Source organism: Leptospira soteropolitanensis, from assembly GCF_026151655.1.
Lineage (GTDB): Bacteria > Spirochaetota > Leptospiria > Leptospirales > Leptospiraceae > Leptospira_A > Leptospira_A soteropolitanensis.
The window spans coordinates 57672-115342 of record NZ_JAMQPN010000002.1 but is presented as its reverse complement, the minus strand read 5'-3'; the positions used below and the strand labels follow the sequence as shown (position 1 = coordinate 115342).

General features: G+C 38.7%; 52 protein-coding genes (2 of these 52 cut by a window edge). 28 read left to right on the top strand and 24 right to left on the bottom strand.

What is annotated here, in order from left to right:
- The 5 genes in view from panC to ND811_RS05240 are tightly spaced (at most 43 nt apart) and all read right to left on the bottom strand, a layout consistent with a single transcriptional unit that may run on beyond the window.
- Window positions 1-502, bottom strand: the 5' portion of a protein-coding gene (gene panC / locus ND811_RS05260) for a pantoate--beta-alanine ligase (RefSeq protein ID WP_265351071.1). Its footprint begins 353 nt before the window's first position; the window shows 502 of its 855 coding nt (coding positions 1-502); the start codon lies at window positions 500-502; the stop codon falls past the left edge of the window.
- Window positions 499-1791: a histidinol dehydrogenase gene (gene hisD, locus ND811_RS05255; RefSeq protein ID WP_265351070.1), complete on the bottom strand. Its 1293-nt coding sequence runs from the start codon at window positions 1789-1791 to the stop codon at window positions 499-501. The genes panC and hisD overlap by 4 nt, the downstream gene beginning before the upstream one ends.
- A 43-nt stretch (window positions 1792-1834) precedes the next feature.
- Window positions 1835-3022, bottom strand: coding sequence for an LIC11435 family protein (locus tag ND811_RS05250; protein ID WP_265351069.1), 1188 nt, complete (start codon window positions 3020-3022; stop codon window positions 1835-1837).
- Window positions 3012-5135, bottom strand: a complete 2124-nt coding sequence (locus ND811_RS05245; RefSeq protein ID WP_265351068.1) for a FecR domain-containing protein — start codon at window positions 5133-5135, stop codon at window positions 3012-3014. Before ND811_RS05245 ends, ND811_RS05250 begins: the two co-directional genes overlap by 11 nt.
- Window positions 5136-5139: 4 nt before the next feature.
- Complete coding sequence (locus ND811_RS05240; protein WP_265351067.1) at window positions 5140-7896, bottom strand: adenylate/guanylate cyclase domain-containing protein; 2757 nt, start codon at window positions 7894-7896, stop codon at window positions 5140-5142.
- Between the two features lie 50 nt (window positions 7897-7946).
- Between ND811_RS05240 and ND811_RS05235 the strand changes: the two genes are divergently transcribed.
- Both ND811_RS05235 and ND811_RS05230 read left to right on the top strand, forming a co-directional pair.
- Window positions 7947-8717, top strand: coding sequence for an exodeoxyribonuclease III (locus ND811_RS05235; protein WP_265351066.1), 771 nt, complete (start codon window positions 7947-7949; stop codon window positions 8715-8717).
- 31 nt (window positions 8718-8748) lie between these two features.
- Window positions 8749-9720, top strand: a complete 972-nt coding sequence (locus ND811_RS05230) for an LEA/WHy family protein (RefSeq protein ID WP_265351065.1) — start codon at window positions 8749-8751, stop codon at window positions 9718-9720.
- A 55-nt stretch (window positions 9721-9775) separates the two neighbouring features.
- On the opposite strand, the gene ND811_RS05225 is transcribed toward ND811_RS05230, so the two are convergent.
- The gene (locus ND811_RS05225) at window positions 9776-10411 is read right to left on the bottom strand and encodes an LA_2219 family laminin/E-cadherin/plasminogen-binding protein (protein WP_265351064.1); all 636 of its coding nucleotides are present in this window, start codon (window positions 10409-10411) and stop codon (window positions 9776-9778) included.
- Window positions 10412-10473: 62 nt separating this feature from the next.
- Window positions 10474-11877: a magnesium transporter gene (gene mgtE / locus ND811_RS05220; RefSeq protein WP_265351063.1), complete on the bottom strand. Its 1404-nt coding sequence runs from the start codon at window positions 11875-11877 to the stop codon at window positions 10474-10476.
- 65 nt (window positions 11878-11942) lie between these two features.
- On the opposite strand from mgtE, the gene ND811_RS05215 reads away from it, so the two are divergent.
- The 3 genes from ND811_RS05215 to ND811_RS05205 are packed head-to-tail and all read left to right on the top strand — an operon-like array spanning window position 11943 to window position 14623.
- Entirely contained in the window at window positions 11943-12635 is a 693-nt protein-coding gene (locus ND811_RS05215) for a hypothetical protein (RefSeq protein ID WP_265351062.1), read from the top strand.
- Entirely contained in the window at window positions 12625-13674 is a 1050-nt protein-coding gene (locus ND811_RS05210) for an OmpA family protein (protein ID WP_265351061.1), read from the top strand. The genes ND811_RS05215 and ND811_RS05210 overlap by 11 nt, the downstream gene beginning before the upstream one ends.
- On the top strand, window positions 13667-14623 hold the full coding sequence (locus ND811_RS05205; protein ID WP_265351060.1) for a cation diffusion facilitator family transporter: 957 nt from the start codon (window positions 13667-13669) through the stop codon (window positions 14621-14623). Before ND811_RS05210 ends, ND811_RS05205 begins: the two co-directional genes overlap by 8 nt.
- Here ND811_RS05205 and ND811_RS05200 read toward each other — a convergent pair.
- On the bottom strand, window positions 14620-15684 hold the full coding sequence (locus ND811_RS05200) for an acyl-CoA dehydrogenase (protein ID WP_265351059.1): 1065 nt from the start codon (window positions 15682-15684) through the stop codon (window positions 14620-14622). The genes ND811_RS05205 and ND811_RS05200 overlap by 4 nt on opposite strands.
- 2 nt (window positions 15685-15686) lie before the next feature.
- The gene (gene uvrA, locus ND811_RS05195) at window positions 15687-18578 is read right to left on the bottom strand and encodes an excinuclease ABC subunit UvrA (RefSeq protein ID WP_265351058.1); all 2892 of its coding nucleotides are present in this window, start codon (window positions 18576-18578) and stop codon (window positions 15687-15689) included.
- Between the two features lie 40 nt (window positions 18579-18618).
- On the opposite strand from uvrA, the gene ND811_RS05190 reads away from it, so the two are divergent.
- Window positions 18619-20253 carry a S49 family peptidase gene (locus tag ND811_RS05190; protein ID WP_265368891.1) on the top strand — a complete coding sequence of 545 codons (1635 nt, stop codon included), beginning with the start codon at window positions 18619-18621 and terminating at the stop codon, window positions 20251-20253.
- 8 nt (window positions 20254-20261) lie between these two features.
- Here ND811_RS05190 and ND811_RS05185 read toward each other — a convergent pair whose 3' ends face one another.
- On the bottom strand, window positions 20262-21305 hold the full coding sequence (locus ND811_RS05185; protein WP_265351056.1) for an L-threonylcarbamoyladenylate synthase: 1044 nt from the start codon (window positions 21303-21305) through the stop codon (window positions 20262-20264).
- A 1-nt stretch (window position 21306) separates the two neighbouring features.
- Window positions 21307-22881 (bottom strand): glycosyl hydrolase family 18 protein, encoded by a 1575-nt coding sequence (locus tag ND811_RS05180; protein ID WP_265351055.1) that lies wholly within the window; start codon window positions 22879-22881, stop codon window positions 21307-21309.
- Window positions 22882-23024: 143 nt separating this feature from the next.
- Here ND811_RS05180 and ND811_RS05175 point away from each other — a divergent pair, with 143 nt between their 5' ends.
- The gene (locus ND811_RS05175) at window positions 23025-23735 is read left to right on the top strand and encodes a queuosine precursor transporter (RefSeq protein WP_265351054.1); all 711 of its coding nucleotides are present in this window, start codon (window positions 23025-23027) and stop codon (window positions 23733-23735) included.
- Between the two features lie 8 nt (window positions 23736-23743).
- A complete protein-coding gene (locus tag ND811_RS05170; protein WP_265351053.1) occupies window positions 23744-24514 on the top strand; it encodes a glycerophosphodiester phosphodiesterase in 771 nt (256 codons plus the stop codon).
- Here the strand turns inward: ND811_RS05170 and ND811_RS05165 are convergent.
- Window positions 24493-24852, bottom strand: coding sequence for a VOC family protein (locus ND811_RS05165; RefSeq protein ID WP_322113440.1), 360 nt, complete (start codon window positions 24850-24852; stop codon window positions 24493-24495). The two genes, ND811_RS05170 and ND811_RS05165, sit on opposite strands and share 22 nt — an antisense overlap.
- 50 nt (window positions 24853-24902) lie before the next feature.
- Here ND811_RS05165 and ND811_RS05160 point away from each other — a divergent pair, with 50 nt between their 5' ends.
- The 3 genes from ND811_RS05160 to hisC are packed head-to-tail and all read left to right on the top strand — an operon-like array spanning window position 24903 to window position 28827.
- On the top strand, window positions 24903-26225 hold the full coding sequence (locus ND811_RS05160) for a hypothetical protein (protein WP_265351051.1): 1323 nt from the start codon (window positions 24903-24905) through the stop codon (window positions 26223-26225).
- Entirely contained in the window at window positions 26226-27728 is a 1503-nt protein-coding gene (locus tag ND811_RS05155; RefSeq protein WP_265351050.1) for a 2-isopropylmalate synthase, read from the top strand. It begins immediately after the preceding gene.
- A gap of 4 nt (window positions 27729-27732) precedes the next feature.
- On the top strand, window positions 27733-28827 hold the full coding sequence (gene hisC / locus ND811_RS05150) for a histidinol-phosphate transaminase (RefSeq protein ID WP_265351049.1): 1095 nt from the start codon (window positions 27733-27735) through the stop codon (window positions 28825-28827).
- A gap of 85 nt (window positions 28828-28912) precedes the next feature.
- Here the strand turns inward: hisC and ND811_RS05145 are convergent, their stop codons facing one another.
- The gene (locus ND811_RS05145; RefSeq protein WP_265351048.1) at window positions 28913-29311 is read right to left on the bottom strand and encodes an Hsp20/alpha crystallin family protein; all 399 of its coding nucleotides are present in this window, start codon (window positions 29309-29311) and stop codon (window positions 28913-28915) included.
- A 10-nt stretch (window positions 29312-29321) separates the two neighbouring features.
- On the bottom strand, window positions 29322-29765 hold the full coding sequence (locus tag ND811_RS05140; RefSeq protein ID WP_265351047.1) for an Hsp20/alpha crystallin family protein: 444 nt from the start codon (window positions 29763-29765) through the stop codon (window positions 29322-29324).
- 155 nt (window positions 29766-29920) lie between these two features.
- On the opposite strand from ND811_RS05140, the gene ND811_RS05135 reads away from it, so the two are divergent.
- Window positions 29921-30379, top strand: a complete 459-nt coding sequence (locus ND811_RS05135; protein WP_265351046.1) for a RidA family protein — start codon at window positions 29921-29923, stop codon at window positions 30377-30379.
- Complete coding sequence (locus ND811_RS05130) at window positions 30376-30924, top strand: hypothetical protein (RefSeq protein ID WP_265351045.1); 549 nt, start codon at window positions 30376-30378, stop codon at window positions 30922-30924. The genes ND811_RS05135 and ND811_RS05130 overlap by 4 nt, the downstream gene beginning before the upstream one ends.
- A 98-nt stretch (window positions 30925-31022) precedes the next feature.
- Here the strand turns inward: ND811_RS05130 and clpA are convergent, their stop codons facing one another.
- Genes clpA through ND811_RS05105 form a run of 5 tightly spaced genes read right to left on the bottom strand, consistent with a single transcriptional unit; the run spans window position 31023 to window position 38622 of the window.
- Window positions 31023-33287 carry an ATP-dependent Clp protease ATP-binding subunit ClpA gene (gene clpA, locus ND811_RS05125; RefSeq protein WP_265351044.1) on the bottom strand — a complete coding sequence of 755 codons (2265 nt, stop codon included), beginning with the start codon at window positions 33285-33287 and terminating at the stop codon, window positions 31023-31025.
- Complete coding sequence (clpS, locus tag ND811_RS05120) at window positions 33284-33625, bottom strand: ATP-dependent Clp protease adapter ClpS (RefSeq protein ID WP_265351043.1); 342 nt, start codon at window positions 33623-33625, stop codon at window positions 33284-33286. Before clpS ends, clpA begins: the two co-directional genes overlap by 4 nt.
- Window positions 33625-34791 carry a GNAT family N-acetyltransferase gene (locus tag ND811_RS05115; RefSeq protein WP_265351042.1) on the bottom strand — a complete coding sequence of 389 codons (1167 nt, stop codon included), beginning with the start codon at window positions 34789-34791 and terminating at the stop codon, window positions 33625-33627. The genes clpS and ND811_RS05115 overlap by 1 nt, the downstream gene beginning before the upstream one ends.
- A 15-nt stretch (window positions 34792-34806) precedes the next feature.
- Window positions 34807-37956, bottom strand: coding sequence for a SpoIIE family protein phosphatase (locus ND811_RS05110; protein ID WP_265351041.1), 3150 nt, complete (start codon window positions 37954-37956; stop codon window positions 34807-34809).
- Between the two features lie 27 nt (window positions 37957-37983).
- Entirely contained in the window at window positions 37984-38622 is a 639-nt protein-coding gene (locus ND811_RS05105; protein ID WP_407658876.1) for a DedA family protein, read from the bottom strand.
- A gap of 93 nt (window positions 38623-38715) precedes the next feature.
- On the opposite strand from ND811_RS05105, the gene ND811_RS05100 reads away from it, so the two are divergent.
- From ND811_RS05100 to ND811_RS05080, 5 genes are read left to right on the top strand one after another with little or no spacing between them, the layout of a single operon-like run.
- Window positions 38716-39147 carry a hypothetical protein gene (locus ND811_RS05100; protein WP_265351603.1) on the top strand — a complete coding sequence of 144 codons (432 nt, stop codon included), beginning with the start codon at window positions 38716-38718 and terminating at the stop codon, window positions 39145-39147.
- A 2-nt stretch (window positions 39148-39149) separates the two neighbouring features.
- On the top strand, window positions 39150-40259 hold the full coding sequence (locus tag ND811_RS05095; RefSeq protein WP_265351039.1) for an AI-2E family transporter: 1110 nt from the start codon (window positions 39150-39152) through the stop codon (window positions 40257-40259).
- Entirely contained in the window at window positions 40260-41537 is a 1278-nt protein-coding gene (gene xseA, locus ND811_RS05090; protein WP_265351038.1) for an exodeoxyribonuclease VII large subunit, read from the top strand.
- 9 nt (window positions 41538-41546) lie between these two features.
- Complete coding sequence (locus ND811_RS05085) at window positions 41547-41822, top strand: exodeoxyribonuclease VII small subunit (protein WP_265351037.1); 276 nt, start codon at window positions 41547-41549, stop codon at window positions 41820-41822.
- Window positions 41823-41825: 3 nt separating this feature from the next.
- Window positions 41826-43226: a high affinity choline transporter 1 gene (locus ND811_RS05080; RefSeq protein WP_265351036.1), complete on the top strand. Its 1401-nt coding sequence runs from the start codon at window positions 41826-41828 to the stop codon at window positions 43224-43226.
- Here ND811_RS05080 and ND811_RS05075 read toward each other — a convergent pair.
- Window positions 43195-44244, bottom strand: coding sequence for a D-alanine--D-alanine ligase (locus tag ND811_RS05075; RefSeq protein WP_265351035.1), 1050 nt, complete (start codon window positions 44242-44244; stop codon window positions 43195-43197). The genes ND811_RS05080 and ND811_RS05075 overlap by 32 nt on opposite strands.
- Window positions 44245-44291: 47 nt before the next feature.
- On the opposite strand from ND811_RS05075, the gene ND811_RS05070 reads away from it, so the two are divergent.
- From ND811_RS05070 to ptsP, 6 genes are all read left to right on the top strand, one after another.
- Window positions 44292-45701 carry a hypothetical protein gene (locus ND811_RS05070; protein WP_265351034.1) on the top strand — a complete coding sequence of 470 codons (1410 nt, stop codon included), beginning with the start codon at window positions 44292-44294 and terminating at the stop codon, window positions 45699-45701.
- The gene (locus ND811_RS05065; RefSeq protein WP_265351033.1) at window positions 45698-46474 is read left to right on the top strand and encodes an MlaE family ABC transporter permease; all 777 of its coding nucleotides are present in this window, start codon (window positions 45698-45700) and stop codon (window positions 46472-46474) included. The genes ND811_RS05070 and ND811_RS05065 overlap by 4 nt, the downstream gene beginning before the upstream one ends.
- 8 nt (window positions 46475-46482) lie before the next feature.
- Window positions 46483-47271, top strand: coding sequence for an ABC transporter ATP-binding protein (locus ND811_RS05060; protein ID WP_265351032.1), 789 nt, complete (start codon window positions 46483-46485; stop codon window positions 47269-47271).
- Between the two features lie 32 nt (window positions 47272-47303).
- Window positions 47304-48077, top strand: a complete 774-nt coding sequence (mce, locus tag ND811_RS05055) for a mammalian cell entry protein Mce (RefSeq protein ID WP_265351031.1) — start codon at window positions 47304-47306, stop codon at window positions 48075-48077.
- Window positions 48078-48255: 178 nt separating this feature from the next.
- Window positions 48256-49164 (top strand): UDP-3-O-acyl-N-acetylglucosamine deacetylase, encoded by a 909-nt coding sequence (gene lpxC, locus ND811_RS05050; protein WP_265351030.1) that lies wholly within the window; start codon window positions 48256-48258, stop codon window positions 49162-49164.
- Window positions 49165-49227: 63 nt separating this feature from the next.
- Entirely contained in the window at window positions 49228-50955 is a 1728-nt protein-coding gene (ptsP, locus tag ND811_RS05045; protein WP_265351029.1) for a phosphoenolpyruvate--protein phosphotransferase, read from the top strand.
- Between the two features lies 1 nt (window position 50956).
- Here ptsP and ND811_RS05040 read toward each other — a convergent pair whose 3' ends face one another.
- Complete coding sequence (locus ND811_RS05040) at window positions 50957-52288, bottom strand: peptide MFS transporter (protein ID WP_265351028.1); 1332 nt, start codon at window positions 52286-52288, stop codon at window positions 50957-50959.
- A complete protein-coding gene (locus tag ND811_RS05035; RefSeq protein ID WP_265351027.1) occupies window positions 52261-52833 on the bottom strand; it encodes a cob(I)yrinic acid a,c-diamide adenosyltransferase in 573 nt (190 codons plus the stop codon). The genes ND811_RS05040 and ND811_RS05035 overlap by 28 nt, the downstream gene beginning before the upstream one ends.
- Before the next feature lie 206 nt (window positions 52834-53039).
- Between ND811_RS05035 and ND811_RS05030 the strand changes: the two genes are divergently transcribed.
- Complete coding sequence (locus ND811_RS05030; RefSeq protein ID WP_265351602.1) at window positions 53040-53888, top strand: flagellin N-terminal helical domain-containing protein; 849 nt, start codon at window positions 53040-53042, stop codon at window positions 53886-53888.
- Window positions 53889-53987: 99 nt separating this feature from the next.
- Complete coding sequence (locus ND811_RS05025) at window positions 53988-54719, top strand: OmpA family protein (protein ID WP_265351026.1); 732 nt, start codon at window positions 53988-53990, stop codon at window positions 54717-54719.
- Window positions 54720-54820: 101 nt separating this feature from the next.
- Here ND811_RS05025 and ND811_RS05020 read toward each other — a convergent pair whose 3' ends face one another.
- Entirely contained in the window at window positions 54821-55141 is a 321-nt protein-coding gene (locus ND811_RS05020) for a YbaB/EbfC family nucleoid-associated protein (protein ID WP_265351025.1), read from the bottom strand.
- A gap of 79 nt (window positions 55142-55220) precedes the next feature.
- Here ND811_RS05020 and ND811_RS05015 point away from each other — a divergent pair, with 79 nt between their 5' ends.
- Complete coding sequence (locus ND811_RS05015) at window positions 55221-56579, top strand: cyclic nucleotide-binding domain-containing protein (RefSeq protein ID WP_265351024.1); 1359 nt, start codon at window positions 55221-55223, stop codon at window positions 56577-56579.
- Between the two features lie 55 nt (window positions 56580-56634).
- On the opposite strand, the gene ND811_RS05010 is transcribed toward ND811_RS05015, so the two are convergent.
- Complete coding sequence (locus ND811_RS05010; protein ID WP_265351023.1) at window positions 56635-57408, bottom strand: ParA family protein; 774 nt, start codon at window positions 57406-57408, stop codon at window positions 56635-56637.
- A gap of 94 nt (window positions 57409-57502) precedes the next feature.
- Here ND811_RS05010 and ND811_RS05005 point away from each other — a divergent pair, with 94 nt between their 5' ends.
- Window positions 57503-57671, top strand: partial view of a YopX family protein gene (locus tag ND811_RS05005; RefSeq protein WP_265351022.1) — the 5' end (the start) only. 212 nt of this gene lie beyond the right edge of the window; the window shows 169 of its 381 coding nt (coding positions 1-169); it begins with the start codon at window positions 57503-57505; its stop codon lies off the right edge, out of view.

Below are 57671 nucleotides of genomic sequence, written 5' to 3'. Positions count from 1 at the left end.
GGAAGTTTAAATTTTCCACCATTGCAGAAATTACGCGAAACTGTTGGTAATCCTTTAAACCGAAAAAAGCTTTCGTTGGCTCTGTTAGGTGAAAAAGTTTTGCAACAATTTGTAACACCCCTTCAAAATGACCTGGCCTAGTCCTACCACAGAGATGGTTTTGTAATTTTGGAATGCTTAATTGAATCGGTGTTTTAGTATCAGGATACATTGTTTTGACATCCGGCAAAAAAACAATATCAACTCCATTTTTTTCGCATAACAAAAGGTCATTTTCTGTATTGACTGGGTACTTTTCAAAATCCTTTGGATCGTTGAACTGTGTTGGATTTACAAAGATAGAAACAATTGTTTTGTCTGTTTGAGTTTTAGAAGATTGAACGAGATCCATATGACCCGCATGTAAACTTCCCATCGTAGGACAAAACCCAATTGTCTGTCCTTGGCTTTTCCAATCGTAAATCAGTTTTTTTAATTCATCAATTTTAGAAACAACGATCATAATGATTCCTCAGTACGAACCTTTACGCTCGTTCCATGTTCCTCATCCAGGCCCTCTAATTCAGACATTAATTTTACATACGGATAAAGTTTTTCTAAGGATTCCTTATTTATTTCCTGAAAAGTAACTCTTTTCAAAAAAGTATCGACACCTAACGAAGAATAAATCCGACTCCCTCTTGCAGTAGGCAGAATATGATTGGTTCCACTAATATAATCTCCCATTGCAACGGGCGAATATGGCCCTAAAAATACACTACCTGCATGTTCTATTTTTGAAAATACTTCTTCATTGGTTTGAGTTTGTATTTCTAAATGTTCTGGAGCCAGCTCATTCGAAAACCAAATACAATCCTCTAAATTAGGAAAAACTAAAATGGCAGAATTTTTATAAATGGAATGTTGTTTCATTTCTAAACGTTTTGGACGTTCGATAAATGCTTTTTCCAATTCTTGGCTTACTTTATTTGCAAAATCTTTATCTGTTGTTAGTAAGATGGCCGAGGAATCTTCACCATGTTCTGCTTGAGATAACATATCACAGGCGATCCATTTGGGATTGGCAGAAGAATCTGCTATAATACAAACTTCACTGGGTCCAGCAGGACTATCAATGCCGATAATCCCCTTCCCAGCTAAGTAGGATTTGGCGGCTGCAACATAAGCATTGCCTGGGCCGACAATAAACTCTGATTTGGGGATGGTTTCTGTTCCATAAGCACAAGCTGCTATACCTTGCGCCCCTCCCACAGTGATAATACGATTCACACCAAGGATTTGACAAAGCCAAATGAGAATTTCAGGCAAACCGTCTTTTTGAGGGGGAGTCACGAGTTGTATATTCTTTACTCCAGCAATTTTAGCAGGAATGACCCCCATAAGAACACTGGACGGATACAAAGCCTTACCACCAGGAGCATAAACAGATAATGAAGGAATCGGTGTGTATTTAACACCTAACCTATTTCCATCAATCAATTTGGACCAAGATTCTCTTCTCTGCGCTTCGTGAAAGGATTCAATATTTGCTTTAGCCCTAAGAAATGCCTCCTTAATTTTGGGATCGAGATGAGTTTGCATCGAGTGCGGATCCAAAGTCACCGAACGTAAGGAAATACCATCAAACTTTTCGGTATATTCAATTAGGGCTTGGTCCCCTCTCGTTTTGACAGCATCCAAAATAGGAAGGATTTTTTCTGTAGCTAAGCTTAGGTCTTCTTTTGCATCCAAAAGAAAACGATCCAATTGGTCCCGTGAATTTCTGTCACAGTTTAAAATGGGAATCGGCATAAAATCAGCCTGGGGGGAAGTCCTTCCCTAAACAAGCTTTTTGTCAGAAACGAGAAGAGAATTCGATTTGGTATCTAGAACCATATTCATATGAAAATTTTGATTGGTTCCAACCAGATTCAGAAACCACTGTGGCTTGCACTCGTTTGTTTGTTTCTCCTAAAGGAAATCCCTGTTCAAAGTTTGCCACATTTCGTTTTGCGGAAAAATACGAATCTACTATATTATAGAGTAAAAATGCACCCAAAACCCCAGCTCCAACTTGGATTACGCCTAACTCTGATTTTGCGGTATTGAATTTTGCTTCAGCGTTCCCTCGATTGATGATCCATAATCCTTGTGAGTCTGGTTGGTCCACGAGTATGGCACCCAATAAAACTGCCGATTGGTAATCGGATCTTGCACTTAAAAATTTATTGTATGAATTTGCATAGACCACAGCGGCGGAGACTACTACCAACGGATACACGTAAACTTTCCAATTTTTTCCATCAATGTATTTCTGCCCCCAACCCGGCAAAACCGTAGAACGCCAAAGCGTAGAAAAATAAGGTGTTTCGTAATAGTCTTCTGGAACTTCTTTACGAATGATCCTTTCTTGCCTGGAGGCAAAACGTGCAGCTTTTTCTTTAGAGTCTGATAAAACGACTCTTTGTTTTGCAGTCAAAACTTTGTTTCGTGGATTCTCTAAAACTAAATCATAAATTCCTGTATCAGTATCTGGCTCAATAGCAAAAGTAGCTTTTGCAACCGAATCTGATTCTATGACAACTTTTTTAGCTAAGATTTTTTTTCCTCCAGTCACAAGATATACTTTCATAGGATGGATAAAGTCCCGGCCTTCCAATAAAAAAACTTTTTCCTTCTCTTCCTTAGATACAGAATAAATAGAATCTTTGGTGAGAGTCGGCACTTTTGATACAACTACTTCAAACTTTACCCAATCGGAATAACTACCTACCTTTCCAAGTTTATTGACAACTGCCACCCTGTGTTCATATATACCTGAAGTATAATTCACTAAATCATAACTTGTTCCATTTACCTTCTCCGATAAAACTAAATAACCACTGGAATTTTTGATTTCTAAAACATATCCCGTGGCACCTTCGACTTCCATCCAACGTAATTGGTATTGGCTTGATTCTTCGGAGTTTTCCATTGGTTGTCCGAAAAGCGAGGTCACCGAAACAAAAGAAATTATTAAATATAAAAGAAATTTATTCCACATAAATCTTCCCTGGAGTAAGGATTTTTGGAATTCTTAATTCGGGTACAGAAATGAAGAAATCTTGTTTGTTATAAGCTGATTCTTTTTCTGTTCCATCGGCTTGTTTATATATAGAAGCAACTTCCCAACGAAACCTTCCGACGTTAAACTTCTGAATATCATTATATGTTAGTTTGGTAGAACTTGTTTTTTCATTTAGGATTTGTTTTTCTCGAACTCCCGAAATATCAAACAGTTGAATGCGGTAACCGGATGCCTTTTCCACCGCTTTCCAAGTAAAAAGAATGGAACTTTTCGAAAACAAATCTATCGTTTCATTGCGAAGTGGACTTAATAGATTCGGCGGTTCTCGATTAGTTTGCATTTGGAAATTTCTAACTGCGCTATAATCATTATCACCATCCACTGGTTTGACACGCCAATAAAAACGACCAAAATCTTTTGATTTAAATTCAAAATAATTTCCAGAAACTGTCTCTTTTGTAATAAGAGGTTTAAAATCAGAATCACGAGCGATTTCGATTTCATAATTCGACTTGTTGGTTATTTTTTTCCATTTGAGAATCACAGCCGAACGTTCATCAACTTCTACCTCTGCTCCATTGGCAGGCGCCACAAGCTCTATTTCTTCTTTGGCAATCACTGTAAACGTATTTGGCTTTGAATCAAATGATAAACCGTTAGAAGTTAAGCCCTTCACTCGCCAAAAATAAACACCTAGATTTAAGTCAGTCGAAAGTTTTAAAAAATTATTCTTTGTTGATTCTACTTTTAGTTTTGTTTGAAAATTCGAATCGGAACTTAGCTCCCATTCGTAACTACTAAAATCTTTTTCATCCTTCCAAGAAAAGAACAATTGTGATTTAGTTTGTTCGTAAGCAAAAACTTTCCCACGAACCGGTTCTAATAATTCAGGTGGAGAAAGATTGTTTTTTTTGGAAATTTGAAAACCAACTACATTCGAAGTTTTTTCAGGGATTCCTTGCAGATTGGATCTAGCTTGAATTTTTGCAAAATAACTTCCTTCCTTTAAAGAATCAAAGGCTAAGGATTGGTTCTGAGTTTGTTTGGAAACAAGTCCATCAGAGAAGTTAGAATCTTTCGCAATGATTACAGTATAAGATGAATATAAGTCGAGAGGATTCCAGACAAATCGAACTACTGGCAATTCCTGGGTATACGCGAATACTTCGCCCGCTTTCGGACTCATCATCTTAAGTCCCGGATCATTTAAAACCCTAAATTGAAAAACTTCTGTGGTTTGTTTTGCTTTAGTACTCGGGTCATCATAAGTCACTCTCCAATAATAGGAACCTGAGGCTAATTTTTTGGAAATACTTGCCGCTGTTAGCTTTTCTTTGTAAAGAGATTTTGAAAAATCAGGAAAAAGCGAGATTTCTATCACTGGATTCGAGGTTTTAGCAGAATCAGATTTCCAACCAGAAATAGAAAATTGCACTTTTTCTTGGCCAGATTCGGATAGAATATTTCTCCTATCTTCCGGTAGAGACAATCGGTAGACTGGTTTTCCAACCTTAACACCTGACTCAGTTACATTTGCAATTTGGTCTTTGGCAATCGTTTCTTCTTTTCCATTGGATGTTAGTTTGGCTTCGCCTTGATCAACTTTAATGTTTAACTCAGATTTGGTTTTATCTAGTTTTACATCTCCACTGGCAACTTGAACTGTTTTGTCACCAGCTAAAATATTCATCTTCATATCACCAGACACTGTGCCTTCCCTTGCCGCTTCAAATGATCCGTAAGCAAAGTTGATATTGATATTTTTATCCGAGATATCTAAAAGGATCATAGAGTTCTCTGATATATTGATTTTTGTTCCATCGTTCAAGGTAAGGATTGCGTCAGATAAACCTTCCGTTCTGATAGTATCCCTATTTTTTACTTCTGTTTTGGATTCAATTAAATCCCAAACCACTGCATCATTGTATTTTCTGAGGACAGTTTTATTTTTAAAAGTAATGACTCCAATGGTTGGACTCGAAGAGTCAATGAACCGATCGTTTAGGTTTCTATAGAGAAAGTATGAGAATACAAGAATGAGTAACAAAAGTGCTGAAACTACAAATCTTGTATCGTTTAACCATCTCATAAAATTATTTATGTGTCCGCGTAAATACACCATCCCAGTCTGAACCAGGTGGATTTAGTTTATATTCCTCGCAACGTTCCATAAGCATCCGACTGGATTTGTCTTTCTGACCTTTGGCTTTTTCTGCTTCGGTAAAGTATTTAATGGCGGAATTCCAGTTTTGATTTAAATACTCTTTAAATCCAGACTCGTAAATTCCTGCTGCTTCCGTAAAGTTATTTGAAATCATGGAGCGGTAACCAATTAGCTCATGAATCTTAACTGGTTCATTTTTACCTTTTACTCTCACAAGATCTAAATACCGAGTTACCATTTCCCCTTGAATACAATCGCGAATAGGATCAGTAATAAGAATATTGACTCCATAATCTTTGCCTGCAGCCTCAAGCCTTGCCGCGAGATTAACAGTGTCACCCATCATCGTATAGGATGCCAGGGCATCCGTTCCCATAAAACCAACCTTAGCTGGACCTGAATTGAGCCCTATTCTTGCATCCATCACTTGGGCTTCTTTTGAATAAAGATTGTTTTTAGTCCAATATTCACGTAAGTCGGCAAGCTTCATCACCATGTCCACACTGGCCCTTGCCGCTTTTAATTCATGTTCCAAAACTGGAACTGGTGCATTAAAAATTCCTACAATGGCATCTCCAATATATTTATCCAAGACTCCTTCGTGTTTTTTCAGAATGATGGTCATCGCTGACAAATATTCATTGAGTAAAGCCGCAAGGTCGGCTGATTTCAACTGTTCGGAAATAGTAGAAAAACTGGCAACATCCGAAAAAAAGGCAGTAATATGAGTTTCTGATCCTCTTTTTAAAGCAGCCAAGTCAACCATAGCTTCTTGGACCACAACGGGATCAATCATACTACCTAAGATATTTTTAACCTTCTCTCGTTCTTCTAAACCAGCCCCCATATCTATGAAGTATTTAGTAAGAAGTCCAACTTCATCCTGTGTGGTTGGTTTAATTCCAATTTTAAAATTTCCCTTTGCAATCTCTAAAGTTGCAGAAAGAAGTTGTAATACAGGTTTAGTAATGGTTTTAGAAAAGAAAAATACAAAAATTAAAGCAGAACACAAACCAATCCCTGCTATATAAAGGTTTGTTTTTTGGCTCTTGTAAACATCAGCGAAGGCCTTTTCTTCTGAAACAAACGTAATGACTCCAGCATCTGCAAATCCAATTTTTTGAAAGGAACCTAGATAAGATCCACCCAACTCTTCATCTAAATAACTCATTTGCCCTGTATTGGGTGCGCTAGTTAACATAGATTTAACGATCGGCATCGAAGCTAGGTCTGTTGCAGCAAGAACTAAGTCTTCCTTGGGATGTGCAAGCACCGTTCCATTCCCATTCACCATAAAAGTGGTTTCGATTCCTTTTTTGGAAAACGCTCCGATGATTTTGTTTAGTTTCACAATCATCACAAGAGCATTATCAAGTTCCCCATTTTCAGCCGTGGGAATTGCTATTGCAAAAGAAGGTTCTTGGAATCCTGGACTCGAATTAAGAAGAACAGTTTGGCCGTTAAAAGCTTGTGCCAATGAATCCCGGTTACGGTTGACGACCGCATGGAAATCCTCTTCTGTAACAGAACTTTTTTTTAGTTCCTCTTCATTAAATACCTCTCTTTTCATTACCAAAGAATTTTCTTTTCGTTCAAAAATACCTAGGTAAATAAACTCTTTATCATTTTGAAAAAAAGTTTTAATAAGAAGTTTTCTCTCCGCCTCAGGAAGACCTTGAGTTGTGAGAGTGATAGCAATTTGGCGTCCCTTTTCAACGACACCGAGAATATCAGATTTAACTTTAGAACCAATGATTTCTGCAATTCGTATATTATTGTCGCGTAACTGAAGTTCAATGGATCTTTTAAAATAAAAGGAAGCAAAAAAGATAATAACCGAGACTGACAATGCGAATAAAAGACTAATCACACCCATCATCTTTAGTTGGAGCGAAAATTTTGTCTCAGAAGAGCCATCTAATGTATGTGCACCGACTTCTTCCTTTTTCTCTTCTTTTACTTCAGTAGTAATGGTTTCAGAAAGAGAAATTTCCTTTGAGGATTCATCATTCGATGTATCCGATTCCGCAAAAGAAGATTCAATCAATTCATAAGGATGGTTTGGTGAATCATCAACAGAAAAAACTTCTTCTCTAACTCCATCTTCCAAATCCGGATTCATTCCGTTGATCCTTGCCTCATTGGCAGATACAAGGATCTCCTCTTGGACTCTTATTCTTCCAGACTTACCGACAAACTCTAAAGGAGGATGGGAGATTGTATTTTTTTTAGAAACCTTATGGATGGAAACTTGGGTATCTGAAACAGAACTGGTTCGTCCAGTTAGACCAAATTTATGTGTGATTCGATCTGGAGAAATTTTATCATCCCAAAGATATTCCAAACGGGCAAATACAGAACGGGCTTCCGATTCCATACCTTTTGGAATCAAAACATAAATTGTTTTATCTTCGCCTAACCTCTCTAATTCGGAGGCCAAATATTTATTTGTGGAAATATTGTGAATGGAAACAAAAGGAAATTCTAACCGATTTGTTTCTGTCGGGATTCCCCAGAGAGGGGGGCCAAATCTAAACTCCAGTTCCCCGGCACGGCGAGTTTGAAAGAATACAGTAATCCCTTTACTCCAATCCCAGGTCTCTAAACTCCCAGGAGATTCATCCCAGATAAGAAACACAAGTTTGGATGTTCGTAGGAACGGAATTTCTTCGGAAATTTCTATCATGCCATTTTTAGTATCGACTTATTAGGCCAAACAATCGATCTCAATTCTAGATGAAAATCATCACGTTAAATTGCAACGGAATTCGCTCCAGTTTGAGCAAAGGTTTACTAGATTTTATTCGTCAGGAAAATCCTGACATTATTTGTTTCCAAGAAACCAAAGCCCCTGTCTCTGAAATCGATAGAGAAGAATTTAGAAATCTTGGTTATGAAGTGTTCGCTTGTATTGCTGACAAACCCGGCTATAGTGGTACTGCTGTCCTTACGAAACTAAAACCAAAATCAGTCACAATTGGACTTGGAGATGGAATTTATTCCTCGGAAGGAAGGTCCGTTTTCCTAGAATATCCAGAATTTTATCTTTGGAACCTTTATTTTCCCTCTGGAACGAGCGGCGAGGAAAGACAAAAAATCAAATACCAATTTTTGGATTCCTTTTACGAACTAGCAAAACCCTATACAAAGAAGAAAAAACCTTTGATTGTCTGTGGTGATGTCAATATCGCCCATACAGAAATCGATATCCACAATGCAAAAAGCAACCAAAAGAGTTCGGGATTTCTTCCTGAGGAAAGGGCCTGGGTTTCTAAGTTTTTGGATTTGGGTTTTTGGGATTGTTTTCGCATAGTCCAACCAGAAGTGAAGGATGAATATTCCTGGTGGACCTACAGGTTCCAAGCTAGGAAAAACAACAAGGGTTGGAGAATCGATTATTTTTTTATCACTAAATCTTCGAGTTATAAAATTGAAACGGTGACCATTGCGAAAGAACCTGTTCTCTCGGACCATGCCCCGGTAGTGATGAAAATTCAATTCACTTGACATTCCTTTTAATCCAAGAGAGATTTTTGGCATGAAATTGGCCCTTCCATTAATCCTCTCTATTTTTAGTCTGCAATGTTCTGTCCTAGGTGTGATTCAGGACAAAATTCCAATGCCTGAGTTTGAATTCGATTCTCTTTCCATTAAGAGTATTACATTCACCGAAATCACCTTAAACATAGTTACCTCGGTAGAAAATCCCTATCCCGTTTCTCTTCCTAGTTCATTCATCGATATGGATATCAAAATCGAAGGATTAAAACTTTCACAAGTTAAAACAGATTTAGGGGCCATTGAGGGTAAAAAAACAAAACAACTACCATTGGAAGTAAAACTAAAATATACGGACTTATTAAATCTTTACAAAAAGTTTCCAAACAAACCGCTGTTAGAAGTTAGTGCAGAAGGAAATATGAAAGTACCGATTCCTAAAGGATGGCAACTTTTGGGAAAAGATTCACTTAGTTTTCCTTTTGTGAAAAAAAAGGAAATTCCTGCCATCCTGCCCAATGTTGAGATCCAAAACTTTAAAATTTTAATGCCTACCGAAGCCGATATCCTAAGCGCCTCCAATACTAGCGCTCTAGCAGATACTGCCACTGGTTTCCTAAAAGGACTACTTGGAGGTTCCAAACAACCCGCAACTTCTGCGACTAAGGCAGGACTTTCTGGCCTGAATCTAGATATAAATACTGAGTTTGATTTTGTATTTGCTAACGAAGCTGCATCCAACCTAAACCTAACAAACCTTAACTATAATTTAGATTTAGCAGGTGAAAAATTCTTAAACGGAACTCCTAAAGAAATCATAAACTCAGGAAAAACTTCGACAGTAAAAGTAGCCACAAAGTTTCCCATAACTTCCATTAGCTCCTCTCTCTATAAAACTATCCAATCGAAATCGGCTCAATTTGATTTAAAAGGTGATTCTGGTTTAAAGGTTCCATCTGTTCAGGAAACCATACCTTTCTTTTACGAAAAGCGCGGTAACTTCAAATGGTAATTTTTAAAATCGTTTTACTTTGAAAAAAAACCTAGGTCTTCTGCTACGGAAGACCTTATTTTTTCTTCTGCAACATCTGTTTGATTTCGTCTCTAGTTTTGCCAGGATAAAGACGAATTTGATAACTAACTAAAAATTTAGTGATGATGGGTGCTCCATCTTTTGATAAATGTTCATAATTAAAACGGGAAGCATCATTTTGTATGATTTTTGCCACATCATTGATTCTTGGGACGCGGCGGTCAAAAGCTATTGATTCCAATTTCCCAGTGATCGTGTTGAGTCCAATGGTTATCATTCCATCATCTACGAAGCTTAAGAGATCAAATTTTTTCATTTCCTCTTTGGAAAGTTCATCGCCACCAGGATCTGGTTTTCTACGTATTTTATCTGTATGGCGAATCTGACGCACCATATAGGAATCAGAAGCTATATAAACACGAAAAAGTTCGGTAGGTAAATCGCTCTTTTTTTGAAAGAATGGAATTTCACCTGAATGGTTTTGGACTTCTTCTCCGCTTTCATTCAAGATCATTTCTCCTTCTCCGCCCGGTGGAGGAAGAATATCTTTTTCAGGGAGAACTTCCTTGTTTGTTTCACCATTTGAATGGGAACTAACGGGAGACGTCGATTGGCAATGAATCAGAATGAAAAACAAAAATACAGAGACAAACAAAGAGAAGAATTTCATTTCGACATCAGTATTTGGCAGTTTATCAGCGTGGCAAGAATTTAAAATGAAAAGGACAATCCCTAAAGTAAATATTTTGCCAAGACTGTGGCAAGTCCGAGGAAAAAGAAAAACCCACACACATCTGTTGTCGCTGTGACAAAAATGGAAGAAGCAATGGCGGGATCGATTCGCATTCCCTTTAACACAATAGGAACCAATGAACCTGTCAGTGACGCCACAATCATATTCACAAACATGGCAGTTCCCACCACAAATCCAAGCACTAGATTTCCTTTCACCAAAAAGATCATACATCCAGTTACAAATCCGAGAACCAGGCCATTCAGAATTCCAATAGTAAATTCTTTTCTAACTGCTTCCCACCAATTGGAAATAGAAAGATCACCTGTAGCAATATTCCGAATCACAACAGTTACTGACTGCGTTCCTGCGTTTCCTCCAAGTCCAGCCACAATGGGCATAAGAGTGGCAAGCACAACAATCTGCGAAATGGTATCCTCAAAAAAAGCAACCACAGTGGAACTGACAAAGGCAGTAAGTAAATTCACATTAAGCCAAACGATACGACGTTTTACTGATTGTAAAATAGGCGTAGATAACCTTTCATCTTCTGACACCCCAGCCATGAGAAGTATATCTTCTGAAGCTTCTTCCTCTACGATCTCTAAAACATCATCAACTGTAATTCGACCGATAATCCGACCTAAATCATCTGTGACCGCAGCACTCACTAAATCATACTTTTTAAAGGTATTGGCGACCTCTTCTTGGTCCACGTCATAATGGAAAGCAAACACAGAGAAGTTGGTAATCTTGGCCACCTTTGTATTAATGGGTGTTAAAAATAAATCTTTTAAGGGAATAAAACCTTCCAGAACACCATCTTCGTTGGTAACATAAATTTGGTAGATATCTTCAATTTCTTTGGCTTTTTTCCGAACATTGATGATTCCTTTCCGAACATTGTCCGTAATGGACACTGTCGCAAAGTCCTTGGACATCAGTCGGCCAGCAGAGGACTCGCGAAATCCTAATTGGGATCGAATTTCAAAACTGTCGGCTTTACTCAAATTTGCTAAAACTAATTCGCGTTTTGCGCTAGGAAGATAAGAGAGAAGATAGGTTGTTTCATCCGTCTCAATATGATTGAGTGTATGGGAGATCTCATCGACAGAAAGGTCCTCTAAAAAGGACTCTAAGGTTTCCTCCTCCATTTTGATGAGGGCATACGCCTGGTCTTCTTTAGATAAGAGTCTAAATAAATATAGTTCCTCATCTCTTTCTAGGTCACGAAATACAGTGACTATGTCGGCAGGGTGAGCCCCATCAAACATTTCTTTAAGTTTTTTGGAATCCTCATTAGAAATGAGGTCTTTGATTTGACCGACAAACTCATCATAGGAATCGCTGTCTTTGTCGATTTTGATACGGAATTCGGACTCTTTCTTTCTTTCTTCTTCCATAAATCAGCGGATTTCCTGAAATTTCCAATTGACGGTTATGTCGCGTAGACCATAGGCTATATCCTATGTCGGCACGAGTTCGAATTTTGAAAACGAATCTTTTTCTAATCCTAGTTTTTTCCCAATGTGTTCTTTTCGAACCCAAAATCAGCAAGGTTCCTGATGCCTATGTGCGCGAAGAGGTCATGAATGCTGAGCAGAAAAATGCCACAAGGGTCCTCACCGATAAAATCATCAAACTGAACAACGAAGTTTCCATCCAAAGAAAGGCGAACACTCTCACAGGCCAAGCCATCAAAATTTCCCAGGCCAAAGTTACAAAACATAGTGCACAGCGAGATTTAGCCCGCACAAAAGAAACCTACTTTGTATTAAAAGAAGACAGTACCTCATCCAAACGTTATTTGGATGAAAGTCAGGCTCATGAATTGGAAAGAGCCAAAGAAGAAACTCGATATAAAACCTGGGTACAAAAGGAAAAGGAAGATAAAGCCTATTTGGAAATGAAGGAAGCAGCCCTCGGAGAACTCATCGCCGAACTCGAATTAGTTCGGTCAGAAATTGCAGTTAAATTCCAAGAATCGCAAGGTAAAACTCCGGCAGATCCAGAATACATAAAAAAAGAAGTTTATGAAACTCAATATGCTGAAAAAAAATCAGATGCCCGTCGTCGTGTTTCTGATTGGGAACGAGTAAAAACTGAGGCTCCTAGTTTGCCAAAAGTCAACTTAGAGGATAGTTTTGACGATGCGAAGTAATTTTAAAATCTTTGGTTGCTTTATATTTTTTACTTTCCTATCCATTTCCACTCTTTCTGCGGACTGGATCTATTTTCCCTACGAATACAACCAAATCTACAAAGAAAAATATGCTTTGGAATTAGAGCTTGCTGACATTCGTAGACAACACCAAAACGAATTAAATCGTTTAGAAGAAGAAAAAAAAGACCTTCAAATCCAAAATCGAAACCTTACAGAAGATTTGGAATTAGAGAAACGCAATCGAGCCAAAGAACAGGATGAATTCTCCGATAAAATGCGCGATTACGATATGCGCCTTCGTGGTTTAGAAAAAAAAGGAACTGATAAGGAAAGGTTGCTCGCTGATGAAAATCGAAAACGCGAAGAAAAAGATAGAGCAGATATAGATGCACTTAAGAAAAGATTAGAAGATAAAGAGCGCGAATGCTTACAAAAAGAACAGAAACTTCGTGATAATTATGAATCAAAAATTGATGAACTAAAAGAAAGAATCCGTAACTTAGAAGAAGAGCTGGCAAACCTTCGTAAGCTCACTAAAGAACAAAAAAGGGAATTGGAGCGCCTCGCAGAACAAACCAAGGAGTTTGAAGAAAAACTAGCAAAGGAAATTACCTCAGGTCAAATTAGACTCAAACGTTTTCACAACAAACTCATTATCAATATCGATGACAAAATTTCTTTTGATAGTGGCTCTTCTGAATTAAAACCAGCGATACTTCCTGCCATAGAAAAAATCAGAGAAATCTTAGCTTCTTATCCAGAAAATTATATTGTTGTAGAAGGCCATACGGACAATGTCCCGATCAAAACAAAATTCCGTAACAATTGGCATTTATCCAGCGAACGAGCATTAGCAGTTTTAGACTATATGTTACAAAATAAAAACCTAAACCCAAAAAACTTTTCTAGTGCTGGTTATGGTGAGTTTCAACCTATTGTTCCGAATACTACCAAAGAAAACAAAGCTCTCAATCGGCGAGTGGACATCGTGGTTGTCCCGAGAGCTACAGGTTCCCTTAATGCAAACCATGAGTAAACCTAGACCCAAACGTTCACGATTGGTATTTTTTTTAAGCCTTTCAGGTATTTTATCCATAGTCATATTTTTTATTGAGTGGATTGGGTCCAGAGAGAGCGGAAGTCTTGCCCTTTTTGCAGATGCAGGTCATATTTTCACCGATGTTTTTGCGCATATCATTTCTTTATTCGCCCTACTCGTTGCATCCAAAAGACCCACTGAGAAATACCCTTTTGGATTTCACCGTTTTGAAGTTCTTGCTGCTTTTATCAACGGACTTCTCCTGATTGGAATGGCCGGATTTATTCTTTATGAAAGTTACCTGAGATTTTCAGGGACCGCGCATGTAGAAGCAGATTCCATGTTGGCTTATTCACTGATTGGATTTGGAATCAATCTAATATCTGCAGGCCTGCTTGTCGGTGTTAGCAAAACAAGTCTTAACCTAAAGTCTGCCTATTTGCATGTTTTAAGTGATCTCTTAGGAACTTTGGCAGTGATTGTCGGAGCTCTTATCATTCGTTTTACTGGATATAAAGAGGTAGATAGTTTTCTCAGTATCGTTTTAGGAATATTCATTCTTAAAACATCCTATGGAATCGTGAAAGAATCTGTGGAAATATTAATCGAAGCAGATACAAGTGATTTCGACAAAGAACATCTATTGGATCATATCCAAACCTTAAAAGGAATTGTATCTGTTCCACAAATTACAGTTCGTAAACTCACATCAGGAGTTTTTTCTGTTGAGATCCAAATTTTAGTTAACCAAGGAACAGACAGAGATAAAATTGTATTAGAAATTCATAAAGTTCTTAAAGGTGAATTTGGAGTACCTTTTGTATCCGTAGAAATCCTTTCCTCATCACTCAAAGAAAAACTGGAAGAAATTTCTGTTAGAGAATCGGAACGTGAGTTTGGCCATCACGGTCATAGCCACGGTCATGCCCATGACCACCACCATTAAAGTAATTTTCGTTTTTTCTTTTGGATTAAAACTTTAGTGAACTGATCTTCCCAAACGAAAAGTTGGTAATCTGGATCCATTGACTTTAAATCTTTCGGATTTGCCAAATTCCAGTAGGATGTTACGGCTTGGAGAAGTCCCTCTGTAGGATAAGGAAATCCGGACAGTAAAAACTCTGAATTTGGGTTTCCATAACACTGAGAAAGAAAGGTCTCCTGCCAAACGATCAGTTTCTCTCTTTCTTCTGCCACCAATCCGTTTTCCAGTGAAACCTTCTTAGTTTTTCCAATCAGTAAAGAAACTAAGGAGAGTAATTCTTTTAATCTTAACTCCATTCCGAGATTTCCGTAATTTTCCAGAATCAAATCTTTCTGAGAAATAGTATATTCGCATAACGTAAGTTTAATGTGGGAGACTAAAGGGGTAAAATCGGTATGAAACAATTCTTCTGAACTTTGGTTTTCGAAAGTCGTTTCGTTACTACCTAACTTTTCACTTTTTTTGGATCGGTGCACTAAATACACGGGATTGGAATCATCATCTTTGATTACCCAAAAAATGCTATCTGCTTCTGCTCCATTGGTGATAAAGGATTTGGTTCCGGATAATTTTCCATTCTCCACCTTGGAACTTAACTTACGAAGTTTGGTTTCCCAGCCCGGTTCACTCACACCCACAGCAAAAATTTTCGTAGGTTCGGCATCCCGAAAGCCGTCCCAAAGAGAATTTAAAACCTCACTGTTAACCTTCTTTTGGTTTAAAGTTTGGTTCTCCGAGTCACTCCTTATCGCATGATTGAGAATCCCACCTGCCACATTCACTTCCACCATACAGGAAAGAGCTAAAGAGACTCCCACTGGTTCTTCTGCTAAAAAGGAAATTTTTTTTTGGAATTCTAAATAAGACTCAAGACCAAGAAGAAAATGGTAAAAACCTTCCTTCATTAAGATAGGTTTCCAACTCCGGTAGAACCCGGTCGGAGATCCATCCATATCCTTTGGATAGGGTGAACCTGGTTTTCCATATTTTAAAATCAGATTTTCGGGAAACAAACTTAACAAAATTACTTTGATTTCTTTTTGGAAAATTTGGCATCAAGTACCTTTTCTTCATCCAAAACTTTTTTCAAATACTGACCAGTGAATGAACGTTTTACGGTCACAATTTCTTCTGGTGTGCCAGTGGCGATCACCTCACCACCACCGTCCCCACCTTCAGGGCCAATGTCTATGATATAGTCGGCGGCTTTGATCACATCTAAGTTGTGTTCGATGATAACCATAGAATTTCCTTTGTCCACGAGCACCTGCAAAACAGAAAGTAGTTTTTCAATGTCTTCAAAATGAAGGCCCGTTGTGGGTTCATCTAAAATATAAAGGGTTTTGCCTGTCGGTCTTTTGGAAAGTTCTGTAGAAAGTTTGATCCTTTGTGCTTCTCCCCCAGAAAATGTAGTGGCTGCTTGCCCCAGTTTGATATACCCAAGACCCACATCCATCAGAGTGTCTAATTTTCGTTTGAGGTTTGGGATATTTTCGAAAAAGACAACGGCTTCTTCTACTGTCATATCCAAAATATCAGAAATATGTTTTCCCTTGTATTTCACTTCCAAGGTTTCTCTGTTGTATCTTTTCCCTTTACAAACTTCACATTCCACATAAATATCAGGAAGGAAATGCATTTCAATTTTTAAGATTCCGTCCCCTTCACATTTTTCACAGCGTCCGCCAGCTACGTTGAAACTAAATCTGCCAGGACCATAACCCCTAACTTTTGCTTCTTCTAGTCCGCTGAATAAATCTCTTACAAAGGTAAACAAACCAGTGTAAGTTGCTGGATTAGAACGAGGAGTCCTTCCAATGGCCGATTGATCAATATTGATGACCTTATCGATTTGGTCTTTACCCAGAATTTTTTTGTGTTTTCCTGGAACTAGTTTCATTCCCATAACGGAACTTGCGAGTTCCTTATAAAGAATTTCATTGATAAGTGTGGATTTTCCAGATCCTGATACTCCAGTAACCACGGTCAAAGTTCCAAGGGGGATGGAGACATCCACATTCTTAAGATTGTTATGTGTGGCTCCCGTGATCTTTAAAAACTTTCCGTTTCCGACACGGCGGGTCTCTGGCATGGAGATTCTTTTTTCCCCTGATAAAAACTTCCCTGTAACAGAATGTTTGTCTTTTTTGATTTGCTCTGGAGTTCCAAAGGAAACAATTTCTCCACCGTGGACTCCCGCCCCAGGTCCCATATCTACAATAAAGTCAGCCTCTTCCATAGTTTCCTTGTCATGTTCCACAACAAGAACGGTATTTCCTAAGTTCCGAAGGCCTTTTAGGGTTTGGACGAGTTTGGTATTGTCTCTTTGGTGAAGTCCAATGGATGGTTCATCTAAAATGTATAAAACACCCATTAGGCGTGAACCAATTTGGGTCGCAAGGCGAATCCTTTGCATTTCACCACCAGAAAGAGTTCCGGCAGCACGACTTAAATTCAGATATCCAACGCCCACATCATTTAAAAAATGAAGTCTTTGTAAAATCTCCTTTAAAATGGGTTTGGAGATGGTATCTTCTGCACCTTTGTAATCAGAGGACTTCGTAAACTCCAATGCCTTTTCGATGGAAAATCCAGTATAAGCATCAATTCCAATCCCTTGCACTTTGACCGCAAGTGCTTCCGGTCGAAGTCGTTTTCCATTACACACATCGCAATCATGATTGGTCATAAAGGACTCAAACCACTGGCGCATAGAATCTGATTTGGTTTCTTTGTAACGACGTTTGAGGTTGGGAATCACACCTTCATAATTTTTGGAAAATTCATAATGCGAATTGGCACCACGAAAATCATAATCAATATGAATGGAAGAATCTCCATGTAAAATGGTATTCCGCACTTTTTCGGATAGATCTTTCCACGGGGTATTCAAATTGAATTTTAGTTTTTTGGATAATGCTTGTATGGTGGCCATATACCAATAGGAGTTGGATTTGGAACCTCCCCAAGCTTCAATACAACCTTCGGCAAGAGATGCTTCGCGGTCTGTCACAAGAAGCGATTCATCAAATTCCAAAAGTGCCCCAAGGCCATCACAATTGGAACAAGCACCAAAGGGTGAGTTAAAAGAAAATAATCTTGGAGTGAGTTCTGGGATACTGACATCATCACATTTCGGACAGGATAATTTCTGCGAGAAGAGATGGTCTTTTTCTCCATCTTCTACAACCACAATCCCTTCAGCTGTTTTTAAGGCAGTTTCTACAGAATCAGAGAGCCTAGATTGGATTCCTGGTTTCATGACAATCCGATCCACGACGATATCGATATCAGCTTTGAAGTTTTTCTTTAATGGAATCTCATCTTCTAGAGAATATACTTCCCCATTCACTCGCACCCGATTGAATCCTTCTTTTTTATAACGTTCAAGAACCTCTTTGTGTTCGCCTTTTTTTCCCAAAATGACCGGAGCCATAATTTGTAATTTGGTTCCTTCTGGAAATAAATTGATTCGGTCGGTGATTTGGTCCACAGAAAGGCTAGAAATGGGTGTCCCACATTTTGGACAATGAGGTTTTCCTACCCTCGCATATAACAGCCGTAAATAATCATAAATTTCAGTAACAGTACCCACCGTAGAACGCGGGTTTCTATGTGTCGTTTTTTGTTCGATGGATATGGCGGGGCTTAGGCCCTCAATTTGGTCCACCTCAGGTTTTTCCATTTGCCCAAGGAATTGACGGGCATAACTGGAAAGGGATTCCACATACCTTCTTTGACCCTCGGCATAGATGGTATCAAAGGCCAAAGAGGACTTGCCTGATCCAGAAAGTCCAGTAATGACCACAAGTTTATCCCTCGGGATATCAAGATTTACGTTTTTTAGGTTATGTTCACGAGCGCCACGAATACGAATAAAGGAATCCACATCGGATAGCTTGTTTTCCTCTTTCATTCTGGAAAGAATTTTAAGAAATGACGGAAGAGGATCTTACGTGTTTCGAATTCTTTTTTTAACTATTTTATTACCCTTTCGGCTTCTGTACCAGATTTTTCTACGTCTAAGCCTCATTTTCCAACGGGGTCGCGAAGTGTATGAATTGGAATTCCCTGCGGTATTTGAAGATTCTTACAAATCTTATTTTGTCAAAAAATTGCAAGGAAAGGAAGAAACCGTAACAAGACTAGAACTCCTCATCCTCTTAAAACTCATCCAAAAAAATGGAAAAATCAAAACCTTCGATATTTCCTTACCACCACTCGAATGGACACTCTCTGAATTTTATGAAGTCAGGAACCAAATTTTAGCAATCAAAAAATCTGGAAAAAAAGTTAGAATCTTTGCAAAGGAAGGTGGAGTAGGAACTTTACTTTTACTCACAGCCGCCACAGAAGCATTTTTAGCCCCAGAATCCGAATTTATGGTTTTACTTCCAAGCGCTGAACCCATGTTTTTTGGCAAATTTTTGAAAACTTGGGGAATTGAAGTCCAAGCGTTTGCCTCGGGTCCTTATAAATCCTTTGCCGAAAGTTTCACAAGAGGGGAATTTTCCAAAGAAGCTAAAAAGAATTTAGAAACTTTGATTTTAGATTTAAGGAAAGTCCTACTTACAGCTCTTACCAATGGACAAAAGTCTTTAGAATCTTTGTTTTACAAACCCATGCTTTCTGCCGATGAACTTATGTCAGCTGGAGTCATAACGGGAATTAAAACAGAAAATGAATTTTTCTCTGAAGACAGAAAGGTGTTTTCCGGAAACTATCCTTCTCTCCATCATGCGATCAAAGAATTCCGTTTTTTTCCCAAAAGAAAGGCTGAAGTGGTCGTTCTTCCTTTAGACGGGGGAATTACCGGTGGAGATTACCTACATAAAAATAGAGAAAACGGAAAAATCGAAGCCTTCTCTCTCATCCCCAACTTAAAAGCCCTTGCAGATGATAAAAAAATAAAAGCTGTCATTTTAGAAATTTCCTCTCCAGGTGGGTCCGCTTTTTACTCGGAACAAATCCACCAAGAAATTATGGAGCTTAAAAAAACAAAAATTGTTACTGCATACTTTAAAGATACTGTCGCAAGTGGTGGGTATTACATCGGTTCGGCGGTGGATCATATTACAGCTTCCCCCGTTTGTATTACAGGTTCCATTGGGGCGGTTAGTATTCGTGCCAACTTACAAAAGTTATACAAAAAGTTCCAATTAAATAAAGAAGCAGTAGGATTTTATCCATTTCGAGATATCCATTCCGAATTCCAACCTCTCTCCAAACAAAGTATTCAGTACTTAGAATCCCAAATCAAAAAAACGGAAGGTTTGTTTTACAGGCGCGTTGCAGAAGGCCGAAAGATTCCTTTGGAAGATATGCCAAAAATTGGAATGGGCCGGGTGTATTTACCTACGATTGAAAACAAAATTGTAGATTCTCTTGGGGGACTTTTGGATGCTGTTCACGAAGTAAAAGAAAGGTTAGGCGGAAAACCGATCATCGTCACAGAGGAACTCCCTGCTTTTAATTTAAAAAATAAAATTCCTCTTCTTAGCGGGCTTTTAGCAGAACTAAAATTTTTGGAATCTTTAAGCGAAGTTTCTCTCTTAAGCCCTGTTCGTATTAGTTGGAAAAACAGAAAGTAAACGGAGATTCATTTTTTACGGGAAGCTTTTTCGAGTCGGTTCCTTATGCCCTCCGAACCATGACCTGGTTTGGGAGCTTCGCAGATAATGGTTTGGATTTCGGCAAGATCACAAACTTCAAAGAAAGCATAAAGTTTGGACGCATACTCTTCGTTTGTCGACACCAGAGAGAAATGGTCAAACTCCCCATACCTGTCTTCTCCTTCTTTAGTGACGGCCTTATTTGTCTCTGGCAAAACATTTTTTTTACTAACTTTTTCCGGTAAGGAAAAACCAATCCAAGCAGTGACTTTGGGATCAAATCCTTTTTCTAAAGAATGTATGAATTCTTCCGTGGAAGCGAGGATCACTTGAGCTGTAGGTGCGTAGTGTTTGTATTTGGTTCCTGGACTGAGTGGGACATTGGGAACAGAGAGGACGGGGGAAGTTTCGTAAGGATTCGGAAAAACAAGGTCAGGAAGAATCTTTTTCAACTCTTCTGATTCAATGGAACCGGGCCGAAGGAGAGTCGGATGTTCCCCCACAAGGCTTACCACGGTGGACTCGATTCCATAACTTGGTTCTTCTGCGATTAGTATCCCATCCACCTTTCCCTCGAAGTATCGCACAACATCAGTTAGTTTTGTTAGCGAGGGTCTACCGGATAAATTGGCCGAAGGTGCAGAGATGGGTCCACCTGTCAGCCGAATCCATTCCCGGACCAAAGGGTTTTTAGGAATTCGAACAGCAAGCGTATCCAATTCTTTAGGAAATAAGGATTTATCTTTTTTTTTAAGGATAAGAGTGAGGGGACCCGGTGAAAATTTTTCTAATAACTTTCGCCCCAAATCACCTAACACACATACTTTTTGAATTTCTTCGATCGATGGGAAATGGGCAATGAGGGGATTGTCTTTTGGTCTACCTTTGATCTCATAAACACGAAGACAGGCCTCTTCCGATCTGGTTGAGGCGCCAATCCCATAAACCGTTTCTGTTGGAAAGATCACAACCTTTCCCTCTTGGATGAGGTTCGCAAGCAAACGTACATCCGAAGAGATTAAGGTTTTCATTTTAAAACTTTTTTGTTTTGGATTTCGATTTGGAATCAGAAACCTTTAAAGCTTCTTTGGAATCATTATCAGGAAGTGTGGTTTCTTCTTTTGGTTCTTCTTCCTCTTTTGCTTTTTCCACAGGAGGAAGTTGGCCTTGGACGAGTTTACTCAAATACACATTGATTTCAGGATCATTGTCTGTCACAAGTTGCCAAAAGGAAAATCCACCTAAATCGTATTTTCGAAGGAGAGTCATTTTTTCTTCAAAAGCCTTACGATTCATATAAAACGCAACACGATCACATCCACCACTGGTATACCAAAGAGAAGGATCTTCATACGCACGGTTTTTGTGGATGTCAGAAAACTTTGATAAATTTTTCCAATTTGCCACTTTGTTTTCTTCGTTTAAGATACGATTGATATCTGTCGGTTGGCGATTTTTATGAGTTCCCGCTTTGATCCTTTGCGCATCGGAATGATAGATTGCTTTGGCAGAGGCCTTACAATTAAGAGCCCAGTCATATCCATAAGTGGGAATTGCCATATAAAGTTTATGGGTTGGCACTCTTTTTTTGGCATAAGTGATGATGTCTTTTAACCATACATTGGGAGCTTGGGGACCAGGTCCTGGGTTGTGGTATTTTCTTGGATGCAGTTCATAAGCCATAATTTTGACGCGGTCTGCATGTTTGGCAAGAAAGGCATAGTCATGAGTGGTTGGTCCTCTCCAATTTTCTCGGAAATCAAGAGCGATTGGTTTGGAAAGACCACGGCAATTCAGTTCTTTCTTTTTGCTCTTTTCTGCTGGAGTTTTTGGATGAACGGCTACTGAAATGAGTTTTCCTTTTTTATGAACTTCACGAGCCAAAAGAACAAAGAACTCTTCGAACTTTTCTTTCTTATCACAAGACATTCCTTCGTAATCGATATCAATCCCATCATAACCATAAGTCATAATTTCGTTGACGATGATTTGGATGTGGTGGTCACGAATATCGGTTCTTCCGCCCATACCAATATTTTCTTGGATTTTTTCTTTTGGATTTTCCCAACGAAAGATGGTGGGTATGATTTTCACTTTAGGATTGAGTGCTCGAAGTTCTGCCACTCGTTCTTTTCTGGAAGAACTCGACCAACTAGAGATGAGTTCTCCGTTATTAGAAAGCCCACCTTTCATGGTATAAATAAAGGGATGGATTTCATTGTAAAGATGGACTGTCTTTTTCATGGCAGTCCAATCCGTTGACCAAGCAGAGGAACGGAAACTAACATTCTCGTCTGGAACAAAACCCGGAAGTTCCACTGACTCACTTGAGTCCTTAGGATCCACTTGGTTTTCTCCAGTTTCTTTGGTTTCCATCTCTGATGGAGTTCCAAGAGTTGGAGTGGATGCTTCTACAACACTGGGATTGGCATTTCCCGCTCTGGCAGTGTCTTTTAAGACAAGAGCGGTTCCATCATTTTGGATCAAATTCATTCCTAAATAAAAGGAGATCGCAGAAAGGAACACCCAAGAGGCAAATAATAGCGTATATTTAGCTGCATTGGACAGCGGACGTTTGGGTGTGGATGGGTTTTCTTTTTCGGACATAAATTACTTCTAGTATGATTATCGATCTTATAATAAAAAAAGAGTAGAGAATATTAAAAGAACTCACTATCTATTTCTCATCCCATAATTTTTTATCCAGGAATCTCTCCTAGTCGAAATTAAAAAGTAAGGAAAAAGATACGATGCATCTTCTCAAACAAAAACCGGTGATTCTTTATACGGTCCTTCTCAGTTTTTTTCTCACCTTTCTCCTTCTTGCAGAACTCACAGGTAGTAAATTATTTTTTGCCTTCGGGTTTACGATGACAATGGGGGTGATCCCTTTTCCTGTTACCTTTATCATTACGGATCTTTTGAATGAATATTATGGTCGTAAAGTCGTTCGGGCGACGACATTTCTTGGGATGGTGATGATTGGTTTTGCTTACCTCCTCATTGTGATCGATATCCAAATTCCCGCAAGCCCCGAGTCACCGATTGATGATGCCTCCTTTGAACGTGTGTTTGCCAATTCCGGTCTAGTCATACTTGGTTCCATCATCGCTTATGTGATTGGCCAGATGATTGACCTCCATACCTTTCATTTCCTTCGAAAAAAAACGGGAGGAAAACATATTTGGCTTAGAGCCACAGGCTCCACCATCATTTCTCAACTCATTGACTCTTATGTGGTCATCTTCATTGCTCTTGGCAAATACCATCCTATTTCCAAGCTAATCTCTATTGCCAATACCAACTTTCTTTATAAATTGGGAGTGGCCATCGCCATCACACCACTTCTCTATGCCATCCATATCTACATTGATCGTTACTTAGGGGAAACATTGAAAAAACAAATGTTTAGTGCAGCAATGGAAGAAGAAGGGTTGGAATCGACCATCCAACCAGGGTAAGGGTAACTATGTTCCAACCACGAATCGAAAGACTAAAATCTATTTTAGGAAACGAACCAGCAAATATTGGTCACCGTGGAGCCCGTGGCCTTGCTCCTGAAAACACCCTCGTTTCCTTTCTTGTGGGAGCGGAATCCACGAAGTTTTTCGAATTGGATACCATGCTTTGTGCTTCCGGTGAACTAGTTGTCATCCACGACTTTACAGTGGATCGAACGACGGACGGTGAAGGAAAAGTTTCTGAATATAAATATCGTGATTTAGCAGAACTAGATGCAGGGAGTTTTTTTGAAGAAGCCTTTGAAGGCGAACAAATTCCGACACTCTCCCAAATCATCCAAACCCTTTCCGAAACCACTGTCTTTGATATTGAAATGAAAAGCGAAGGAAATCCTGAAGAAAGAAAGGCTCTTGCCCTAGCCCTTGTCAAACTGATTCGGAAATACAAACTAACGAACCGAATTTGGGTGAGTAGTTTTGATTGGGATCTTGTAGATCTTATTCGTAAGGAAGAACCAGAAGTTTTACGAGGGCTTCTTGTCGAAAATGGAGATTCGCTAAACAAGAATTATATGGACTATGAACCGGATCTCATCCTCCCGCACCTGTCCGCTTGTTCTAAAGAATTTGTAGAAGGCTTAAAAGAAAAATCTCTTCTAGTGATTCCTTACACAACCAATACAGAAGAAGAATGGAATCAGTTAATTGCAGCAGGCGTAGCAGGTCTTATCACAGATTACCCTGACCGTTTAGCAACTTACTTAGAATCCAAAAAATAAATCCACACCCAGTTTCCCCAAGGATCTTCATATAAGGAATAGTTTTTTCCTTGTACCGATTGAATTCGGTGGAGAGAAGAAAGCTTGGGATGGTTTTTGACCTTCTCCTCAAAACTACGAACCGTAATGGTTCCTGGACGTACAGGACAATTTTCCGTGTTTTTAGAGAATACTATCGTTTCTCCTGAAGCCAATTGTAGTTCCGAGTGGCCAAAACTTTCTTTTAGGAGAGTCCCCCCTAAAAACGATTGGTAAAACCGAGCCGGAAGAGCTGTATTTTCTCCTCCGTCTAAGTTGATAGAGTAAAATTGTAATTCCAATGTTTCCCCGTTCTCCATCAAAATTTTCCTATTTTTTATTTTTTATACTTTCATCTTTAGCAAACTTCTTGTTATGCGAAACAATCTATTTTGAACCACTGCATTCTGCAGATAGTTTGTATCTTCCCTTACTTCTGAAGGATTTACTAACAGGGCAAGGGATAGGACATTGGCATCTTCCCCCGTCTCCTTATTTATTTCCTGATTTACTTTTAAATTTAATCCTTTATCCATTGGTTCCTTTTTTATATCTACCTAGTTTTTATGGAACCGCGCAAATGGCTTTGGTTTTACTTGGCATTTTTATTTTTCTCTCAAAGTTTTTAGACCAAACCAAGTCTTTAATATTTCTTTATCTATTTGAAATCTTGTTCATAGTTTTCTCTTTACTCGGATATTCACTCAAAGACCATCCTCTCCCTTTTGCCTATTTTCTATCCGGGGCTCACCATAGCACTGGTTTCTTTTTTTCACTCCTTTTAACCTTATATCTTTATTCTTTGTTAAACGAGGAATCAAAAAAAAAGGAGAATGATAATCTTTACAAAATGTTATCAATTCCCTATGTTTTCTTTTTTTTTCTTAGCTTTATATTACTTTATATTTCAGATCGTTTTTCATTCGTTCTTGGTGTTATTTCTTTTTTCATAGTTCGAATTTGGGATAAAAATTTAACAGTTTCGAAACGAATTTCATACTTTCAAAGAAAACAGTTTTGGATCCTTGCTGTTTTTTTTATTTTTTTTGGGGAACTTATATTCTTCGGACTTAGGTCAATGGTATCCATACCCAACAGTTTCCAAATTTTATTTACCTATCTTTCCAAATGGAATGGTTCGGTGATCCTACAAATTTCAGGAGCCTATCTTCTAGATTTTTCGAAACATATTTTTTACCAAGGACGTTCCATCCTTGTTTTAATTGGATTTGTTTTCCTCGGATTTACCAGATTCCCAAAACTAAACCAACATCTACTCCTTGTGTTTTTTCCTGTACTCGTAGGTCTCTTACTTCTTGTGGGAAGGTTTACCTACCTCCACCCTTACCCCATTCGTTATTTATTTCCACTCTGGTTTTTGGGACTTTTCGGTATTACCTGGGTTCTTTGTGACCTTGTTCCTAGAGAAAATCTTAAAGGTCTATTTTTCCTTCTCCTTTGTCTTGTGGGGATGTTATTCTATTTTCCATTTCCCCGTGAGAAGGCCAAAACCTACTTTTCTCAAATCACAGAAACTCATGTTTCTTATGACTTGGAAAAGCCCATCCGGTTTTGGAGTGAAGGAAGAAAGACCCCCCTTCCTGTCGACAAGGATGGGAAACCTTACCGTTGGATCACGGGTGCATTCCATACTCACTTGACAGAGTCAGAGGAACCTATGATCTGGAAGTAGATGGAAGATTACGTACGAATATTTGATACCACACTAAGGGACGGAGAACAATGCCCTGGGGCTGCGATGAGCGAAGATGAAAAGGTGGAAATTGCCCAACACCTTGCCCGCATGAAGGTGGATATCATTGAAGCAGGATTTCCAGTTTCTTCTCCCGTACAATTTAAAGCAGTCGAACGAATCGCACGTGAAATAGAGGGACCCATCATTTGCGGACTGGCCCGTGCCCTTCGCCCCGATTTGGAAGCCGCACGTGATGCACTAAAACCAGCCAAACAAAAACGCATTCATACCTTTATAGCCTCCTCTCCCATCCACATGAAACACAAGTTAGGAAAGTCTCCCTCCGAAGTGTTAGAAATGGCAAGAGTGGCGGTGAAAATGGCAAGGGACTTTGTGACTGATGTAGAATTTTCACCGGAAGATGCTACTCGCTCTGAGTGGGAATTCTTACGAGAGTTAGTCGAAGCTGTGATCGAAGAAGGTGCCACTACCATCAACATTCCCGATACAGTAGGATATACCACTCCACAAGAATATATGGATCTCTTTCGTTTCTTAAAAAAGGAAGTGAAAGGAGCTGATAAAGTGATTTTTTCAGCACATTGCCATAATGACCTGGGCCTTGCTGTGGCAAATTCATTGGCAACTGTTCTTGCTGGTGGTCGCCAGATCGAATGTACCATCAACGGGATCGGAGAAAGAGCTGGAAATACGGCAATGGAAGAAGTGGTCATGGCTCTCAAAACAAGAAAGGATGCTTTCGGTGTGGAAACAAAAATTGATTCTACTCTCATCACTCGAGGTTCTCATTTGGTAAAGACGATCACGGGTATGGTTGTCCAACCTAACAAGGCCATTGTGGGAGCCAATGCCTTTGCTCATGAATCGGGAATCCACCAAGATGGTGTGATTAAAAACAGGCAAACCTATGAAATCATGACCCCCGAATCTGTGGGACTTAAATCCAATCGTATGGTTCTTGGACGCCACTCAGGTCGTGCTGGTTTTAAAGACAGAGTCATTCGAATGGGATTTGATCCAAAACCGGAAGAAATTGATAATGCTTACAACAGGTTCCTCGAAATTGCTGATAAAAAAAAGGAAGTCTTCGATGAAGACATTGCTGCTCTTTTCCAAGCAGAGATTAGTAGATCCCAAGTAGATGAAAAATACCGTCTCCTTTCTTTTGAACAAAATACAGGATCCAACCAAACGCCTAGTTCCAAAATCTCTCTCCAAATCAAGGGAGAAGTGAAACAAGGAGAAGCGCATGGTGATGGCCCAGTGGATAGTATTTTTAAAGCCATAGGCCAAGTCACAGGTCTTTCCCCTCTTCTCTCTAGACTTGTCATATCACCCGTAACCGAAGGCACCGATGCAATGGCAGAAGCATCTGTAACCTTAGAAGACGGCGAACGCAGGGTGGTTGGTAAAGGGGATTCCACAGATATCATTGAAGCCTGTGCGAAAGCCTATATCAATGCCCTAAACCGGTTGTAACCTTATGAGCTATCAAACCAAACAATTTTCGATGGAAGCACTGGTACGTAAGGAACTACTCACTTACAGACCTTATACGCCGGGCGAACAACCCAGCTTTAGTGCCAAAACGATCAAACTGAATACCAATGAAAACCCATACCCACCTTCCCCTAAAATTAAAGAAGCCGTAGAGAAAGTTTTAGAAACAGGTGTTTTGCGAAAGTATCCCAACTACCACGGAAGGAAATTACAAGAACTCATTGCAAAAGATTACGATTTAGACCCAGATCAAATATTAGTAACGAATGGGTCTGACGAAGCCTTACGTTTGTTATTCCAAGCCCTTATTGGCCCAGGCGATGTCGTCGTTGCCCCAGATCCGACCTATTCCTTTTACCCTGTCCTTACTGAACAAATGATGGTAGGAGCTACTTACAATGCTATACCACTTAAATCCAACTTACATTTTGATTTTGAATCTTTAGAAAAGGAAAAAGGGAAGTTACTTTGTTTTGCCCACCCCAATGCGCCGACAGGTGTGGAAGAACCAAAAGATAAACTTTTAAACTTAGTAAAAAATTTTTCTGGAATCGTTTTATCTGATGAAGCTTATATTGATTTCACAGAACCTAACTCAAGTTTAATCTCAGAAATCAAAAACCACCCAAATTTAGTGGTTTCCAGAACCTTTTCCAAATCCTATGCTCTTGCCGGGCTTCGTGTAGGTTATTTAGTGGGATCTCTCGAAGTCATATCCTGGATTCGTAAACTGAAAGATTCTTATAATGTAGGAATTTTGGAACAAGTCGTGGCAGAGGTTTCCTATTCTGACAAAGAATATTTTTTGGAAAAACGTTCCCTTGTGATAAGGGAAAGGGAAAATTTAAAAATAGAACTAGAATCAAATGGATTTGAAATACCCAAGTCTTCTACTAATTTTTTGTTTTGCAAACCAAAGTTAGGTGTCTCACCAGAAAGTTTGTATCTACGTTTAAAAGAGAAAAATATTCTCATTCGGTATTTTTCCACAGGTATTTCCAAGGATTACATTCGGATCACAATTGGAACAAAAGAAGAAAATAAATTACTATTAGAGATGGTTCGCGAGTTAATGTAAAAAAGAAAACCCGGATTGCCTCATTCGACAACCGGGATTTTAGTTTCACAGCCCTTGGAAATTACCAAACACCAATGGGGAGTTTTTACATCTGAATTTCGATTTTTGTTTTTTTGGGTTCCATTTTTGGAATCGTTAGTTCCAAAATTCCATTCTTCATTTTTGCAATGGCTTTGTCTGAATGAATGGCTTTGCCAATTGTGAATTTGCGGAAATAATTTCCTTCTCTATATTCAGCAAGTCTCACTTGTCCCCTTGGTTCTGTAGGAGTCACAAACTTTCCTTCTAATATCAATTGATCTTTTTCAATCGATATCTCCACGGATGTTTGGTCGACACCTGGCATTTCTACTCGAAAAAGAATCGCTTCTTCTGTTTCCATTACATCCACGTTGGGAGAATAAACTCGAACCGATTGTTTTTGGTCTTTTTCTTCCACTTTTTCAGAAAGTTCTCTATTATTTTCTTTTGTCAGTGTATTCATAACTTTCTCCTTAACCAGCAATGATAGATACTTTTTTAGGTTTATCTTCTTCCCTTCGAGGAAGATGAATGTTTAGGACTCCATTAGAGTATTTTGCCAAAACATGGTCCTGGTCCACGCGGAAAGGCAATTCTAAAGTTCGGTGAAATTCTCCATTGAAGATTTCTCGTCGGTGAACTTCTGTACCTTCCGCAAGTTCCTCAGTCTTCTTTCTACCGTGAATCGATAGCAAATTGTCTTTTACGTTAATATCAATTTGATCTGGTTCAATTCCTGGAAGTAAACAAGTCACGAGGGCTTCGTCTTCCTTCGTATAAACGTTTACTGGAGGAAAATTGGAAGCGGAACCAAATTGACTGTCTAAAATAGAACGAGTTAACTCATCGTTCAACCGATCAAAATCTCTCCAAAACTGATTTGCTTTGGCTTGTGGGTCTAGAATTCGAAACAACATGCTCAATCTCCTCTTTAGCAGCCGATAACGTTGGCTGCTATTTTTATTAGCACTCTATAGGTAAGACTGCCAAATGTCAAGAATGTTTTCAATTTTCTTCATTCCTTAAAAAAAAATTTTGTCCCATAAACCCTGCCTAAGTAGGCTGGAAAGCAATGCCAATACATGACAAGTTGAAACAACTGGGTTTAGAAATTCCCCCTGTTCCGGCTGCCCTAGCCGCCTATATCCCTTCCAAAAGGTCAGGGAACCTTATTTTTACTTCGGGACAACTCCCACTCATTGGTGGAAAACTGCGAAAGACCGGGAAGGTTGGCAAAGACTTAAGTCTTGAGGAAGCAAAGGAAGAAGCAAAACAATGTGTTTTGAATGCTTTAGCTGCAATCCTACTTCATGTCGAATCTTTAGATAAAATCAAATCTATTGTTAAACTTGGCGTTTTTGTTTCAGGAACATCCGAGTTCACAGAACAACACTTAGTTGCCAATGGAGCTTCAGAACTACTTGCTACCATTTTTGGTGAAAAAGGAAAACATGCTAGATTTGCCATTGGCGTCAGTTCTCTTCCTCTCGATGCTAGCGTGGAATTAGAAATGGTAGCAGAAGTAGAATGACAAATTCTATCTTATCAAAAATAATCAATTTGATCCAATTCATAAAAGAATCTCTTTTATTCGTACCTGAATTAGCGCTTGCTTGGTGGGATTTAACAAAAAGAATTTTTCTTTCTCTTTATCGTTATTGGATGGGTAAACTTTTTTTCGATAAAATATTCTTTATTTTTTTGTTTTCACAACTTATCTTTTCGGTTCTTCCTTGGTTTTCTTATGAAATTCGTTTTTTTGAAAACACAGAATCCATTTCCCTTGGACCAAAATTAAATTCAGTCTTCATTCTTCTGGCTCTCCTTAATTTTTTCTTCCTTGGGTTTTGGAAATCTTCTTGGACAAGGGTTTGGTTTTTCACATGCCAAATTGGATCCATCGTCTTTGTGATTTGGGGTTATTTGGATCCTAAAAGGTATTTTTATGATTTTGTAAAACCAGAGGAAGTTGGCCTTGGACTTCCCTTTTATCTATTTTTGGGTTCTGTCATTGGTGCTTTTCTATTTGGTTACCTTACCTTTAAAAAAGAAGATGAGGATTTAAGTAGGACTTAATCCATTAAAACAAAATACAATAAACGCCTGATCTAGAGAATCCAACGTTTATTGTATTTGCCTAATGGGAAACTAATTTTCGTTAGTTTGTATGCAAACTATTTTTTTTCAATGATCTCCAAACCATCTTTTCCATCTTTTTGTATCACATCCACAAGATACTTACTTCCCTTGTCTTTATGAAACAATATCTTTTTGGAAAGTGGTTTTCCAATCTCGGAATTTAAAATTCTTTGTATTGGTCTTGCACCCATTGTTTTGTCATAACCAGTTTCAGCCAAATACCGTACGGCTTTCTCTGACAATTCCAAATGTATTCCCTTTTCATTTGCTTTGGTTTGCAAAGTACGAAACATTCGTTTGACCACAAGTTCCACAACCTGAATGGACAAAGGACCAAATTCTACAACTGCAGTGAGTCGGTTGCGAAATTCAGGAGTGAATGTCCTCTCAATGGCTTTAAGGGAACGATCATCGTATCTGTCAGTGTCAAAACCAAGCAGTGGTTTTGCACTTTCCTGGGCCCCCGTATTCGTTGTTAGGATTAAAATAACATTGCGGAAATCTGCCTTTTTTCCCGTGCTATCGGTGAGTGTAGCATGATCCATCACCTGTAATAAAATATTGTAAATGTCCTCATGTGCTTTCTCAATTTCATCAAATAACAGAACACAATGGGGATTTTTGGCTATGGCATCAGTAAGTTGTCCACCTTGGTCATAACCCACATAACCCGGTGGGCTTCCAATTAAACGTGATACAGAATGTTTCTCCATGTATTCACTCATATCAAATCGTAGAAACTCCACTCCCATTTTTTCTGCTAAAGTTTTTGCGACTTCGGTTTTACCGACACCCGTCGGTCCTACAAATAAAAAACTACCAATAGGTTTTCCTTCATCACTGAGACCTGACCTTGAATAATGGATGGCATCTACTACCTGTTCAATGGCATGATCCTGACCAAAAACAATGGACTTGATTTCAGAATCCAAATTTTCTAACTTTTTTTTATCGTCAGCCTTTACTGTTTTTTCTGGAATCTTTGCAATTTTGGCAACTAGGGATTCGATTTCTAAAATGCCCACTTGTTTTTTTGCCTTATCTTTTTTCTCATCACGTAACTTCACAAAGGCGCCTGACTCATCCATTAAATCGATGGCTTTGTCCGGTAAAAAACGATCTCTTAAGTGAAGACTGGATAAATCCACACAGGCTTCAATGGCTTTGGGACTGTAAGTAACCCCATGAAATGATTCGTATTTGGATTTTAAACCTTTTAAGATTTCAATGGCATCTTCCCGGGAAGGTTCAGTGACTTCTATCTTTTGGAATCTTCTAGAAAGAGCATGGTCTTTTTCAAAAATCGATTTATATTCTTTATAGGTGGTAGTTCCAATGCATTTGAGCTCGCCATTGGCAAGGGCTGGTTTCATCAAATTGGAAGCATCCAAACTCCCACCCGATACGGCCCCAGCACCTACAATTGTATGAATTTCATCGACAAAGATGATACGCTCAGGTTTACCGACTACTTCTTGTAAGATGGCTTTTAGACGTTCTTCAAATTCGCCTCGAAACTTGGTTCCCGCCATCACAAGCCCCATATCTAGGGAATAAATTTCTAAACCTAGTAAACTTTTGGGAACAAGCCCCTTGACCACTCGTTCGGCAATTCCTTCCACAATGGAAGTTTTTCCGACACCAGCTTCGCCTACAAAAATAGGATTATTTTTTCTACGACGAGATAAGATATGAATGGTCCTCTCGATTTCGATATCGCGACCAATACAAGGATCTAATTTTCCCAACCTTGCTCTCTCTGTTAGATTGACACAAAACTTTTCCAACGCGGATTTTTTAGATCCTGATTCTAACTCTTCGGGGTCCGTTTCCTCCGCAAAATTTGGCTCCTCAGCTTCCCTTTCTTTTTTAATTCCATGAGACATGTATTTGATCACGTCAAGACGGTTTACTTCTTGTTTGGAGAGTAAATAGTATGCTTGGCTGTCTTCCTCTCGAAAAAGTGCCACAAGGACATTGTTTCCATCCACTTCGTCCTTACCTGAATTCTGAACATGAAAGGCCGCAAACTGAATCACAAACTGAACACCCACAGTGTAACGTGGTTGGATTTTCAGATTCGGGACGGCAATAGTAGAAAGATCTTCTTCAAAATATTCGATTAATTCCTTTCTGAGAAGATCCAAATCGCATCCAACATTAATTAATACATCTTTTGTTTTTTCATTATAGGTAAGACCGTATAACAAGTGTTCTAAAGTAATAAATTCGTGATGGTATTTACTTGCTTCATTTCCTGCAAGTTCTAAGGTTTTTTCTAAATCAAGGGAAAGGTTCATTCATCCTCCTCTTTTGCGAGCTGGCATTGTAACGGATGGCCGGCATCGTCCGCCATTTTATGCACTTCTGCTACTTTTGTTCGAGCAATGTCCAAAGAATACACTCCACACACGGCAGAACCAGAAGTATGGGCCTTCCACATAATTTGACGAGATTCTTCCATCGATTTCCGAAATACATTGGCTAGTACATAAACTACAAATTCCTGTGGGGTGTAATCATCATTGATTAAAATGACTTTATACCGATCAGGTTTTTTTAGTTTTTTCTTTTGTTTTTCTCTTTCGAGTAGTTCTACGTTCATATCGGTATAAGATTTGCGTTTTGGATCTGACATCAATTTCCCTCCCGAAGAGATTTAATAGGTGATTGTGAATTGTAGGCGGAAATATTTTCGCGCTCCATTACAATTTCTCGTTCCAAATAAGACTCAATAGCCGCTCTTCCTTGTTCATTATAAATATGATGCAAACTATACATAGGCACAGCTTCATATCCTCGGAGGAATTTATGCTCCCCTTGGGCCCCAGCCTCAACTCGTTCCATTTTATGTTCAATGGCAAAATCAATCAATCGGTAATAACAACATTCGAAATGTAGATTGGGAACATGTTCCAATGCCCCCCAATACCTACCGAAAATGAACCCATCTCTAAATACATTCCAACTTCCACCCAATGGTTTCCCAGAAGTGTCGTTTGCCAAAACAAGAAGCAAACGATGACGAAAATTACGATGCATCTCTAAAAAAAACTTTCGGTTTAGATAAGCCTGGCCCCATTTTTTGGAATGGGTGTCCTGATAAAACTGAAAGAAAATATGGGCATGTTCTTCGGTAATCTGGTCGCCAGTAAGGGTTTGGATCATAAGTCCTGATTCAGAAATTTTTCTTCTTTCTTGGCGAATGGTTTTTCTACGATCCTTCACAAGAGTGGATAAAAAATCCTCAAAACTCGCAAAACCTTTGTTAAACCAATGGTATTGATGAGAAAGTCTTGGTGCAAAAGAGTTCAAAATTCCTAACTTTTGTTCGTTTTCTTTACAAAACAAAATATGAACCGACGAAGTTTCCTTTTCTTTCCCAAACTCTAAAAGCTTTTGTAAAAGAAGAGAAGAAAGGGAATCTTTTTCTGAATCACCTAAATCGGCAGATAACAAAATTCGATTCCCCGTGACAGGTGTAAAGGGAACTGACACCGTCAATTTCGGGTAATAGGGAATCCCAGCCCGGTGAAAGGCATTGGCCCACTGGAAATCAAAAATATATTCTCCATAAGAGTCACTCCGAAGATAAGCAGGAAGGACTCCTTTTAAAACTCCCTCCTGTCTTGCAGAGACTATAACCGGGATCCAATCCCCATTCCCAATACAACCAGTATTCTCCAACCCAGATAAGAATTCAAATTCTTGAAAAACAGAATCCGATGGAACAAGCAGGTTCCATTCTTCCTTGGAAAACTCCGTAAAACTTTGGGAAATCTTGAAAGTTAACGTTGCACTCAATATAAACTTTAGACTCTAACTCACAACATCTTGTCTGTTTTGTTTTTTCCGAATGTGATCAAGAAGCCTTTGCAAACTCGGATTTTCCGGATCCAATTCCAATGCAGAACTTAGGATATTTTCTGCCCGTGAAAAATTTTTATCTGCCAGGTAAGTTTGGCCTAAATTGATTAAGTTTTTGACATGGTTTGGATCCCGAAGGCGGACTCTTTCTCCGAAATCAATGGCGGTTTTAATATCTGCCACTTTCCTTGCACAGAATGCCGTGATGTACATAATTTCCGTATCCATTGGCCTAAGCAAACTATAGTCCTTAGCCATTTTTTTGGCATTCCCATAGTCTTTTAACTTCAAATAAAGTTGGATGAATTTCTTTTTGATTTCAGGAATATTCTCTTCCAGGGAATTTGCTTTTTCTAAATAGACAACTGCTTCCTGTAAATCGGAAGATTCACTTGCTTCCTTTGCTTTTAAAAGGAGAGTCTGAATTTCTTTTAACCGTTCCTTTTCAATTTTGTATCTTTCTTTTTCCTCTATATAAGATACACGTAACAAAGATAAGTCGTCTGTGAGACTTCCATAGTTTGCCAATTCTTCATAAATCCTATCTAACTCACCTTTCCCAGATTCCACTATTTTAAGGAATAACCTTTCATCTTCATTGATTACCCTTTTTCCATCCGATGTATGAGAGATCAGTAAGTCATCACGACCATCAGATCCAGCAATTAACACATCACCTGGTTCCAATTGGAACGTTTTTATATAAAGATTTCCTTGGACACCTGAGGTTCCAAGTTTTCGAAACATAAGTTCATTTTCGATAAAACTTGCAATTCCATCTCTATAAAGAACCATCCAAGGATGTTCCGCATTGATAAAATACAACAAACCACTTTCATTGTCGATGAGCCCAAGAACAAGTGAAACAAGCATGGATCCATCAAACCCTTCGAAGATTTTATGAAGTTCTAGGAATGTGTTTTTAATCCATCGTTCCGGATAAGTATTTCTTGCTTCACTAAGAAGTTGAGTTCTTGTAATAATCGATTCAAAAACAGAACCAAGAACAAGCGCTCCACCCGCACCCTGCATAGACTTTCCCATAGCATCTGCATTTAAAAAAACAGTATATGAACGATTGTTTAAAAGAATTTGGTTGGCGATATTTAAATCACCGCCGATTTCTTTTTCATACTGACGGAAAGTAAATTTTTTCTTTTGTTCCAATAGAAAATCGACTTGGACATTATCATGGTTAGCATGATTGGCATGGAATGGCTGTAAAAGAAGAGAAGTTAAAAAATAATCACCATCTTGTTGGTGTTTGAGAGATTGGACTTCTTTTAAAGTATTTTCCAATTCCTTGGTCCTTTCTTGAACCTTTAATTCTAATTGGTCCGCATACTGTTGTAATTTTTTTCTGGCCGCCTGGATGGAACGCACCATTCGATTAAAGGACCTTGCCATAAATCCTATATCATCTTCTACGTGAACGGTCAGGCGGTATTCTAAATTTCCAGAATTTACTTCCGTTAGACCTTCAATGATTTGTTCGATGGGCCGAAGCAGAGCTATTAAAAAGAACAAACGATAACCAAAAATAACAAGGACAGCTAAAAAAAGAACACCTATAATCCAAGGAAGTGTCACTTCATGTTGAAATTCCCGGTAATCCAAATAAGGATACCCTACTTCATGTACAAGTCCGTTTTTTTTGTCCGCAACCAGATAACTTATGTAAAACGAGTGATCTGGGTTGTTTTCAGCAAATTTGATTTGACCCCGATAATTTCTGTCTCCATGATTCGGCATCGGTGAAAACATTCGATCAAGGACTTCAACCTTTTTGTCTTCCGAAAGGTTTGTTTCCAAAACTGCGCGTGCTGCTCCATAGAATCCGGAAAGTGGTCCTTCTTTTTTGGATAGAAGTGATGATGCAGTTTCAGTAAAATTCTTAGTTTGAATTTCCCTTAATTTGTTTCTTGTATAAAGAATTTTCCTTTTCTCAGACTCCAGTTCATGAACCAAATCCCCTGGGCTTTTCACTGAATCTAAACTAAGAAGACGTTCTATTTCCGCAGAGTAACCTTTACTGGTCTCCGGAAGTTGCGAAAGTAGATTTTTTGTAGTTTCTTTCCAATCAGTTTTTCCTTTGAAAGAGAGAATTGTCTCCAAAGCCCAATAGTTCCAATATTCCGATTGATATGTCTCTGGATCTACAAAAGATGATTCGAATCCTTTTTTACGAACAAAGTATTTTTGATTTATATCAAAAGTATAGTGAAAACTAGGAACCTGGTCTGTTTCTAACCCAGCAATGTAATTTTTGGCTCTTGCTGTATGCACCATATCATAATTGGATTCGGATTGTTGGATCACCGAATAAGCAACAAGTTGCAAAACTAACAAAAATGAGGCGAGAGATATTCCGATAATTCGAGATATAATTGTTGTTTTATCTTTTGTATTGTTGATATAAACAACATTGGCAACAAAAAGTCCAACGACAAGGACAAGGTCTGTAATTGTTTGATAGATTCCTCTGCCGATCGCACCGTCTCTCGACTGTGCATTCATGATTCCTGGGATGATGGTAACAAGAATAAACGCAATAAGGATACTTGCCGATGCAAACCTGGATTCCTTAGGCATTTTAAAAATTTGTATAATAGCCACTAAAGAAAAAGTAGCAAAAAATACTAAAACTATGATTGCATAGATTTTATAAAAAACGGGAACAGGGAAATCCCAATAGTGACCACTAAAGAAAAACAACCTACCAGCCGTTAAACTAATAAAAACAAAGTATCCAGTAACCGTCACCACTACTGAATTCATAATGAAAAATAGATACTTTTTTAGTCGGGGAAAATAAACTTCTGGATAACTTAAGAAAAAACTCGTTAGGTAAGTGGCTCCAGCCATAGCGCCGACAATGACAAGCCACCGCAGATAAGCCGAAGCTGGACCCATAAAGGAAAAATTAATCAGATATCCGAAATGAAACAGGCCAAGCCAGAGTGTTCCCATACCCAATTGGTAGGTAGCTTCCGATTTTTCTTTAACTGTTAAAAAAAATTGTGCATTGTAAAAAGTAAAAATGACACCGACAAGCGAGCCGAATGTATAAAAATCAAACGCTATATTTCCCCAAGAGTTCATGGGTGAAAACCCTAACAGAAAATGAAATCATGTCAACTTTGTATTTCTTTTCTTCTTAATTTGGTATAGAAAGTATAAAATAAAACATAATATGACAAGTCCTATCACACGATTGTAGTATGATAGCATAACAACGATTTGGTTCCAGTTGCTACCTAATAGGGAACCACCCAAAAGAAGGAGTCCACACCAAATGGAAATGGCCAAAGAATATAATAATACAAATTTAATGATGTTCATTTTACTCATTCCCGCTACAATGGAGACAAAGAAACGAATTCCAGCAGAGAATCGGGATAATAGAACCACGATCATCTCGTGTTTTCGAAACCAAACCAGTGTCTTCTGTAAGTTTTCTTCTTGGTATAAAGCAGATAAAAATGGGAACCTGGACCGTTTTAGGAATTGGAGGATTCTTTCTCCAAAATAATACATTACCAATGCACCCAAAAGATTACCCAAATAGGTTGCAAGGACTACGGAAAAAAAGGACAAAGGTGAGTCCTGACTCGAAGAAAGAAAACCAGAAAACACTGTGACCGTATCCCCTGGCCAAGGGGGAAAAACATTTTCCAAAAAGTTGGAAAAACAGAAAAATACCCAAAGTACGAGGGGCGGTAACTCCAAAATTCGACCGAGAAACGAATCAAACTGCAGAAAATCCAACACAAAGGAAAAGATAACCCTTCCCGTCTATTGGCAACAAAGATTTAAAAAAATGAATGGAAGGAATCAATAGTCCCACATTTGCTTTCCGTAATGCTTCGATTTTTACCATTTTTACTATTGATTCTCTGGTCCTGTACTCCCACGACCCAAACAGAAATCTACCGTTTTGATCAAATCATAGTTTCTAGAAATCCAACAAACGCACCCCCGGCATTTCCTCAGTCCTTCTTTCCTGAAAAACTTAAATTTTTACAATCGAGTGAATTCAAAACTAGCCATATTCATACCAAAGAAGCTTACCTTCTTATGGAAACAGAGGAAAGTATAGAAAATATTCGCAAACGAATCGAAACAAGAGCAGCCCAGGGGGATTGGAAACTAATTGATCAAAGCGAAAACAACGGCGAAATTACCTATTTGTTGGAAGGATTTATTAAAAAGTCCCTTTCTATTATGATTTCCGATAGTGGAAGTTCCACTCATTACATTCGGTTCTATTTTAAAAAACATTCCAGTTACTAATTATGAATTGGATAAAAAATAAAAACGAAATCATTGTCTATCTTTTACTGAGTGCCATTTTTATTGGGACTTGTCTTACTTTATTTTTCGTATTCAAACCCTTTCTTTGGGCAAGTTTTCTTGCACTTCTGTTTTATCTTACCACAAGAAAAACTCACAAAAAACTGAAGAATGTTTTAGGTGTTAAGTTTCACGGACTCTCTCCTTATATTATGGTGATTATAATGCTTGCGGGAGTTTTTATTCCTTCTTATCTCATTGTATCCACATTAATTCGTGAATCCTTAAACTTGGTTAGTTACATTAGAAACCAACTCACAGAAGAATCCATCGTTGCCTTGTTATTAAACAGTCCGATGTTAACGGATTTTTTCACAGAAAATGAATTTTTCTGGATCAAACTACCTTTGATGTACCGAGAATATGTTGGTCAACATATGGATATTCTTAATTTAGATTCCATATATAGTTTACTAAAAAACTCTTCTGGTTTTTTACTTGGTTCTTTTGAAGTTCCTGGTGCCATCATCTTTAATGCTTTTTTTACCTTCATATTACTTTTCTTTTTATATAAAGAAGGAAGTCGGATGGAACATGCACTTTTTGTTTTGTTACCATTTCCAACAGAAATAGAAGAAAGGTTAGGAAGACGAATTGAAGAGGCAATTCGAACTGTGATGATGGGTAACCTTTTTATTTCTTTATTACAAGGTGCCCTAATCTATATTTTGTTACTCTTCACATCCGTTTCGAATAAGTTTTTACTTTCTAGTATTGCGACAATTTTTTCCTTAATTCCTGTGGTAGGAACATCTGTTGTTTGGTTGCCCATTGGACTTTATATTGGTTTAGTACAAGAAAACTGGACAGGAAGTATTCTTTTTATGATCGCGGGTGGTGCTAGTTATTTGATTTTAGAAAACTTAGTAAAACCAAAAATTTTGGATAAAAAACTAAAAACACATCCTTTTCTAATCTTTTTGTCTCTTATTGGCGGTTTACAAGAGTTTGGTGTTGCAGGGATTATCATTGGCCCAATGGCATTAACACTCGTCATTATCCTTTGGGATTTTTGGAAAATTTTTAGAGAAACACGGTTTCAAAATTTATAAATGGAACAGGTAGATTCATCTCTCAGTGTAAGTGAGGTCAACCGCCTCATTAAAACAAAACTCCAAGACTCATCCGAATTTAAAAATATTTGGGTTCGTGGGGAAATTTCCAATCATTCCCAAACCAACAGTTCAGGTCATATTTATTTTTCTCTAAAAGATACGACAAGTGTGATTAAATGTGCATTTTTTTCCTTCCAAGCTAAAAATTATAAGGGGACACCGCTTCGTAATGGAATGGAGATTTTAGTTTATGGTTCTATATCTGTCTATGAACCAGGTGGTTACTATAGTTTAACTGTTCAAAAAATTGAAGAGATTGGTGAAGGAGACATCCTTCTCAAAATTGAGAAATTAAAAAAAGCCCTACTCGAGAAAGGTATCTTTGATGCCACACACAAACGACCTTTGCCAAAATTTCCAAAGCGACTTGGCATTGTTACTTCTCCCAAAGGTGCGGCAGTCGAAGACATCATTCGTATTGCGACTGATCTAAATCCTTCCATACAAATTCTCATTTCCCCCTGTCTTGTCCAGGGAGATGGAGCTGAAGCCTCTATAATAGAAGCCATCCGAGAAATCAACGACCCAAAATGGGAAGTAGATGTGATCATTGCAGGACGCGGCGGCGGTTCCTTTGAAGATTTAATGGCTTTTAACCAAGAATCTGTTGTAATGGCTTATTATAATTCTCGAATTCCGATTATTTCAGCAGTCGGACATGAAATCGATCGAGTGCTTACGGATCTTGCAGCAGATGCAACGACCCCAACCCCAACGGCAGCAGCAAAACTTGCCATTCCCAATGTTTCGGATACACTCATTCGACTCGATGAAATGGAAGAAAGGTTAAAATCAGCGTTAACCAATGTTATTCGTGTGGGAAAAGAAAAATGGATGGGTGTTTCCACAAGACCTGTCTTCCAAAATCCCAAAACACTTCTAGAAACTAGATCCACTCACCTTGATGAGCTTATGACAAAAATTTCCTTACTCGGAAAAAACTATTTAGTTCGAAAACAAAGTGAATTCCAACGTTTCGACCATCTTTCTCAGAATTGGAAATCCTATTTAGAAAGAATTCGAAATAAATTCACACTCGCCGAACAAAGACTAGATCACTTTTCTCCACTTGGTACTTTGAAACGTGGGTATTCTGTGGTTCGGAATCAAAACAAACAAGTGATTTCATCCATTCATAATGTGTCAAAAAACGAAAGTTTGGAAGTATTCCTTTCTGATGGAAAACTTCTGGTTGAAGTAAAAGATAAAATATAGGAATTCAAAATGGCAGAGAAAAAGACAGTTAGCTTTGAAGAAGCACTTCGCGAATTAGAGGACATCGCTGAAAAATTAGAAAGGGGAACTCTTTCTTTAGAAGATTCTATTACGGCTTATGAGCGTGGAATGGAATTAAAAAAAGTTTGTTCCGAAAGACTTGTAGACGCAGAAGCAAAAATCGAATTTTTGTCGAAAGCACCAACTGGTGAAACAGTGAAAGCAACAGTCAAAAAAAAGAAAGAAGAATCTGTGTCAAAACCACTGGAAGAAGATCTATTTTAAAGAATGAGTTTCCAAGCAGTATTCATTGTTGGTTACCTATTCATAACCATTGCCATTGGAGTTTATGCCGCAAAAAAAGTTAAAAATTCTAAAGACTTTATATTAGCAGGAAGAAGCTTACCCCTCCCTATATCCACAGCAGCTCTCTTTGCCACTTGGTTTGGAAGTGAAACCATTCTTGGTTCTTCCGTTGAATTTGCAAAAGGTGGATTTTTATCTGTCATCCAAGATCCCTTTGGTGGAGCCCTATGTCTTTTTTTGTTAGGCCTTATCTTTGCTAAGTATCTCTACCGAATGCAGATTCTTACTTTCGGTGACTTTTATAGAAACCGGTACGGAAAAAAAATGGAGTTTATTGCCGGAATCTGCCTTATCTTCTCATACTTTGGTTGGGTGGCCGCGCAATTTGTTGCCCTTGGCATTATGGTACAAATTCTTTTTGGGATCAACCAATTCACTGCCATAGTCATAGGCGCTTGCCTTGTTGTTTTTTATACTTATTTAGGGGGAATGTGGTCTGTTTCGTTAACAGATTTTTTCCAATCCATTTCTATCATAGTGGGTCTAGTCATCGTCATATTTGAGTTAAATGATATAAAACCTATATGGACATCGATCCAAGAAAAACCAGATGGTTTTTTTCGATTTTTTCCTGAATCCAATTTCCACGCTTGGACTTTGTATTTATCTGCATGGATGGTAGTAGGATTTGGTTCTTTACCACAACAAGATATTTTCCAACGAGTGATGTCAGCTAAATCGGAAAAAGTTGCCATTTCTGCTTCTTATTTGTCTTCCATTTTCTATTTGTTATTTGCGCTGATTCCTTTATTTTTAGGGCTTCATGCCAAAAGTTTACTTCCCGATTTTGATTTAAATTCCGACACAGGACAACTTCTTATTCCTACTATGATTTCCAAGTTTTCTAGTCCTTGGATCCAAGTTTTATTTTTTTCTGCATTAATCTCTGCGATTCTTTCTACGGCATCCGGAGCAATCCTTGCTCCTTCTTCTATTTTATCTGAGAATATTCTAAAATACGCATTTAAAGATATGAATGATAAGAAACTCCTTTTACTTTCTAGGACTTCGGTTCTTATCATAGCTGGAATTTCCTTTTTATTGGCAGTGGGAAAACCATCCATTTATGCATTGGTAGAAGATTCCGGAGGCATTTCTCTTGTGACACTTTTCATCCCAATGGTTTTTGGGCTTATGAGTAAAAAGGCAGACGAAAGGTCTGCGCTTTTTTCTCTATTTGTAGGCATTGTCACCTGGCTTTTTCTCGAAATATACGGAGACGATATGACAAGTCACTTTTACGGAACCATTGCCAGTCTTATCGCGATCTTAATTGGAATGTATTTTTTTCCTAGGAAAGCGCCAGTTGCAGAAGCCAAGTAAATACATTTTTCATATCTATCCCCAGTGCTTTGGCCTGTTGTGGGATCAGACTCGTTCCAGTCATTCCAGGTAGGGTATTCGTTTCTAAAACATAAGGAACTCCCTCACTAATAATAAAATCTGTTCGTGAATAACCTTTGCATCCCAAGATTTCATGACATTGCAAAGTATACTCTTGTAGTTTTTTTGTGATTTCCTCACCTACAGGTGCAGGAGTGATTTCCTCACTTCCCCCTTTTGTATATTTGGCTTCAAAGTCAAAAAATTCCGATTTGGGACGGATCTCTGTAGGCACTAAAGCAAAAGGAATTCTTTTCCCACCTTCCTTTTTTTCCAAAACTCCAATCGAAACCTCAGTTCCGGAAATGAGTTTTTGGATCAGTACGCGATCTTCAGTAACAAAGATTTTATCCACAAGTACCATTGCCTCTTCAGGAGTTTTTGCCATTCCTGTATTGACACTTGAACCACCAAGCGTTGGTTTGATGAAAACTGGAAATTCAAAAGGAAGGTTTAAAAGGATCTTTCTTGCATCTGTTTTGCCTTTTTCTAATTCCACAAAAGGAGCTACCGGGATACCGATGGTTTGAAACAAAAGATTGGCTCTAAATTTGTCCATAGCGAGAGCCGAAGCCAAAACTCCCGACCCCGTATGAGGAATCCCTAAAACATCGAGGAATCCTTGAATTCTACCATCTTCGCCAGCACCACCATGTAACCCCAAAAAGGCGGCCTGAAATCCATATTCTAATAAATCCGCACCAGTAGATGAGTTTCCAATTTGGTTTAAAGAAGAAAACGCATTCAAAAATTCAGATTCTGATTTACCTGTAGGATCTGGATACACGGGATCTTTTCCTGTTGGAATCCAAAATTTTCCCGATTGGTCAATATAAATAGGACAAACTTGGTATTTGTCCCGATCAATTGTATTGAAAATGAAATAGGAAGAACGAATGGAAATGATATGTTCTCCGGAGATTCCTCCGAAAAGTAGTGCGATTTTGGTTTGGATCATGAAATCACTTGATTCCTTTTATAGAAACTTGAAGATATTGAAATTACGTGGATTCCCGCTTTAAAATTCAATTAGGAATTGTTTTTTGTCTTCTCTTTCTCAGTTCTGGAATTTCTGCCAAACTTCCTAATTCCTTTACAGAAGACATCAAATCCAATTACCATCAATTTTGGTTTTTATACGAGTCTGAAAATAGAGGACGCCAAAGTTATTTAGCAATTCGCCCTTTTTATTTAGGTTTCCAAGACAAAACCTATGCTTTTCGCTTTAAGAGTTATTTATCACCTCTTTATTACAAAGAAGAAACCAATTATTGGTATACCTGGTCCTCTTTATTTATATTTAGCGGAACTGGATTCAAACACGAAGAAGGTGATGCAGATGAAGATATTCTTTTTACTCCCCTATTGATTTGGGGAAAGGGTGAATCACAAAGAGAAAACTATTTCAGTGTTTTTCCCATCTATGGAAAAATTAGAAACAAACTCTCCTACCAAGAACTAAGTTATGTTTTATTTCCTGTTTATTCGGAATGGAAATATAAAACATATGAAGCAAAATCCATCCTTTGGCCCTTGGTGATGTGGGGAGGATCAGAAACAAGGAATGACCTTCGCATTTTTCCCATTTATTCTAAAAAGGAACATGAAGGAAAATACGTACGAAAATCTTTTCTTTGGCCATTTTTCCAATGGGGAGAAGAAAAGTTGGATAAAAAAGAACCAACCTCATATTCTATTTTTTTCCCATTCTATAATAGTAAAGATTCTCGGGATGGGAATATGAAAAGTAGAGCCTTTCTTTGGTTCCCCATCTTAAATTCTTTATTTTCTTATGGATATGATAAAAAAACAGGCCAAACAAATTACACGGCCCTCTTTATTTTTTTCCAATACACAACTTCAGAAAAAAAAGATACGGAAAAACTTGTATTTTTTCCTTTTTACGGTTATTCCTACTTTGCCAATAAAGAAGCAGAGTTTATTTCACCATTTTACATTCGTTTGACGCAAAATACTTCACACTTAAAATCGACTTCTCATTTCATTTTACCATTTTATTCCAGGATGAAAAGCGAATTTGTGCAAACTGGCAGAGAAGATTATTACATAAAATTTTGGCCGCTCTTTCGTTATCATAAGGATCCCAATGGAAATTTTGGTTGGAATAGCCTCGCTATTATACCTGTTCGTTTTGAAGTAATGGAAGATGTTTGGGAACCGATCTTTTCTATCATTGAATACAAAAGATCATCCAATGGGGAAAAACGTTTGCACCTAATCACAAGACTTTACACACATCGTTGGACAGAAGAAGAAACTCATATTCATATTCCTTTACTCGTAGAGTATTCAAAATCACAAACTGGGTTTCGATATGATTTCTTATACGGATTTTTAGGAATTGATACCAGAGAAACTAAAAACAAATTCAAACTCTTTTGGTGGGAAATATGAGACGCATTTATTCCAAAACCTTGGAACCAATACTCTATGCAATCGGCTATACAGTCCTCTTACTCTTTCGTGCTGTGGGACAATCCCACCACCTTTATTTCAAAAGAAAAGAAATTTTAGAACAAATGTTTATCGCAGGAGTTGGTTCTTTGTTTGTTGTTTCGATTGTTTCTGTTTTCACAGGAATGATCCTTGGACTAAACACTGGCCTTGGACTTCGCGATTTTGGAGCAGAGGGACAAATTGGACTTTTACTTACGATCACACTCACTCGCGAGATGTCTCCATTTATGACGTCCCTCATCTTGGCCGCTTCAGTGGGTTCAGCAATGGCTGCTGAAATCGGAACCATGAAAGTTTCAGAAGAAATTGATGCTTTGGAAGTAATGTCAATTAGTCCGATCAGGTATCTTGTACTACCGAGGATTGTTGGGTTCTCAATTATGGTTCCTGTGCTATGTGTTTACTCTGCCGCATTAGGAATATTAGGTGGTGGAATCGTGGGTCATTTCCAACTCGGAATTGATATGATCAGTTATTTCCAAGATGTATACTACCGCATATCTTCCGTTCCAGGATTAAAAGACTTATATGTGGGACTTCTCAAAGGATATGTATTTGGACTTTCCATCTCAACCATCTCTTGTAGTCAGGGACTTAGGACGGAAGGTGGTGCCATTGGTGTGGGGCAAACTACAAGAAAGGCTGTAGTCACCTCGTTTTTAATGGTTATTTTTTCTGGTTATGTGCTCACCGCTTTATTTTATAAATGAAGGATATTATGGAACCCTTTGCTATTGAAATGAAAAACGTCCATAAAGCTTTTGGTAAACGAAAGATCTTACAAGGAATGAACTTAACCGTCAAACAAGGCGAAACAATGGTCATCCTTGGGCCTTCGGGAACGGGAAAATCAGTTAGTCTCAAACATATCACGGGACTCCTTGATCCAGATGAAGGAGATTGCCAGATTTTTGGTGAGTCGATTGTCAATGCGAGCGAAAAGAAAAGAGAGGAACTAAGATCCAAACTGGGAGTGTTATTCCAATCAGGAGCACTCATCAACTGGCTCACTGTCTATGAAAATGTAGCACTTCCCCTCAGGGAACATAAAATTGCATCGGGAGAAGAACTGGATCGTATTGTTATGGAAAAGTTAAAATGGCTCGATTTAGTTCCTGCCAAAGATACCTTACCCAGCAATATTTCTGGGGGGATGAAAAAACGAGTGGGCCTTGCACGCGCTCTCACTTCGCAACCTAAAATCGTGTTATACGATGAACCTACCTCTGGTCTTGACCCGGTGATGTCCAATGTCATCAATGATTTAGTCATTCGTTTACAAAAGGAATTAGGTCTAACATCCATAGTGGTCACACATGATATGAACTCTGCTTACAGAATAGCCGATCGGATTAGTTTCCTTTACGAAGGCAAAGTGCAGTTTTGTGGAACTTCAGAGGAAATCCAAAAATCAACGAATCCCGTCATCCAACAGTTCATACATGGAAACACGGTCGGTCCAATGATTCTTGATCATTCTGATTTAAAAAAAGGAAAATCCAATTGACTTTGCCTATGACTCCAGGAGTTTTTTAGGGAATGCCTACCGCAGGTCGCGCTCTTATCGTTGGTCTTTTATTTGTTTTTTCTCTAGTAGCCGTGGGTTATTTTACCATTGTCACAGAAGGGGGGCCCTTCCAAAAATCCGGGTACCAACTTCCCGTCTACTTTCCCGATGCAGAAGGAATCAAAATTGGAAACAAGGTCACCATCCACGGAGTTCCCTTTGGTTATGTTTCCAAAATCCGATTGGTGCAAATTGATGAATTTGGAAATCTACTTCCCGAAGGAGAAACCGGAATCGGAACCAAGGTGGAACTCACTCTTCTTTTGAAAGGCAAAGTGCAACTTTTCTCAAACTATGAAATCACGATCAAAAACGAAAGTTTACTATCGGGTCGTGTGGTCTCTCTCGATCCAGGATCCAAGTTTCCTGTAGATCCCAAAACCAAAGAGTACATCATGACTGAACCCGCTCTCACCAAAGTGGAGATTTCTCCTCGGTCTGGAAAAATAATCCCTATCCAAGGAAAAGTCACCCAGGATCCACTTGTATCTCTTTCAGAACTCATTGCGGAGAACCGTGCGGATATTCGTAAAACCGTCCAAAACATTGCGGGTATCACAGGAAAAATCAATGAAGGCCAAGGGACTCTTGGAAAACTCATCAATGAAAGTGATGTTCACAAGTCGGTAAACACAACTCTCGGCGATGCCCAAGTGGTTTTAAAAGAACTCCGAGAAGGTTTGGAGGATACCAGAGAACAAGCCCCTGTGACCAGTTTCATTCGGTCGGCTCTCAGTGCTTTTTAAGCACTAACACGTAAAATACGGTCCCCTTTGTAGTAAAATCTTTTAGTTTGGCGCACAAAATGAGGCCGTGGCATTCCCGCCACACTGTTGTAAAAAGGAGACATTTTTTTGACTTGGGGCTCCGGTTTTGGAATTGTCCGAACCCCCTTTCCTACAAATTTGTAAGTAGGAACTGAATATGGTAACGGCAATACACAGAAAAACGATCCAAAACTCCATCACACTTAGGGGAATTGGCGTACATTCCGGAAAAATGGTGACTTTACGGCTCCATCCAGCAGAAGCAAATACGGGACTTATCTTTTACCTCTACAAAGGGACCCAAAAAATCCGAATCCCTGTCTCTCTCGACCATGTGGTCGACACAAGTAATGCCACAACCATCGGGGATGGAAGTTCCAACCGAGTGCAAACCATCGAACACCTTCTCGCAGCAGTCCACACCTTAGGCATTACCGATTGTATTTTCGAAATTGATTCTGTAGAAGTTCCGATTATGGATGGATCCTCCCTGCCGTTTTGGGAAGGAATCCGTTCCGCTGGAATCCGAGTTCTAGACGAAACGATCGAACCCATTACCATTGGAAACCCCATTTGGGTTGTGGACGGGGACAAATACCTGGTCATGCTTCCTTCCGATGAACTAAAAGTCACTTATAGCATCGATTTCAACCATCCCCTCCTCAGAGGCCAATCCTACACCACCACTCTTGACGAATCCATTTTAGGAACAGATATCTTGCCTGCCCGAACTTTTGGGTTTTTGAAAGATGTGGAAGCCCTCCAAGCAAGAGGCCTTGCTATGGGTGGATCACTCGACAATGCTGTAGTTCTCACAGATGATGGGTATTTAAACGATACACTTCGTTATGACAATGAATGTGTTCGCCACAAAATTCTGGATCTGATTGGCGATTTGGCAGTGATGGGAAGACCTTTCCGTGGCCACTTGATCGCATCTAAAGCGGGACATGCCCTAGACATCTCACTTGCCAAATGCATTATGAGCCAAGTCACAGGCAACGAACTCACCCAGTTCAAGAGCAAAAGAGTCCCACTTTTTGCCAAAAAACAAGCAGTCCGTTAGAATCCGTCGTTTTTTACTTTCCAAACAAAGCCTTACCGAAAGTATTTTTGGCAAAGGGGACGGATGGAAGAAAAAACCACATTCAAAGGCATTTCCGCCTATCCAGGCACCGTTTATGGGAAAGTTTTTCGTTGGAAACAATCCAAACGGAAACGCGAAGACCGAACAGATCTCACTCCTGATGAAATCAAAGAAGAAGTTGAACTTTTAAAAAAAGGGCTCCTCAAAACAGAGGAAGACTTAAATGACTTAGTACAAAAGTCAAAATCCAACCGAGAACTTTCTGAAATTTTAGAATCCCAAATTGTTTTTCTGAACGACCCACTCTTTCGAGCGCGCGTCTTCGAAAGGATCGCACAAAACAACGAATCAGCGGGTCTTGCCCTTGAAACCGCAGTTAGTTCCTTGTATGACGAATTCCAATCCATCCCTGATGAATTTTTCCGGGAACGTGCAGACCATATTTTAGATATTGGAAAAAGAATCGAATCCAACCTCTACCCTGATAAAACAAGTGACCAAACCAAAATTCCAGACGATGTCATCCTCATTGCCAAAGAAATTACTCCTTCCGAGATGATCCAACTGGGAAAATCAAAACTTAGAGGCATTGCAACTGATTTTGGGGGAAAAACAGGACATACTGCCATCATTGCAAGAAACTATGGAATCCCAACGATTGTAGGTTTAAAAAACATCACCTCACACGTAGAAGACGATGACTATATTTTACTCGATGCAACTAAAGGAATATTAAATCGCTCTCCCGGCATTGATGAAATCAAACTGGCAGGAATCAAAAGTGATATCCATAAATCCCAACCAGTGCGAGAAATCAGCGACGGCCCCAAAGAAATCAAAACGAGAGATGGAAAGAAGTTTTCCCTTCGTGCCAATATAGATTCCGAAGATGAAGTGGACTTAGCGTTTGAACAAGGAGCAGATGGTATAGGTCTTGTTCGCACAGAAATACTTTTTATTCGTTATGTAGAATTCAAACCCACTGAGGAAGAACAGTATATAGTATACAAACGAATTTTACTAAAAATGGTAGGCAGGCCTGTCACTTTCCGAGTTTGGGACATTGGTGCCGATAAAATGGAAAATGGATACGAAGAAGAAAATCCTTTCCTTGGAAATAGGGGGATTCGTTACCTCCTCCGCCACCCTCACTTTTTTAAAGAACAATTAAGGGCACTGCTTCGTGCCAGTGAATTTGGCACTATGAGGATCATGCTTCCTATGATCACAACACGTTCTGAAATTTTACAAACTAAAGCTTTGTTTAATGAGTGTCTGGAAGAACTAAAACAAACCGGACTTGCCATCACAAAAAAAATCCCATTCGGAATTATGGTGGAAACTCCTGCTTGTGCACTGAATTTACCTTTTCTTGGAAATCATGTTGACTTCTACAGTGTGGGAACCAATGACCTTTTACAATACTTACTGGCAGTAGAACGTAACAATCATTTGGTGGGAGATCTTTATAATCCTTGGCAAGTAGTTTTTTTATTATTGTTAAAAAACATTGCCGACGTTGCCAATACCCAAAAAAAACCTATCAGCATTTGTGGGGAAATAGGAAGTGATCCTATGTTTACCGCAGTTTTAATAGGGCTCGGATTTCGGGACTTGAGTTCCGCTCTCCCTCTCATGCGGGAAGTAGCAGAAAAAGTACAAGAGATTTCAACATGGAAGGCAAAACTTCTAGCAGAACAAGTAATCCAACTTGCCGGCGAAGAAAAGTTTGAGGAGATAGAAGCCTTGGTCTTAGAAACTAAGGGTTAGTTTAATTTGCGAGGATGGATTTATCTTCTTTTTTGCCTTCTAACAAACCTAAAATAGTTTTTTTCTTTATAGAATAAATTCCATATAAAAGCAAGGCACCAGAAAAAGAACAAATCACAAAGAAACCGTAAAAGTTTTTCATACTTCCCCATTGGTTTTGGTACCCAGACAAAATTCCGGCGGCATAGTGCCCAAATGCATTGGATAAAAACCAAATCCCCATAAGAAGAGAGGCATACTGTGCTGGTGCCATTTGACTGACAAAGGACAAACCCACCGGAGAAAGACAGAGCTCACTTAAGGTATTCCAAAAATAGACAAAAACTAAAAACAAAATGGAAACAGAAACTCCAGTTTCGGCAAAACTGGCAGCAACCACCATAACAAGAAAACCAATACCCAGTAAGACCAAACTCAAAACAAACTTTAGTACCGGGTTTGGATTTTTATTCCTTTTTGATAGAGCTGTCCAAAACAATGAAACAATAGGACCAAAAAGAAGAATGAACAAAGGATTAATCGACTGTAAAACAGAAGCAGGAATATTAAACCCGAATAAATTACGATCTGTGTTTCTTAAAGCAAATAGGTTAAGAGAAGAACCCATTTGTTCGAATGCCATCCAAAAGAAAATACTAAAAAAAGAAAGTAAAACAATGAGTAAAATTTTTGATTGTGTTTTCTTGTCCACCGAACTAGAATTAGATGTCCTAGGCAAACTACTTTGTTTTTCCCAAATGGAATCAGGCAGTCTTCGACTTCCAAAATAAAATACGATCATTCCTACGGCCATACCTACACCAGCGGATAAAAAACCCAAATGCCAATCGACCCTTTCTCCTAAACTACCACAGATGATGGGACCAAGTAAACCGCCTAAATTGATCCCCATATAAAAAATAGTAAATCCACTATCCCGTAAATTTTGTTTTTCATTGTATAATCTACCAAAGATCGTAGACATATTGGGTTTAAAAAAACCATTTCCCAGAGCGAGTAAAACAAGGCCTAAATAAAAAAAAGGGAGTCCTGAAAATGCTAGCGAGATATGTCCGCATAACATTAAAAAACTACCCAAATAAATAGCAAATTGATAACTAAGGAACCTGTCAGTTAAATATCCACCAATAACAGGAGTTAAATAAACAAAACTAGTATAAAACGCATAAACGGCACCCGCGTCGGCATCAGAAAATCCCAAAGATTTCACTAGATACAAAACAAGCAGCGCCCGCATCCCATAATAACTCAAACGTTCCCACATCTCTGTGAGAAATAGTGGGGTTATCCCTCTTGGGTGCCTGTTTAGTTGGGTTTCGTTCTGCTTTTCCAAATGGTTTCCTCATTTCCAGTAGAAAAGTTGGCAAACCTTGCCGCAACAAAAAGATAATCAGAAAGGCGGTTGAGATAAATTCTTAAATCGGTATGGATCACTCCACCAGACTCAATGTATACGAGAAGATCTCGTTCCAATCTTCTACAAATGGTACGAGCTATATGCAAACTGCTTGCTACGGAACTTCCACCAGGTAAAATAAAGAACTTAATCTCAGGAAGCTTTTCCATGAGCCGATCAATTTCTTTTTCTAAACTATCCACATCAGATCGCAAAACAACCGTTCCTTCCTTTGATTCTTTTGGCACATAACCCGCAAGCTCTGATCCAATCTCAAAAAGGAAACTTTGAATACCTTTTAAGTAATTTAAAAAATCAGGTTCGAACTTTAAGTCTTTCGTGAAAGAAAGTGCAAGCCCGATCGTACTATTCAATTCGTCACAACTTCCGTAAAGATCAACCCGCCTATCTGTTTTAGAAACTTTGATGCCGGAGGCAAGGTAGGTTTGGCCACCATCTCCGAATTTGGTGTAGATTTTCAATTTCCCACTCCTTTAGAGCTTAAATTTTCTTTACAGACCTTAGTTTTCTAGTATAGAATCATCTGAAAAGGCAAAATTCATAGAAGAACCAAGGGCAGGCAACCCCTTCTCTTCTCGATGGAACGGATTTCCTGGGCAGTGATTTTTTGACTTTTCTCCGCATGTAGGGAAACAGGCGGGTCATGGACACACAGGAGGGTGTGACAATGATTATCAATCACAACATCAGCGCGCTTGTGGCAAAACGAGCGCTCACAAATACGGGCCGTGACATGGACAAGTCTATGGAACACCTAGCAACCGGTATGCGAGTCAACAGACCAGGGGATGATTCCTTGGGATTCGCAGTGTCCGAAAAATTAAGATCACAAATTCGAGGACTCGGCCAAGCAGAGCGAAATACCCAGGATGGTATGTCGTTCCTTCAGGTCACCGAAGGATCTTTAGATCAAGTAAACTCTATCTTACAGAGGTTACGTGAGCTTTCCGTTCAATCTTCAAACGGAATATATTCTAACGAAGACAGAAAACTAGTCCAATTAGAAGTATCCCAACTTGTCGAAGAAGTGGAAAGGATCGGAACTTCTGCAGAGTTTAATAAAATCAAACCATTGGATGGACGGTTTTCACGTTCTTCCAAAAATCCAATGACCTTGCAAGTGGGTGCAAACGGGACAGAGAAAATTGAACTCTACATCAACACGATGACTAGTTCTTCTTTGAAACTGAAACAAGCTGGAAATAAGTTGACTTTGTCAACTCCAAACAAAGCTTCCGATTCACTCCAAGTTCTGGATGATGCTATTACCAAAGTCAACCGTCTGCGGTCTGACCTTGGTGCCTATTACAATCGATTGGATTTAACTTTGAAATCACTTAGTAACAACTATGTGAACATTGTTTCAGCTGAATCGCAAGTAAGGGATGCTGATATGGCTACGGAAATGGTCGAATATTCTAAAAACCAAATCCTAACCAAATCAGGAGTGGCAATGCTCGCACAAGCAAACCTCCGACCGGAATCCGTAGTAAAACTCCTCACGGACAGATACTAATCCGATCAAAAAAGAAACAGAAATCCTCCTTGCAAACAGGGAGGATTTCTTCAGAATTTGTCCTTATACTTATAGAGAGTGTAAGCGAGGACAATCACTTTGAAACAAATTATCTCTGGAATTCTTTCCCTATCATTACTTTCCACAATCTCTTGTGGACTTTCCGACAACACAAAAAGATTAATCTTAAGTACATCCATTGGATGTGGTGTAGGACTTGCTCTTGGTGCTGTTTATGATGAGGCACAACGAAAAAAAGATACTAAAAACAAAAAGAACGATTTCCAAAGACAAATCAAAGAATCTTTGGCAATGGAAAAAAAGAAACCGCAAAACAAAGGTAAGATTATTGGTTTAGGTGCAGGTTGTTTGGCAGGGCTTGGAACTGGTTTTTATCTCAACACTATGTATGATAACATGGCCGAAGAAATGAAAAAACAAGGAATCACTCTTACAAAAAGTGAAAAAGGCGGAGAAACCGTTGCCCTCACTGCTTCTATGGACGGCGGAATTGCGTTTGAAGACGGAAAAGCTGACCTAAAAGGGAAAGGAAAAGAGAACATTGACAAATTGGCTGAAGCACTTGCAGCTTATCCTGAAACTAAAATCAATATCTCTGGACATGCCAACAGAACAGGTGCAGAAGATCTAAACCAAAGACTTTCCCAAGACCGTGCTGTCACTGCAAAAAATGCAATTATAGAGAATGGTGTTGAAAGCAAACGAATCGGTTCTGTCCAAGGCCTTGGATCTTCAACCCCGCTTAAAGGTACAGATCCAAAAGATGGATCCAACCGTCGAGTGGAAGTGGAAATCGTTCCCGCTACCTAATTTTCTTCAGACATAAAAAAAGGGACTACTTGGTCCCTTTGGTTGTTACAAAAAAGCCTACAGTGTTTGTAGGCTTTCTATTTTAGATTTGTTCTAAAAAATTACATTCCAAGTCCCGGAAAACCACCCATAGCCTGCATTTGTTTTGCGGCCCCCGCTTGGGCGTCCTGCAAAGCCTTGGTATAAGCTTCCTGAATGGATTTTTCTAGCAGGTTTTTGTCTTTTTTTTCGATTAATTCATCTTCTATCTGGATGGATTTCATCTGGAATTTTCCATCCAAAGTGACCGAAAGCAGTTTGTTTTTTGAAATTCCTACAAAATTGAGACCCGCAAGTTCCTTTTCCATAGTTTTAACCTGCGACCGCATCTTTTTCATTTGTTTGAGCATATCAAACTTGTTTCCACCCGCTCCACCGAACATAATCACCTCTTTTCCATTCAGGATTTTTTTTCTTTAAAAGAAGGCAAATATAAAACTTACCAATGTCGATACTGTAACTATGATCCATCCAAACTCTCCATACAAACGGATCTGGGATCTTTTTGTTTTTATTTGTATTACCTATTTTGCCATCGAAGTTCCCATCCGTTTAGTGTTTCACTATAAACTTTCGGCTGGAGTGAACTACTTTGAAAGAGGAATCCAAATCATATTTGGAATTGATGTCCTCCTTAATTTTAACACCGCCATTTTAAAAGACAGACTCCTCATTCAAAATCGAAAGATCGTATCCAAAACTTATTTACGCAGTTGGTTTTTAGTCGACTTTTTATCAGCCTTTCCTTTTGACCTATTTGGAGGATTTTTTTTCCAATACTTCGGTGTTACCGATAGTTTGAAGATCTTAAGGCTTCTCCGCTCCGTACGTGTTTTTGAACTTTTTAAATCTCTTAGACTATTGGCATTAGGGGCTGATTCAGATGAACGATTTAGACTCATTGAAGTAATCAATCCCATGACCTTTCGGTTGATCTTTTTTGTGTATTGGACAAGTCTATTTGCTCACTGGGTGGCCTGCGGATGGATCCATCTTGGACCCGAATTTTTAGCAGATAAAGATATGACCACAAGATATATACGTGCTCTTTATTGGTCCGTGACAACTCTCACTACGATTGGTTACGGAGACATCACACCTGTAACTAACAGCCAAACAATTTACACAATGGGAGTGATGATTTTAGGAGTTGGTATTTATGGTTATGTCATCGGTAATATTGCCACCCTACTTTCCAACTTGGATATTTCACGTGTATCTTTCCAAGAAAAGTTAAATACCATTGATAGCTTTATCAAATACAAAAAATTACCACCTAACCTTGCCAACCGAATCCGTTCCTACTATGTAAATCTTTGGGAAAATAAACACGGAATTGATGAATCAGAAATTTGGGACCAACTTCCTTCCGGTATCAAAATTGATGTATCCATGTTTTTGCATAACCATTTGATTTCTGTTGTTCCTTTTTTTAAAAACGCACCAGAAGAATTAAAAAGAGAAGTTGTTTTAGAATTGAAACCTGCTTTTTACATGAAAGGTGATGTTATCTTTAGAGAAGGTGATGTGCCTCATAATATGTATTTTTTGTCCAAAGGCCATGTGGAAGTCATTAAAGAAAAAACCGGAGAAATTCTTGCGACACTCAATTCAGGTTCCTTTTTTGGAGAAATGAGTTTGATCGATGATTCTTTAAGAACAGCAACAATCAAAGCCGGTTCTTTTTGTGATGTGTATACTTTAGGAAAGGATCGGTTTGCAGAAATTTTAAAGCACCACCCTGGCTTTGCCAAACACATCCAAGGAATCGCAGAAGAACGTAAAAAAAATCAAACATCAAAAACGCATCATACAGAATAGATCTATCACTAAAGTTACGACAGAACTACGTTACGTTTTTACTTTTTAGTAACGATTACGGCTTCATAGAATGAATCGAATTCTCAGGATCAACCAAGGCAATTGATTCGTCTGCTAACAAATCAAAGGCGTGCCAAGCATTGCTATCTTTTTTTAAACTCTCTTGTTTTTCTGTTTTCGTTTTGATAGTTTCTGATTTTGGAATTTCTGCTAAACAAGGAATCTCTTCGATTTGTTTCAATTTGTCCAGTAAGTCTCTATGTTTTTTGGAAGTCCCAAACCATGACGGCACAAAGGCAATTTTTTTCTTTTGACTAAAAATAGTTTCCGTCTGAGTGATTTCATCCAGAAGTAAATTTACAGCTCGAATGGTCCATTTGCTAGGAGTCACAGGAATTAAAATCAACTCTGAATTATAGATGGCGGTGGTCAGTTCATGTTTTGCTGAGCCCGGTGTATCAATGATTACAAATTTATATTTATTTCGTACTTCTTCTAATGCTCTTTTGAATTGAAGGCAAAGACTACTAGAATCTGGATTGTATTTGGAGAGTTTTGCAAGACTTAATGTAGAGGGCAATACATCAAACTGTTTGGTTTCTCGAATGCAGTCTGTGATTTTTTTCATACCGAGAAGAACGCTCATCACATTTGATTCTTCCAGTTGGGAGAGATCCAATTCTGGCAAACAATAGTCTGTTAAATCTCCTTGCATATCCATATCTACCACTAAGGTTTTTCCTCGCCTGGCTAAGGCACATGCTAAGTGTGCGGCAGTAGTGGATTTCCCACTTCCACCCTTAATATTAGAAACAGAGATGACCTTCATGGGGTATAGAATTGTCTGAATTCATGACTTGACCACTGATTTTTTTTTGAATTTTCCTTGGAAAGGACTTCGGTCACCTTAATTTGGGTTCAGTATGGCATTTACAATTCGATTCCGTGTTTGGGACAAACAAGAGAAAGAATTCACACAAAAAGGCTTTAGTTTAACCCTCGATGGGAAACTTTTAAAGTTTGGACAACCTATCTCAAACGAAGACAATTACGTTGTTAATACTTTTACCGGACTAAAAGATAAATACGATA

Coding starts and splice junctions, on each gene's coding strand:
- hisD (WP_265351070.1), bottom strand. CDS start 1,791: ATGCCGATTCCCATTTTAAACTGTGACAGAAATTCACGGGACCAATTG.
- ND811_RS05250 (WP_265351069.1), bottom strand. CDS start 3,022: ATGTGGAATAAATTTCTTTTATATTTAATAATTTCTTTTGTTTCGGTG.
- ND811_RS05245 (WP_265351068.1), bottom strand. CDS start 5,135: ATGAGATGGTTAAACGATACAAGATTTGTAGTTTCAGCACTTTTGTTA.
- ND811_RS05240 (WP_265351067.1), bottom strand. CDS start 7,896: ATGATAGAAATTTCCGAAGAAATTCCGTTCCTACGAACATCCAAACTT.
- ND811_RS05235 (WP_265351066.1), top strand. CDS start 7,947: ATGAAAATCATCACGTTAAATTGCAACGGAATTCGCTCCAGTTTGAGC.
- ND811_RS05230 (WP_265351065.1), top strand. CDS start 8,749: ATGAAATTGGCCCTTCCATTAATCCTCTCTATTTTTAGTCTGCAATGT.
- ND811_RS05225 (WP_265351064.1), bottom strand. CDS start 10,411: ATGAAATTCTTCTCTTTGTTTGTCTCTGTATTTTTGTTTTTCATTCTG.
- mgtE (WP_265351063.1), bottom strand. CDS start 11,877: ATGGAAGAAGAAAGAAAGAAAGAGTCCGAATTCCGTATCAAAATCGAC.
- ND811_RS05215 (WP_265351062.1), top strand. CDS start 11,943: ATGTCGGCACGAGTTCGAATTTTGAAAACGAATCTTTTTCTAATCCTA.
- ND811_RS05210 (WP_265351061.1), top strand. CDS start 12,625: ATGCGAAGTAATTTTAAAATCTTTGGTTGCTTTATATTTTTTACTTTC.
- ND811_RS05205 (WP_265351060.1), top strand. CDS start 13,667: ATGAGTAAACCTAGACCCAAACGTTCACGATTGGTATTTTTTTTAAGC.
- uvrA (WP_265351058.1), bottom strand. CDS start 18,578: ATGAAAGAGGAAAACAAGCTATCCGATGTGGATTCCTTTATTCGTATT.
- ND811_RS05185 (WP_265351056.1), bottom strand. CDS start 21,305: ATGAAAACCTTAATCTCTTCGGATGTACGTTTGCTTGCGAACCTCATC.
- ND811_RS05180 (WP_265351055.1), bottom strand. CDS start 22,881: ATGTCCGAAAAAGAAAACCCATCCACACCCAAACGTCCGCTGTCCAAT.
- ND811_RS05175 (WP_265351054.1), top strand. CDS start 23,025: ATGCATCTTCTCAAACAAAAACCGGTGATTCTTTATACGGTCCTTCTC.
- ND811_RS05170 (WP_265351053.1), top strand. CDS start 23,744: ATGTTCCAACCACGAATCGAAAGACTAAAATCTATTTTAGGAAACGAA.
- ND811_RS05165 (WP_322113440.1), bottom strand. CDS start 24,852: ATGGAGAACGGGGAAACATTGGAATTACAATTTTACTCTATCAACTTA.
- ND811_RS05155 (WP_265351050.1), top strand. CDS start 26,226: ATGGAAGATTACGTACGAATATTTGATACCACACTAAGGGACGGAGAA.
- hisC (WP_265351049.1), top strand. CDS start 27,733: ATGAGCTATCAAACCAAACAATTTTCGATGGAAGCACTGGTACGTAAG.
- ND811_RS05145 (WP_265351048.1), bottom strand. CDS start 29,311: ATGAATACACTGACAAAAGAAAATAATAGAGAACTTTCTGAAAAAGTG.
- ND811_RS05140 (WP_265351047.1), bottom strand. CDS start 29,765: ATGTTGTTTCGAATTCTAGACCCACAAGCCAAAGCAAATCAGTTTTGG.
- ND811_RS05135 (WP_265351046.1), top strand. CDS start 29,921: ATGCCAATACATGACAAGTTGAAACAACTGGGTTTAGAAATTCCCCCT.
- ND811_RS05130 (WP_265351045.1), top strand. CDS start 30,376: ATGACAAATTCTATCTTATCAAAAATAATCAATTTGATCCAATTCATA.
- clpA (WP_265351044.1), bottom strand. CDS start 33,287: ATGAACCTTTCCCTTGATTTAGAAAAAACCTTAGAACTTGCAGGAAAT.
- clpS (WP_265351043.1), bottom strand. CDS start 33,625: ATGTCAGATCCAAAACGCAAATCTTATACCGATATGAACGTAGAACTA.
- ND811_RS05110 (WP_265351041.1), bottom strand. CDS start 37,956: ATGAACTCTTGGGGAAATATAGCGTTTGATTTTTATACATTCGGCTCG.
- ND811_RS05100 (WP_265351603.1), top strand. CDS start 38,716: ATGCTTCGATTTTTACCATTTTTACTATTGATTCTCTGGTCCTGTACT.
- ND811_RS05095 (WP_265351039.1), top strand. CDS start 39,150: ATGAATTGGATAAAAAATAAAAACGAAATCATTGTCTATCTTTTACTG.
- xseA (WP_265351038.1), top strand. CDS start 40,260: ATGGAACAGGTAGATTCATCTCTCAGTGTAAGTGAGGTCAACCGCCTC.
- ND811_RS05085 (WP_265351037.1), top strand. CDS start 41,547: ATGGCAGAGAAAAAGACAGTTAGCTTTGAAGAAGCACTTCGCGAATTA.
- ND811_RS05080 (WP_265351036.1), top strand. CDS start 41,826: ATGAGTTTCCAAGCAGTATTCATTGTTGGTTACCTATTCATAACCATT.
- ND811_RS05075 (WP_265351035.1), bottom strand. CDS start 44,244: ATGATCCAAACCAAAATCGCACTACTTTTCGGAGGAATCTCCGGAGAA.
- ND811_RS05065 (WP_265351033.1), top strand. CDS start 45,698: ATGAGACGCATTTATTCCAAAACCTTGGAACCAATACTCTATGCAATC.
- ND811_RS05060 (WP_265351032.1), top strand. CDS start 46,483: ATGGAACCCTTTGCTATTGAAATGAAAAACGTCCATAAAGCTTTTGGT.
- mce (WP_265351031.1), top strand. CDS start 47,304: ATGCCTACCGCAGGTCGCGCTCTTATCGTTGGTCTTTTATTTGTTTTT.
- lpxC (WP_265351030.1), top strand. CDS start 48,256: ATGGTAACGGCAATACACAGAAAAACGATCCAAAACTCCATCACACTT.
- ptsP (WP_265351029.1), top strand. CDS start 49,228: ATGGAAGAAAAAACCACATTCAAAGGCATTTCCGCCTATCCAGGCACC.
- ND811_RS05030 (WP_265351602.1), top strand. CDS start 53,040: ATGATTATCAATCACAACATCAGCGCGCTTGTGGCAAAACGAGCGCTC.
- ND811_RS05020 (WP_265351025.1), bottom strand. CDS start 55,141: ATGTTCGGTGGAGCGGGTGGAAACAAGTTTGATATGCTCAAACAAATG.
- ND811_RS05015 (WP_265351024.1), top strand. CDS start 55,221: ATGATCCATCCAAACTCTCCATACAAACGGATCTGGGATCTTTTTGTT.
- ND811_RS05010 (WP_265351023.1), bottom strand. CDS start 57,408: ATGAAGGTCATCTCTGTTTCTAATATTAAGGGTGGAAGTGGGAAATCC.